This window comes from Capnocytophaga canis (assembly GCF_000827555.1).
GTDB lineage: Bacteria > Bacteroidota > Bacteroidia > Flavobacteriales > Flavobacteriaceae > Capnocytophaga > Capnocytophaga canis.
Window position 1 is genome coordinate 1 of record NZ_CDOI01000002.1, and the last position, 57671, is coordinate 57671.

The following is a 57671-nucleotide window of genomic DNA, read 5'->3' on the forward strand; positions in this document are numbered from 1 at the left end:
GGTCGTAAAAAACTTGTAGAACAAAAAGTGGACAGAATTGTTTTCAACGTAGAAAATTCTGTTCAAGCAAGTGGTGGAGATGCCCTCGATGCACTAAAATCTACGCCAGGAGTTCAGGTACGTAACGAAGATATTTCCATTGTTGGCAAAAATGGTTTACGTGTGATGGTCAACGATAAAATAATACAACTTTCGGGCGAAGAACTCACTAACTACTTGAAATCCATAGCGTCCGACAATATCCAAAAGATTGAAGTTATCACCACACCGCCTTCCAAATACGACGCCGAAGGCAATGCGGGGCTAATCAACATCGTACTTAAAAAAGCCAAGGAAGACCATTGGAGTACCACTCTGCGAACTTCCTACCAACAAGGAATTGAAGGGAATTTACGCAATGGTGCGAATTTTTCCTACCGAAAAAATAAGTTTTCCGCTTTGGCTGATTTGGGATATACGAACGGAAAGCGACACTACGAAAATGATATTCATTTTTGGTATCCAAAAGAATATTGGGTGAATCGTTTAGAGTCTAAGAGTAAGGTGAAAATTTGGTCGCCTCTTTTAAATTTAAACTACGACCTAACCGATAAAAGTACTCTTGGGGTGCAATTTATGGGAAACTTTTTTAACAAGGAAATCAATGGTTCTACCGCAAATCGTGCGTATCTGTACAATAGCCCGAAACTGATGAAAGAATACATCACGTATCAAAACAAACCTGAAAATACTCAAAATCTGTCTGTTAATGTGAATTTCTTGCAGAAAATCGGAAAGAAAGGAGCTAAACTTACCATCGACACTGATTATTTCCATTATAAGAAAGATAGAAACGATGATTTAAACACTATTTTCTATAATTATCAACTAAATACGCAACCAAAATTATTTGGAAATTCTCTCTCAATGCAACAGATAGATAATTATTCTTTTAAGGCAGATATGGAAACACCTGTTTCGTGGGGAAATCTTTCTTTCGGAGCGAAAATTGCCCGAACACAGACCGACAATATCGCTCAATCTGACTTTCGTGATGAAAATCAAATAGAAACTCTTGCTCATAAAGACCACTTTCTTTATACAGAAGATACCCAAGCCTTGTACGCCGATTGGGCAAAATCTTTCGGAAAGAAATGGAGCGTAAAAGCCGGCGTTCGAGGCGAAAATACACAAACCAAAGGAGTTTCCGTTTTAGCAAATAATGAAACACACAAACGAAATTTCTTTAAACTTTTCCCGACATTATATGTTCAATATCAAATTAATGAGAATCACAACATTTCGGCAAATGTAAACCGTCGTATTTTTCGTCCGCAATTCTTTTCACTTAATCCAGGGAGAAACTATCAGAATCCGAAATCATATGTGGTAGGAAATCCGTTCTTGCAACCTTCCTATTCATTAGGAGCTACACTCAACTATTCCTATAAACATTGGCTAACACTTCAATTATCATATACTGACATAGAAGACAGCCGAACTCAAATCACATATCACAATCCTGATTTGGAAGAAACTCAAATCCGATGGGAGAATTTTGCCAATACCAATCGATGGAGTGCTTCGGTGAATATCAACAAAAGTTTGTTTTGGTGGTGGGAAATTTCTGCGTATATGGGAGCAACTTATGAAGATGCAAGACCTTATGTCGATTTATTCCCCGATAAAATGATAAGCCGAGGAGGTTATCAAAACTTGCAGAATACTTTTATGCTCAATGAAAGCAAAACTTTACAAGCAAATGTATCGTATTTCTATCAATTTCCGTGGGATAGTGGCACGAGAAGGGTTTCGGAGTCTTCAAGTTTGGATTTAGGTATTAAGTATTTAGCTTTCGACAAAAAATTGACTCTTGCCCTTTACGTGAATGATATTTTCAAAACTGAGGCAATGACTTTTACCTCTCATATTGAAAAACAAGATATTAAGGAAAGCTATCGTCAGTATTATGACAATCGTTACGTACGTCTTTCTCTTACCTATAAATTTGGAAATAGCAAAATTTCGGTACGAAAAAGAGAGGGAGGAAATGCAGAAGAACGTAATAGAAGTTAATACAATTCGTTTATTATTTTCTACATATTTTAGAGATTTATAATTCCTTAGAATATCTCTACTTTTAGCTTCGGGGAGTGTTTAAAAAACACTCCTTTTTTGTTTTATTAGTTCGAGTATTTAGGCGAAGACTGAAAACAAACGATTAACGCTTCAACTAATTAGGCGAAAGTAGAAAACGAGCGGTTTGACACTTCAACTAATTAGGCGAAAGCAGAAAACGAGCGGTTGACACTTCAACTAATTAGGCGAAAGCAGAAAACGAGCGGTTTGACACTTCAACTAATTAGGCGAAAGCAGAAAACAAGCGGTTGACACTTCAACTAATTAGGCGAAAGTAGAAAACAAGTGGTTGATACTTCAACTAATTAGGCGAAAGCAGAAAACAAGTGGTTGACGCTTCAACTAATTAGGCGAAAGCAGAAAACAAGCGGTTTGACACTTCGGGCAAATACCCAAATATAAAAAACGAGTGTTTTCTATATATCTACGTAGGATTTTTTGTTAGTTGCTAAATTAGTAATTACAGATAATCAATAATATTTTGAAAGTCTTACAGTTTTTAATGTCTTACCACTAGGAATTATACATTCCCTAAGTACTGCTTTACTGCTTGAATCGTTTTTGTTGCATTTCCGACAAAAACTTGTTCATCAACCACGATTACGGGACGAGCCAAAAAGGTGTAATGTTCTAAAATAAGTTGTTTGTACTCATTTTCTGTCAGATTTTCAGCTTTAAGGTTGCGACTTTTGTAAAGTTGTGAACGTTTGTTGCATAAAGCTTCGTAATTCCCAACCTTACTTTTCAAAAAGTCCAAATCAGTTTCCGAAATCGGTATTTTTTTGATGTCTTGCAACTCGAAATCTGTTGGGAGTTGCAAATCATTTAAAATGCGTTTACAGGTGTCACAAGAACTTAAATAATATACTTTTCTCATTGCTTTACCATCGAATAATTGCACTTGCCCATGTGAATCCACTACCAAAGGCAGCCAAAACCACCAAATCACCATCTTTAATTCTTCCTTGCTCAAAAGCCTCCGTTAGAGCAATTGGTATGGAAGCCGCTGTGGTATTTCCGTATTTCATGATGTTATTAAATACTTGATCATCACTTAGTTTAAATTTTTGTTGTATAAACTGAGAAATACGCAAATTGGCTTGATGTGGAATCAGCATGTTAATATCTTCCTTTGACAGTCCGTTATGTTGCAAACCTTCCTGAATAACTTCTGCAAAACGGATTACAGCATTTTTGAAAACATGTTGTCCGTTCATGTATGGAAAATAACTTACGTCCGTTGAATCATTTTCAGCAATAATATCTGTAACCCAACGATTTGCAATTCCAGGTGCGATGAGAGCTAACTCCTCGGCATGAATTCCCTCGCTATGCAGATGAGTTGACAATATACCCTTTTGTGGGTTCTCTTCTCTTGAAATGATAGCCGCTCCCGCTCCATCGCCAAAAATAACAGATACGTTGCGTCCTCGTGTGGTAAAATCTAATCCAGGTGATTGTGTTTCAGCCCCAATAATCAAAATATTTTTGTACATACCTGTCTTTATGTACTGATCAGCAACCGAAAGTGCATAAATAAAACCAGAACATTGATTCCGTACGTCCAAAGCTCCTACGGTTTTTAGTCCTAATTCCTTTTGAACTAACACACCTGATCCAGGGAAATAGTAATCAGGGCTTAGAGTTGCGAAAATAATGAAATCAATATCGTTTTTGTCGATTCCTGCATTTTCAATGGCTTTTAAACTTGCCTTAACCCCCATTGAAGTGGTGGTATCTTCGCCTTTTATTACGTGCCTACGCTCTTCGATTCCAGTGCGTTCACGAATCCAAGCGTCATTAGTATCCATCCGTTTGGACAGATCATCATTGGTTACTACATTCGCAGGAACATAGAAACCTAAACCTTTTATTTTTGAACGATATAACATATGAATTATTGTTATCTCAATTTGATTTTCTTAAAGATTTTAGGATAATTATGAAATTATGAATCTTTTTACTTTTCTAAAAGCTTTATCTAAAACTTTCTGACGATATTTTGAAAATCATTATTGAGTGGTTGATTTATCTGTTTTTTTCTTTTCTTTTTCTTTTTTATACAGAGGAATCAAGTAGGTGATAGTATAATTGAAATTCGCTCCGAATCGGCTTCCTTCACGGACTCTGTTGAATCCAGGAATCCAATAATTAGGAAAGCTATCCGTAGGATTTGCTATCATAACCCCTAATCGCAAACTTGCTCCGGCAAATAAATTGGTGAATAATTCTACTTTCATCCCTAAGATTACTTCCAGCCAATGAGCAGTTCGACCCTCATAGTTTCGTAACCAATTCGGATTGTTTCCTGTTGTATTTTCCTCCCAGTACGGATTGGTGGTATAAATCATGTAGGAAGTCAATTCCTGAGCAAATCGCGAAAAGGCATATCTTCCTCCCATATAAATCATATTTTCCATTCCATACCAATTATTGTAGGCATTATAATCTATTCCCAATCGGATAAATTGTCCAGTAGTTTTGTATGAAAAAAAATCTTCGTTTTTGGATCTATTTTCAAAACCTACTTCGGCAGCCAAATAATAGTTATAGTTCCACCGATAGTCCCCCACAAATTCCAATCCACTGTACCCCTTTTGTAAAAAGGAACGTATAGGTTTGCTAACGTCCATTCCTACGCGCAATCCATAGCGTTGTTTGTAGGTTGTTTCTTTTGTATCTTCTTGAGCTATAGTAGTTTGATAGAATAAAAAACTAATGATAAAGCTGTATGTGAGCGTTTTTTTCATTTTCTACTTCCGTTTTTGTAACGTTAATTGATTGTATCCAAGTATCATCAGGATTTTCGATGGTAGCACTCACAGTATTGTATGTAGCTTTAAAACCACATGCTCGGCTAACAAACTCTTCCTGTACCTGATATGTAAACGTGATGGTCGTCATATCTCCACCAGTAATTTCTCCCGTTGTGTTATTATAGTTTGCATTGCTTACCATAACATATGAAGTTTTGGGCTCGGCAACTTTCAATGGCAGAGCTATCGAATCGGTTGAAGCGTTGATTAACAAGGTGTTCTTTCCTTCTCCATAGACAATTAAATTTGAGACTTTCTTTTCCTTTTGGGTAGACATATCTCGGAAGCGAATCACTAATTGGGGTGTATTTACCTTTTGATCACACAAATCATCTGACTCACAAGATGTTATCCATAAAAAAGACAGTGCTAATAAAGGGATAACTATATAAAGTTTAGAATATGATTTCATTTAAACGGATTTTAGGTTGTAAAGATAGGAATTTATCATTTAACAAAACAATTCCGACCTGTTTTTTGTGTGAATTGAGGTGTCATTCAAAATCGCAACAGGATAATGTCATAAAAACTTCGTGAAAGTCATCTTTTTTAATAGACAACTTCAGCGAAGTTTTTATACATTTTACTTTAAATCAAATGATTAATTTCCGATTATTCTTTTCAATTCATTGAGTTTCATCAATGCTTCCACAGGAGTAATTGTATTGATGTCGATTTGTGTAATTTCGTTTTTGAGTTCTTCCAACAGAGGATCTTCAATGTTGAAAAAACTCAGTTGCATTTCTTTTTGAGTTGATTTCAAAGTTTCCGAAGTTGTGGAGGAAGAATGAGATTCTTCCAACTTTTTAAGTATTTTATTTGCTTTTTGGATAACGAATTGAGGCATTCCCGCCATTTTAGCCACGTGAATTCCAAAACTGTGTGCCGAACCTCCCGAAACCAATTTGCGTAGAAAAAGAACGCTATCTTTCGTTTCTTTAACCGAGACATTAAAGTTTTTAATACGTTCAAAACTTTCGGTCATTTCGTTCAGTTCGTGGTAATGCGTTGCAAATAATGTTTTAGCTTTGGAAGGATGTTCATGTAGGTATTCAGCAATTGCCCAAGCGATAGAAATCCCGTCGTACGTACTTGTACCACGACCGATTTCGTCCAAAAGCACCAAACTTCGTTCCGATATATTATTCAAAATGAGGGCGGCTTCATTCATTTCAACCATAAAGGTTGATTCGCCCATAGAAATATTATCACTTGCACCAACACGTGTGAAAATCTTATCAACAATCCCGATTTGAGCCGATTCTGCAGGAACAAAGCTTCCGATTTGAGCCAACAGAACAATTAACGCACTTTGTCGCAAAATGGCAGATTTACCTGACATGTTAGGCCCTGTAATCATTATAATTTGCTGAGAATCACGGTCAAGGTATACGTCATTAGCTATGTAGGGAACCCCCACAGGCAACTGTTTTTCAATCACAGGATGACGTCCATTCTTGATATTTAGAACAAACGATGCATCCATTTCAGGGCGACTATAATTATTTTCAATAGCAAGTTGAGCAAATCCACAAAGGCAATCGAGCTGACCTATAAGCGATGCATTTGTTTGAATTTGAGCAATATATTCATTTGTGAAAGATACCAATTCCGAAAAAATACGCTGTTCCAATTGGGATATTTTTTCTTCAGCTCCTAATATTTTAGCTTCGTATTCTTTTAGCTCATCTGTGATATATCGCTCAGCATTGACCAAGGTTTGTTTGCGAATCCACTCAGCAGGAACTTTGTCTCTATGCGTATTTCGAACTTCAATATAATACCCAAAAACGTTATTGCTATCAATTTTCAATGAAGGAATTCCTGTACGTTCTGTTTCACGTTTGAGCATGTCGTCTAAATAGGATTTCCCTGATTGTGAGAGATTTCTTAGCTCATCCAAATCTGCAGAAAATCCTTTGGCAACAACATTTCCTTTAAGGATGTTCACAGGAGCATCATCAAAGAGCGTATTTTTTATTCGTAAACAAAGTTGTTCGCAAGCGTGCATTCTATCTCCCAATGCTTTCAGATGTTCATTGTCTGAAAGTACGCAAAGTTGTTTAATGGGAGGTATCGCCTCCAAAGACATACGTAGTTGTACGACCTCACGAGGGGATATCTTTTCTGTAGCTACTTTTGAAATAAGTCGCTCAATATCACTAATTTTAGCAACTTGTTCTTTAACTTTATGTAGGGTATCAATGTGCTGCATGAAATGTGCTACTACTTCATGTCGTTGCTCTATCTGATTGATTTTTTTCAGTGGGAGCGCCAACCAACGTTTGAGGGTTCTGCTTCCCATTGCCGACGTGGTTTTGTCAATGATATCCAACAGTGTTACGGATTGGCTCGAAGTCCCTGTGTAGAGTTCCAAGTTTCGGATAGTGAATTTATCAAGCCAAACATAGGCATCTTCAACTATACGCTGAATAGAAGTGATGTGCTGTAATTTATTATGCTGTGTTTCAGAAAGATAAAAAAGAATTGATCCAGCTGCTAAAATTGCTTCAGAAAGTTCGTCTACACCAAAACCTTTAAGAGAATTAGTTTGAAAATGCTGTGTAAGTACCTGATTGGCATAATCTTGCTTATATACCCAATCTTCCAAAAAGAAAAGGTGGAAATCCTCTCCAAAGCTGTCAATAAAATCTTTTTTTTGTTTTTTAGCAATAAGAATTTCACTAGGTTTAAAATTTTGTAATAGTTTGTCGATATAAAATCTATCACCTTGTGCTACTAAAAATTCACCTGTGGAAATATCCAGAAAAGCGACCCCATTGGTTGTTTTTCCAAACCAGAGCGATGCTAAGAAATTATTGGACTTAGAGTGAAGTATATCATCATTCAGCGCTACTCCTGGAGTAACCAGTTCGGTAACGCCTCGTTTAACAATTCCTTTGACCGTTTTTGGGTCTTCCAATTGGTCACAAATAGCAACTCGATAACCTGCTTTGACCAATTTGGGTAAATACGTATTTATGGAATGATGCGGAAAACCAGCTAATTCGGTACGTTCGCTACCGTTATTTCTGTTTGTAAGCACAATATCAAGCACTTGAGCAGTTTTGACAGCATCTTCTCCAAAAGTTTCGTAAAAATCTCCCACTCTAAAAAGCAATAGAGCATCAGGATATTTTGACTTTATCTGATTGTATTGCTTCATTAAAGGAGTTTCTTTCGTAGCTTTTTTTGACACGGGGTTATTTTTTGTGTTTGCTTAATCCAGTTTTATTTAGTATTCTTCGTATTTTTTGTTTACTTTTTCGTGTGTTGTAACTTCTATTGAAATAAAACAGAAGTAATGCTAACCCAACGAAAATAGCTGAAAGAAACAAAAACACGTAGGTGGAAGAAAAAATCGTATTTAAATATAGAATTACCACAAGAACAACTAAGTTAATGAAAGCCAAAAACAAACTTGCCTTTCCGTGAGTAAGTCCTGTGTAGTCAATCAGTACATGGTGGATGTGGCTTCTATCGGCTAAGAAAGGTTTCCCATGTCGTACAATACGCGTAACAAAAACACGTGTAGTATCAAAAAAAGGAATAAATATAACAGCCAACACAACCCAAATTTTATTGATTGGTTTTATATGAGCATTTACTAACTCCTCCGGTGACAAGGAAAAAAATTTCAGCACCAAAAATCCGATAATGAATCCGACAATCATTGAACCTGTGTCGCCCATAAATATTTTTTTCTTTTCCGACAGGTTATATCGTAAAAAGGCTAACAAAAAGCCTATACAAAGAGCCGACAGGAGACAGTAGTAATGATTTCCTGATAAATAAAATATGTATGCGAAACTTGCAAAAATTACAATTCCGACCATTGCTGCTGATCCGTTGATACCGTCAATCAAATTGAATGAATTTACAATGGCCATCATAACCATACAAGACAGTAGCACTGAGATCCAAAAGTCAATTTCATTGATAAAAAAGAATCCATCTAATGAACGTACCCAAAGTTGTGTTCCATAAAACAAAATAAGGGTGGAGAGTACCTGACCAATGATTTTAGTTTTAGGCTGTACGCCTACTAAATCATCCTTTAATCCAATGAAAAAAAGTATACTTACGCTTGAGATGATGTTAGTTCCTATGTGATCAACGTCATAATCACGAATGAAAAATATGGTGAAAATGATGCTGATAAAAAAAGCAATCCCTCCCATTGTAGGCGTTCTCTGCGTATGTGAGCTTCTTTCGTTCGGATTGTCCATCAAGTTTTTATTTACAACAATGTAAATAATTTTTGGCAAAACAAGGTAACTCACCACGAAGGAGAGCGTGAAAACCCATATTATCGTTGCCATTAGTCCCTGTGAGAGTAGAAGTTCTTTCATAAAAAAATCTCTATTCCGCAAATGTACACAAATTAAAACGAATATTCAAATTTTTTATATATACTTAAGAAAGCTCACAAACTGTCTTTCTGAAAATTAAGTGTAAAAAACTGAAAATAAGTGTGTTGTGTCATTTGTGTATATGTAATAAGTATTACAGTTTGTCTGAATTTGAAGAACATTCTCTTTTGTAGAATAATACATCGGAAAGCTTGATTTTTTGCATAATAAAGCAATTCCAAAAAGTCTATTTTTAGTAATATACATTCAAAATCAAAGTTTTAAAAACTTTAATTCCACTTCAAATAAACTTTTTGCATAACCTTTCGTTTTTTTGATACGCCTTTAAAGTTGTTGCTTATTTCCTGTAGCATCTACTTTGTATGCAACTCCTTTTTCAATTAGCAATCCTTGCGTTTTAGGGCTGTATTTTTCCTTTCCATGTTTTACATCTATGTGGATAACCTTGCCTTCGTAATCGGTAGAAACGGCTTCTACTATGGAATGTCCTACGACTATCTTCTGCACTTGATAGGCTTCGAGTAATTGTTCTAATTCTTCTGAAGTAGCTTTGCTATAGTATTTGTAGTCGGTTACCAGACCGCGATACCAAAAAGGACCTTTTCGTCCAAGCAAGAAATTGGCTACACTATCATTTTCAGGCTTGTTATGTAGGTCTTTATCCCAATTTTCACGAGTGATTTCGTTCATATCTCCCAGTGTGAGACGCAATGGAATGATTTCGGGACTGAGTCCCGCGTGTACGAAAAGATAGTTTCCTATTTTCACAGAAATATTCTTGCTACGCAACCATTTACCAATTTCAGATTTTTTGGAATATAAAATTTTATAGCTTTCTTTGGTGGACTTATTAGGAGCTATCAGTTGTGCCAATTTGATGTACTTGTGGTCGGCATATTTATATTTTCCTTGAAAATTCATAATCTCGTGATTTCCCAAAACAAAATGGACTTTTCCACCCTGTTTTTTAGCCTCTTGTTCAAGTTTGTAAATAAGCCATAGGGTAGGAGTCACATGTTCGCCTCTATCCACAAAATCTCCGTTTAGCACTAAGTGACCTTTACCGAAAGTCCAACTAAAACTTTGGTTGATAATTCCGTTTTTTTCAAGAAATCCGCAAAAAGCGTCAAAATTTCCTTCAATATCTGAAATTGCAATCAGTTTTTCAGGCATTGGATAGGCTACAGAATCTTTTTCGAGCTGTTTATTTAGTGAAAAATAAAAAGTACTTTTATCTTTGTTAGGCACTTGCACTCGTAAGCTATCTTTTATTTCGATAGATTTTACAAGGATGTTATTTTCATCTACATAGTACAAGGTGTCATTGATGATATAAGGCCCGTCGATGCCATTTAACTCAAACGGTTTCTTTTCATTGATTTGAAACCGCATATTCTCGCGATCCCATCCGAAAATAATTTCTTCATCGTTTATGTACTTCATATCGAAAAAGAATATTTGAATCAGAAAATAGATAGGAGATAAAATCAATAATGCAAGGATAATTTTTTTGTTCATGAGATTTGATGTTTAAAATGACTCAAACTGTTGATATTGTTCTATTTGAACTCGATATAGTTTCTCGGATTTGCTGGGTAACCATTGCTCCAAAGTTCAAAATGCAGATGCGTACCTGTCGAAAATTCACCAGTGTTGCCAATGGTTGCAATCACTTCACCTGTTCGCACTTGGTCGCCTTGTTGCTTCACTAAGGTGGCGTTATGTTTATAAACCGAAACCAAATTCTGTTTATGCTCAATGATGATGACATTACCCGTAGCAACAGTCCATTCAGCAAAGATAACTGTCCCGTCAGCGACTGATTTGACTGCTGTACCCTCAGGGGCTGCGATATCAATACCAAAATGACGCTCTTGTGGTTTAAATTCGTTCGATATCACTCCTTTAGAAATTGGAGGAAAAAGTAGAATTTCTTTGTTTTGATATAAGGCCTTTTCGAAAACATTGTAACGATCTTCTTCAGCCACTTCTTGTCGCAATAACGAATCTTGTCGGCTTGGGCTCAAATCAATCGTTTTAGGGTCAATTTTATTGGATTCATAAATAGAATCTTTATTGATTTGGGTATATAGAATATCGCCTGTAAGTACTTTTTTTATAGAGTTTAGGTACAAATCGTTCTTTCGCATTTGGTTTTCCAACGAATCAATTTTAAACGCTAAATTAATGGTTTCTTGTTTGTTATTAACTTCTGAAAAACCTAAAATATATTGACGTAAGGGAGTATAGATGATAAATAGAGTCGTTGCAATGATTAAAAACAGTGAGAAAAGCGTCCCTACCACAAAGATATTCATACGACTTAGCCGTAGCGAAGCCTTTTCTTCATAGGTTTCCTCATCCATAAATACCAACCGGTATTTACTTAGCAACTTACGTCTGATGTATTCTTTTTTATTTTTCTTTTGGGAGCTCATCGTTCTACGTTTTATTCATTGGCATAAACAACCATATCGGACAGTATTCTGCTGCCCGAAATCCTTTACTATCTGATGTTCTTTTGTTTAAAGAATATTTACAACGCTCTCTATTTGAGGAACATATTTCTTTACGGTCATCTCAACACCGCTTTTTAGCGTCATTTGATTTACGCTACACCCCAAACAGTTACCTTCCAGTCTTACTTTAACGATTCTGTCATCTTCAATGTCTACTAAAGTGATGTCACCACCATCGCTTTGCAAAAACGGACGAATTTCGTCCAATGCCCTTAAAACGTTTTCTCTTACTTGTTCTGTTGTCATTTTTTTTGATATTTCTGAGTGAATCATATTGCCTTACTGTTATGTTTTTATTTTCAATTTTATATAGTTTGCCAGAATTTAAGATCAAACTATAAACTCCCACTTTTTGTCCTTAATTATTTACTGCATCCTGCCATAGTCGTGATTTTAATGGCTTCGGAAGGAGGTAAACTTCTATTGCGTTCTACAACACTTTGCACTACATTTTGTGATAATTGTTTGAATGACAATGCTAAAGGAGTATTTTCTTGTAATGCTGCTGGTCGTCCTACATCGCCTGCCTCACGGATGCTCTGCACCAAAGGTATTTCACCTAAGAATGGAACATTTAAATCTTCGGCCAGATTTTTAGCTCCTTCTCTTCCGAAGATGTAATATTTGTTATTAGGTAATTCTTCAGGAGTGAAATACGCCATATTTTCTACAATTCCTAATACAGGAACGTTTATTGTGTCTTGTTGGAACATTGCTACACCTTTACGAGCGTCGGCAAGAGCAATTTTTTGTGGAGTACTTACTACTACCGCTCCGGTTACTGGCATAGCCTGCATGATGCTCAAATGAATATCACCCGTTCCAGGAGGTAAATCTAATAGTAAGAAGTCCAATTCGCCCCAATCTGCATCAAAAATCATCTGATTGAGAGCTTTGGCCGCCATTGGACCTCGCCAAATCACAGCTTGATTTGGATTGGTAAAAAAACCAATAGAAAGCATCTTAACTCCATAATTTTCAATAGGTTTCATTTTTGATTGTCCTTCTACGGTTAATGATTTTGGCTTTTCATCGACCACATCGAACATAATCGGCATTGAAGGTCCATAGATATCAGCGTCCAACAGTCCTACGCTAAATCCCATTTTTGCTAAAGAAACCGCTAAATTGGCTGTTATAGTTGATTTTCCAACACCGCCTTTGCCTGATGCCACGGCAATAATATTTTTTATTCCAGGAATAGGTTTTCCTTTAATTTCTGGTTTCTCAGGAGCAATGACTTTTACATTTACGAACACCTTAGCTTTTTCGTACACCTCAGTGTGAATAGCTTTCATGATTTCGACTTCCGTGCGTTTTTTTGCTTGTAAACTCGGATTGTTTATCACCACGTCTACTACAACCTCGTCACCGAAAATTACAATATTTTGAACCGCACCACTATCGACCATATTTTTACCTTCACCTGGGGTGGTAATTTTCGTCAGTGCTGATATTACATCTTTTTTTTCTATTTTTATCATATCTCTATGCTATATTTACGATTGTGTTTTAATAATTTGAAATACTTTTTTGAGCTTGTATCTTATGTATTGAAAGATACTTGAATATTTTTTTTGAAAAACATTCATTCAATCTGCAAATATACAATTTTTAGGATTTAAATACTAATTTTATTTTTGCTACATTCAACCCCCAAACGCAATTTTTATGCCATGAATTCATGCAATAAAAGTCTTCATCTATGTACTGATATACTGTTGACTGTCAAGAGAATTAAATCTAAAGCACTATAAATTGAATTAAATTTACAGATATATCCAAAAAAATAATACCTTTGTAAATCAGAAAAGAAACTGATGTCACGCCAAAAATTCAGACATACCATTTTAAAGATGCTCGGATTATTCTCTTCCGTAAGGGGCTACAACATCTTGATGGTTTGTATAGCTCAGTACTTGGCAGCGATTTTTATTTTGTCGCAACGTGATTCTGTTCGTGAGGTGGTATTTGATATAAATCTGCTTATACTCGTTGCTGCGGGAGCGTTGGCTATTGCTGGTGGATACATTATTAATGGATTCTATGATAAAGAGAAAGATTTGATTAACAGCCCTTTAAAATCGATGGTTGATCGGTTAGTTGGACAAAATACAAAATTGACGCTTTATTTTCTGTTGAATTTTATTTCCGTAATCGTCGCGAGTTACGTGTCATTTCGAGCAGTAATGTTTTTTTCTGGGTATATCTTTTTAATGTGGTTTTATTCTCATCGGATTAAGAAAATCGTATTTTGGGGAAACCTGACTTCAGCAATATTAGCTATTATTCCTTTTTTCGCTGTTTTTGTATACTATAAAAACGTACATACAGTTATTTTTATTCACGCTCTGTTACTTTTTCTTCTGATACTTATCAAAGAACTTATTAAGGATTTAGAGAATTTAAAAGGTGATTTGGTGCATAATTACCAAACGATTCCTGTCAAATATGGTGAAAATAAGAGTAAAATTGTAATTTCATTGGTAGTTTGCGTGTGTTTTTCACCCATTTACGTACTACTACACCACTTTGATATTGGATGCATGTACATTTATATTATTTTTGTGGCCATCTCTTTGCTTTTTTTCACCATAGCACTATGGAAAAGTAATAAAAATCGTACTTATGTATTACTTCACAATTTACTCCGTGTGATTTTAACAATTGGTATTTTTAGTATTATGCTCGTGGATATGGATAAATTGACACGTATTCTGTTTTAATGTACTTCAGCGTAGCACCTTTTCAAATGCTTTTCGGGCAGAACCTCGGAAATAGACTTCTCCACAATATACATACCCCAACGTTTGAATAGAACGAAGCATCGGAATATTGTCGAAATTAGTGTCAATACGAAGGCTAAACGTGTTATTATCAACGCTTAATTCAGCTGCTTTTTGTAACATCCTTTTGCTCAAACCTTTACCTTTTCCTTTAGCGCTCACTGCCATGCGATGTACCACAGCATATGACTGTTCACTGACCCATTTGCCATCAATAGATTCATATGCAGGTTCAGCACCCAATATAAAAGCAAAATACCCTACTATTTCTGACTGAAATTCAACTACGTATCCATATTTATTTTGAATATCAGCAAATATGGTAGCTTCGTTTGGGTAACCGTCTTGCCATTGAGAGCTACCTTCTTGTTTCCGAATTTCTTTAGCAAAAAGAATAATTTCCCATATGGCTGAAAAATCATCAGTCGTAGCTATACGGAAATGATAATCCGAGAAAGTATTCATAACATAAAGGATTACTCCATAAATAGAAATAAATAAATACCATAACCTTCTTTTTCCATATCCTCTTTTGGAATAAAACGTAAGGACGCACTGTTAATGGAGTAACGCAATCCTCCTTTATGCAGAGGACCATCATTAAAAAGGTGTCCTAAATGGCTATTCCCTGTTTTACTCCGCACCTCAACACGGGTTTTTCCTCCTGATTTATGAGGTTTTTCTATGATGAGGCTATCGTCAATGGGACGCGTAAAACTCGGCCAACCAGAACCTGAATCATATTTGTCTGAAGATAGAAATAAGGGTTCTCCTGTGGTAATATCCACATAAATTCCCTTACGATTTTCATTCCAATAAAGGTTATCAAAGGGTTGCTCGGTAGCTTTCTTTTGGGTTACCGCATACTGCAAAGGTGTTAATTTTTTCTTTAAAAAGGATTGGCTTTCTCTTTTATATCTGGGTTTTTTCGGATTCGCCTTGCTGGCGTAAGCAAATAAATGAGGCTCAATATGACAATAGCCATTAGGATTTCTTATCAGATAGTCTCGATGCCAGTCTTCAGCAGGATAAAATACTTCAAGAGGTTTTCTTTCTACAACGATTGGACGAAAATACATTCGTTCGATTTTATTGAAAAAAGCGTCTGTAACAGCCTTATCTTTAGCGTTAGTGTAGTAGACTCCTGTACGATAACGAGTGCCTACGTCGTTACCTTGTTTGTTGAGACTGGTTGGATCAATCGTTTCAAAAAACAATTTAATTAGCAATTCCAGACGAACTTCTTTTGGATCATAGATAACCTTTACCGCTTCAGCATACCCTGTGGTGTCTGTGTTAACCTCTTCATAAATAGGCTTATTCGTATGCCCATTCACATAGCCCGGTTCGGTGGTGATGACCCCCCGAACTTGCTTAAAGAAGTGATCTGTTCCCCAAAAGCATCCTCCTGCAAAATAAATTTCTTTCATTGTTTCTGATTTCATAAAGACCCTTTTTTACTTATTTTCGTTCAAAGAGTTGATTAACCATCAGTTTTTGAACTTTTTACCAAGAATCGCACAAATATAAAAAAACATATTATCTCCGCAAAAAAAACTTTTGCTAAGCCAATGTATCTCTATCCTACTTATTTTTAAATAATTCCCATTTTTTTCATCAAAAAGGTAGCATTTTTGTTTTGGCAAACACCTTCTTTGAGTTTGTAATCAAAATGTAACTCATTGTTAATTATTTCTACTTCAAAGCATTGATTTTTAAGATGATGTGGGTACTCTGATTCTAATTTACACACTTCCAAATCATGTGTAGCGATGATGCCTATAGCATTCAATTCAACCATTTTCTCAATAATTTTCACTGTACCTGATTGCTTATCCTCGGAATTTGTTCCACGCAAAAGTTCGTCTAAAAGTACAAAACATGGTTCTTGTTGAAGAGTTTCCATAATCTGCTTCAATCGATCTATTTCTGCAAAAAAGTAAGATTTCCCATCGTTAAGCGAATCTGACAAACGCATGGAGATGAGTATTTTCATCGGATGTACATTTGCTTTTTTAGCACAAACGGGTAGTCCCATAGAGGTTAAAAGTACATTCACTCCCAGCGTTCGCAGAAAGGTACTCTTTCCGGACATGTTTGAGCCTGTTAGTATCACAAATCGGTTTTCTTTGAATGAAATAGAATTAGTTACGCGTTGATTTTCAGCAATTAAAGGATGTCCTATATCCACAAAACTTACTTCAAAATGGGCGTTCAGTTCAGGGAAAACAAACTCTGGATGGTTGTATTTAAAGTTTGCTAAACTGCACAAAGCCTCCATTTCGCTAATCACATCCAACCAAGTAGCAACGTGTTCCGCGTTAATTTTCTTCCACAAAATCAGCTTGTTATATTGATGTAGATGATAAAGAGTAAATCCATTTAGTACCCAAGAAAAGATATTCAGCACATTATCCATATTGTCTAGCAAACGAGCTAACGAACGAGTCAACTCACTTGCCCTTTGGTTGTTTTGGATTAACTGTTGTTGTAACTCACAAATTTGTTTTGATTTAAAACTTTCTTTTTCAATAAGTTCTATATTCTTCCTTACGGAATACAAGGTGTCGTAGATCCCTTCAAATCCCTGCTTATTTTTAAGTATATGCCGTAACTCCCATCCAAAAACCATCAAATTGATAACAAATAAGGTATTTGCCCACATCTTCATATCGGCATAATCGAAAATATACCCTAAAATGATAAAACTTAATAATAATAAAGGAGATAGATAGATAAAAACTCGCAAAGGGAATGAAAAAAGGACTTCTTTTCGTTCTTTCCAAGTGCTAATTTTCTCAGCTGTATGTTGATTATCGGGTGCTTGAGAAGCAACAGCCATAAAATCTTGTCTCCATTCCAATTTTTCGGATAATTCTGCAATGGTGGCTTGTTTTTCAGGAATGTACTTATTATCGGTACGCAAGAAATGTGCTGCCAGTTGTTTTTTTCCCGAAAAAGTTACCGCTCTGTTGATATAATGAAACAATGATTTCTCACCAAAAATGTCTAAATCATATGCATATGGATGTTCTTTATCCTGAAAATCAAAGCCATTATCGTAAAAATAGACTCCTTTTTCGAGAAAATCGATTTCCTTTTGATTGATGTCTATTTTTGATTTCTCTATTTTGCGGAGATACGATATTTTTTTATGTTTTACGACTAAAAATAGAAAAAATATCACGAAAAAAAATATTCCAACAAGGTATAAAAGCGAAAAATTTGTAAAAGATAAATATCCTAAAAACAGAATACTAATTGCTACACATAGCCGTACAGCTCCAATAATATTATAGATTTTTGTATACTTTTGATGTAGATCTTTAGCCTTTTCTAATTGTTTTTTGTATGCAGGAATCATTTCTTTTGATTATAATTTGCGTGAATTTCTATAATAAATTGAAGCCAAACATTTGGACTCCACAAATCTTAGGCAAAGATACAAGAAAATAAGAATTATTTCTTATTTTCAATATCATAAATGGGTATCAATACGGGTCATAATTCCCTAAAAAGAAGCAAAAGAGTAATTCTTGGTAAGTACGTATAAGTTTAAATTTTACTTTATAAAAAGTGAATTTTAGGATTCGATTTACCATCTAAAAAATCCTCTGAAAACATTTCTTGATTCCAGAAATAATTCGTACTTTTGTTCGACAAAATTTTTAAAAAATGGCAAAAACAAGAATATTACTAACGGGTGCCGGCGGACAATTGGGTAGTGAACTGACGGAAGCTTTGGCAGAAAAATTCGGAGCTGAGAACATTGTAGCTACCGATATTAATGAAAAAGTTGCTGAAAGATTCTCGTACTGCACTTTTGAAGTATTAGACATCCAAGATGCACAACGGTTAGAACAATTAGTAGATACCTACAGAATCACACAAGTGTATCATTTAGCTGCGCTTCTTTCGGCAGTAGGAGAACGAAATCCCTTATTCACATGGAATTTGAATATGAATGGGTTGTTGAACGTTCTAGAAGTTGCTCGAAAGAAGAATTTAGACAAAGTATATTGGCCTTCATCAATCGCCGCTTTTGGAGTGAATACCCCTAAAGAAAACACTCCACAAGAAACAGTTACGGAACCTAACACAGTTTATGGAATCACCAAAGTAGCAGGTGAGTTGTGGTGTCAGTACTACTTTGAAAAGTTCGGTGTGGACGTTCGAAGTCTTCGCTACCCAGGACTTATCGGCTATAAATCACTTCCTGGAGGAGGAACTACTGATTATGCCGTGGATATCTACCACAAAGCCATTGCAGGTGAAACTTTTTCGTGCTTCTTAAACGAAAACACCTATCTACCAATGATGTATATGCCTGATGCCATCAAAGCAACCATAAACTTGATGGAAGCCCCAAAAGAACAAGTGAAAGTACGAACTTCGTACAACGTATCATCATTATCCTTTTCTCCTAAAGAAATTTATGACAGTATCGTAAAAATAATCCCTGATTTTAAGATTAAGTATGAGCCTGATTTCCGTCAGAATATTGCCGACAGTTGGCCAGATAGTATTGACGACTCAGCAGCTCGAAATGATTGGGGATGGAATCATGATTTTGATTTGGACAAAATGTCGGAAGATATTATCAAAAATTTGAAATAGTTGTAGGATAAAACAGCAACGTAAAGGACTGTCCGCAGAGGTTTTAGTGATTCTCTTGCCAAGTTTGAATGACAAAAATCGACTCCTCGGACAGTCTTTTTTGTGCTTCTAAAAAAAGAGTATCTTTGCAAAAAATCCATAAACAGTAGTAGCATCTCAGCGGAATAATTCCTAAGAATAGTCTGATGAACACAAATATGTATCTAAAAAAAATAGCAGTTGTAAATTACAGAAATATCTCCACAAAAAATCTTCTGTTTGAATCGGGAATCAATTGTTTTGTTGGGAATAATGGTGTGGGCAAAACCAATCTGTTGGACGCTATCTACCATTTGGGAGTCGGAAAGAGTTACTTCAATCCATCGGCATCGCAAAATATTCGTCATGGCGAAGAGTTTTATATGATTGAAGGACTTTTTGAACGAGAAAATCGGGAGGAACAGATTGTATGTAGCATTAAAAAAGGGCAAAAGAAAATTATCAAGTGCAATGGGAAAAATTACGATCGGATTACGGAACATATAGGGAAATACCCCATGGTGATCATATCTCCTGCTGACACAGACCTCATCGTAGATGGAAGCGAGGTGCGACGAAGATTTTTAGACAATGTTATTTCCCAATCCGATACCGCTTATCTGGATACGCTCATTCGTTATAACCGAGTGTTACTGCAACGAAATACGATACTTAAACAATTTGCAGTAAATCAGTATGTTGATTTACTGACTCTTGGGATTTATGACAAGCAATTGGCTGAACTGGGACAGCATATCTACCAAAAAAGAACCCAGTTTATGGAAGCCTTTTTACCTGTTTTTCAGTATCAATATGAATATCTATCCGAAGGCAAAGAGCAAGTAAGCCTAAGTTATGAAAGTGCTTTGCATACTGCCTCTTTATCCGAGTTATTGAAACAGAATTTGGAGAAAGATCGCATATTGCAATACACCTCGCAAGGCATTCATAAGGATGACTTGCTCTTTGAAATTGATGGATTTTCGATGAAAAAATACGGAAGCCAAGGACAACAAAAATCCTTTCTGATTGCATTAAAACTATCTCAATTTGAAGTTATTAAACAACAGTTGAGAGTAACCCCAATATTCTTGTTGGACGATATTTTTGATAAATTAGACGACAAACGTGTGGAAAAATTAATATCATTGGTAACACAACAACATTTTGGACAGTTATTTATCACCGACACTCATTATGACCGTACAGAATCGGTGGTAAAAAAAAGAGGAGTGCCGTATCAAATTTTTAAAATATAGTTATAAAAAAGGAGAAGCCATCCGAAAAGTTTTATTTTTAAGCTAACGCGCTTCTTGTTGTTCTGAGATTTACCATATGGTGCTTATTAACACACGTTATGGATTTAAAACAAAACTTTTCGGACAGCCTCCCCACAAGAGAGATGATAAAAATGTTTGAATTGTTCCTGAATGATATTTACTTTTTGGGGTTAATACGAACTGTTACTTGTATCTGATTTTCAGGATTATAATTCATGTCAATCCGGCTTATTTTCGCAGAAAACAAATCGGTGTGTCCCAATTGCAAAAACTTAGTAATATCCTTATTATCAGTACGAGGAATGTACCCCAACATTGTATTTCCATAAAGAATTTTCACCGCATTAGCATCATACCCATTAGTAGGTTCTGCCTCAAGCTGAAGTACTGTACCTACTTTTAATTCATCAATCACATCAACTCCATCCCAATAGGTGAACCCCGCGATGTTAAATGTAGTATAAAATTTACTGACTGCCATAACTTATATTTTTTGGTTTCTGATGCAAAAGTATAACGAATGTATGCAGTACATCTGCATATATTCATTTTGTAAAGAGTAAGTAGCTGTAAAAAAGTTATGAATTTCGGTCAATAGCTTCTTTTATTCGAGATAACATTTTTTCTTTCAGATGATTAGGAGCTATTATTTTAATTTTATCAATATATCCCAACAATAAATTTTCTAATTCATAATTGATGATAAGTTGTAATTCTATTCGAGTTGTTCTCTCATTCTTCTGTTTAATCTTTTGTGAACCGTGCAATGGTTTGGTTATAACATAGGGCATCAGTACGTTGTCAACTTCCAAGATGATAGTTTCCACCTCTTTGTCCAACACAGATACTCCGATAATATCCTCAAAGTGTTCATCAAAATCTATAAATGTATTTTCTACATAAGGCACAGAAACCATTGATATGTGTTCAATTCGGTCAATGGCAAAATTAGTAATCATTCCCTTATCTTTCAGGTGATTACAAAGTCCAAATAAAAACCATCGGTTATTATATTGTTTTAAAAAATAGGGATGGAAAACATATTTTTTTGTTTCATCATTGAATTTTCGATAGTGAAGTTCTACGGTTTGTTTATTAATGATAGCATTAAAAACGTGAGAAAACCAATGAAGTCCTTTGAGGTAAGGGTTATGCTCAAATCCAACTACGCTAACCACGCTTCCTTTTAGCTTAAAGGAATCTTCAAAGCGAGTGAGTATTTCCTCCATCCACCCGAATTGAGGCATTCCTTTGAAGCGGTTTAACATGCAAATAGTCTCTTTCAACTGACGAATTTCAGTTTCATTAAGTAATTGGTTGTTAATGGAGTATCGACTATCCTCATAACGATAAAAAACGCGTCTTCCTTCTCTACATCTCTCTAAAGCAATACTCCAACCTGCTTCGCTTTCCATAAAAGAAATATCTTCCTGTACTTGACGCTTTTTAACTCCTTCAGCTATTCCCGAATATTCATAAATAGCTTGATTACAAGCCTCTACTAAGTCTTCAATAAAATATTTTCTGCCAGTGTTTCGGAAGCAACGATCTAAGGTCTGATACCGGATTTGAGCATGTTTGTTGGTTGCCATTTTCTTACAACTGCTTAATCCCTTTGATAAAAATCCATTTCATAAAAAGTTTTTCGCCGGAATCCGTTTGGATTGCTGCAAATCGAGGCGAGAGGAAAAGTGTTACTACCCCCGAAATGATGGATGCAGTTAATCGTTCTAACTCGGGAAAGAAATAATTAATTCCCAATCGGATAGTGATAAAAATCAACCCAAAACAAAGAAAATTGAATAAAAATGCTTTACTTTTTGCTGTCATTTTTTTATTTATATGTTTATAGCTGTACCAACCGAGAGGTTTAACAGATATTCTTCATCAGGAATATCCCTCGGATAGTTTTATGCAGTTTTTTTTTTTTTTTCAGGCAAACACCCTATTTTTTCTACAAGAAAATAAATTTCTGTACGGAGAGAAAGGAACTACCGTTGTCGTTTTACAGAACCCGTAAGGCTACTGGTAGCCTCTTGGATTTCTTCTTTTACTTTGTCAATTTCGTTCTTAGTGTCTTCAAAAACAGAGGTATCGATATTATTCTGCTCGGCACTTCTTTTTATTTCAGACTTAATCTCGTTGGTAGCGTCACGCAATTGTCGCATACCTTTCCCTAATCCACGAGCAATCTCAGGGATTTTGTCTGCTCCAAAAACGATCAGCACAATGAACAAAATAAAAAATATTTCAGAAAAACTCATTTGTTTAGTTATTAATTATTAGCCATTTAAAAATTAAATGATTGTATTCGAAAAAACTTCGATTTTATTTATTTCCTTAGGACAAAAAATCCGAGTGGAATCCTATCAAATAATTTGCGAAAGAGATTTCAATGCCTTGTTATACTCATCAATAATTTCTTCAAAAATAGCTTTTACGGGTTTAATTTCGTGAATCAATGAAGCTACTTGTCCAATTTCTAATTCTCCTTCGTCCAAATCGCCTTCGAACATGCCTCTTTTAGTACGTCCTTTTCCTAATAAAACTTTTAAATTTTCTGGAGTGGCTTCTTGCCTGTCGTATAAAGCTTTCACTTGCTCGTAAAACTTATTTTTTAACAATCTCACAGGAGCCAACTCTTTCATTGTCAAGATAGTACTTCCTTCATCGGCTGTCAATACCATTTTTTTGAAATTCATATGAGATGAAGCTTCATCAGTGGCGATGAATCGGCTTCCTATCTGAACTCCCTCCGCTCCTAATGCCATAGCGGCCAACATACCTCGACCCGTGGCGATACCCCCAGCTGCAATAATCGGAATATGAATATGTTGCTTGACCGAAGGAATCAGTGTCATCGTTGTAGTTTCTTCGCGTCCGTTGTGTCCACCTGCCTCAAAGCCTTCGGCAACAATAGCATCGACCCCTGCCTCTTGTGCTTTGATAGCAAATTTAGAACTACTGACTACATGAGCTACTTTAACACCCTCTTTTTTAAGTATTTGTGTCCATAAGGTTGGGTTTCCTGCTGAGGTAAATACGATTTCTACTTTTTCCTCCAAAATGATTTCCATCAATTTGTCTATATCGGGATACATGATTGGAATATTCACTCCGAAAGGTTTATTAGTGGCTTTTCTACACTTTTGGATATGTTCACGCAATACTTCTGGGTACATTGACCCTGCTCCGAGTAAGCCTAATCCTCCAGCGTTGCTCACTGCTGACACCAGTCGCCATCCGCTTGCCCAGACCATTCCTCCTTGAATAATAGGGTGTTGAATGCCAAAAAGTTCCGTTATTCGATTGATCATTTGTATAAGTTATTTTTTTTCGTGTTATCCCTCTAAGAACATACCTTGCCTATCGTTTTTCAAAAGTACCAATGATTAGAAATTTAACGTTTGCGATGAAAAAAATTCTTTATTTACTCAAAGGATTTGTTGATAAATAGTTTATCACATTGTTAAAAATCCGTTCTTGGATGTTTGACACGTCTGCTTTTACAAACTTCTCACCGATAATATTTTCATACAGTTCAATATAACGCTCAGAAACCGAAAGCACGTACGCATCTGTCATTTCAGGGACTTGTTGTCCTTCTTTTCCTTGAAATCCGTTAGAAATCAACCATTGACGTACAAATTCTTTTGACAATTGCTTTTGTGGTTCTCCCTTTTCTTGTCGTTCATCATAGCCTTCCTTGTAGAAATAACGAGAGGAATCCGGAGTATGTATTTCATCAATAAGCACGATTTGCCCATCTTTAGTTTTTCCAAACTCATATTTTGTATCTACCAAAATAAGTCCGCGTTTTGCTGCAATTTCGCTTCCTCTAGCGAACAAAGCATAGGTATATTTCTCCAATAAAGCGTAATCTTCTTCACTTACAATACCTCTTCGGATGATTTCTTCTTTTGAAATATCCTCATCGTGCTCACCATTTTCAGCCTTGGTAGCTGGTGTTATGATAGGATGTGGAAAAATATCATTCTCTTTCATTCCCTCAGGAAGGGCTACTCCACAAAGAATTCGTTTCCCAGCTTTATATTCGCGAGATGCATGTCCTGCTAAATAACCACGAATTACCATTTCTACCTTAAAAGGCTCACACAAATGTCCTATAGCAACGTTTGGATCGGGGGTAGCAATCAACCAATTAGGTACAATATCTTCGGTTTGCTGCATAAATTTCGTAGCGATTTGATTCAGAATCTGACCTTTATAAGGAATTCCTTTAGGCATTACCACATCAAAAGCCGAAAGTCGATCAGTGGCTATCATCACCAAAAGGTCGTTTTCAAGATGATAGACTTCCCTTACTTTTCCTCTGTAAACAGATTTTTGACCTGGAAAATTAAATTGAGTTGTTGTAATAGTGTGATTCATAAAAGTACATTTTTTATAGTATAGAAACTGTTTTTAAAAGAAAAGACAAAGGTAATGAATTGATTTGAATTGATAAAAAATATGTTTTGGAATTTAAGTCGTATAAAAGTTGTTCAGGAATATTGCATAGTTGATTTTTAAGTGCTACCTTTGCATAGAAGATTTATGGAATCTTCTATTAAAAAAGAAAATATAAAGAGAATTTTACTAAAAAGAGTCATTGACTCCATAATAGCTAACCCTACTGTTACTGGGTTACTATTAAGGCTTTGATATCTCTAACAGTTTTTCTACAAGAACAACACATGCAACGGGTGTTGCTTATTAAAACTGTAAAACAAGATTACAAGAAATAGCAACAGTTTTGTCTTCAATTGCTGTTTTTTTGGACTTGAAAAAAAAGAAAACTTTTAAATATAAATAATGATGAAAAATTGCATTTATTCTTTGACAATGGTGCTTCTACTGGGAATATTAGTACCTGCACAAGCACAGGTTTTGGATCGTCTGGCTAAAAAAGTTAACAGCAAGATAGACAATCAGGCGAGTAAAACAACTGACAGAAATAGAACTAGTACTACTCCTGGAAAAACCTATTACGTGAGTGCTACTAAGGGTAGCGTACGTGCCGATGGACTTAGTAAAGACAAACCGCTGAAAGACTTACAAAAAGCCATTGATTTGGCTGAGGAAGGCGATGTTATTTTAGTAGCCGAAGGCAATTACTTAGGTAATATGGACAGAGGCTACATCGAATGTGGAAAATTCGGTAACGGTGCCGATAATGGGAAATTCTTGAAGTTCTACGGAGGGTATTCCTCTGATTTTTCTGAGCGTAATCCAGTAAAATATATTACCAAAATTCAGCCCAATGCCTCCATACCCAAAGGAATCGGTTCGGCTTTGTTTCACATTACGGCACGTCGTGCTTATGGCGACAAACGTCCGGCAGGTGAGGTAGTGGTTGACGGATTTACTTTTGACGGAGGTGAGTACATTCTCTACTACAAACCCGATGTAAAAGATCCACGCACCGGAACGCCCAACGCTGAGGTAGAAACCGGAATGCTCGTTCACCCTGACGCTTTGGCAGGAAATGCTATGGGCGTAAATAAACACGATTGGCGTGCGCTACATCTTACCGTTGAGGGCAATGTAAAGGTGCAAAACTGTGTGTTTGTCAATTGTCGGAATTTCGGATTGCAAGGCGGAATGGGAGCAGGGCATATTGAAGTGAGTAATAACGTTTTTGTTGCCAATCGTTATGCGGCTTGTGAAATATGGGGAACATTGGCAGCAGGTAGAGAGGGCGAAATTTCGTTTGATTTTCATCATAATACGGTACTTTTCAGTTGGCCTATTACCAAAGAATTCGAAACGATGGGGCAAGGCTTCCGTTTTATGAATGGTATCCGTACTATCAATGTGTATAACAACATTTTTGCTTTCAATTCGCGTTGTGGCGTGGAACGTTGCCGATATGAAAATAAAAAAGAACTCGAAAAACTGAAACAGAGTAATCTTTATGATAATTATTTCTTAGGTAATATGTACGACCTTGAAATATGCGACAGCTCTCGACCGATCAATGTACCTGCATCACGTATTGAAGAGGCGGAAGAAATCGGGCCAAAATACGAAGGTAATAAAGAAATGCCTTTCAATGAGGCTTTTATTGCTGCCATTGATGCACCATACTTAAAAGGTTTTACAGGACTAAAAATATCAACCACAGAAAGTTATGATGCTAATTCTTCGGCAAATCAACTAAATCGCTTTTTAGGATTAAATCAGCAAGGAACGAGCACTACCCGCGTAACGATGTTTGCTAACAGATATCCGTGGCAAAAAGCCCGAAAATTATTTGGTGTAGTCAAAGGATACGGAGCGCAAGAAATTAAGTAGTAGGTATTAGCAGTTAGCAAATCGCAATTAGCATTTGTAACTTGGTTCTTGTTTCTTTATCCTTTTGAACTTTATTATTTATTCTTCACATTTTAAAATTTAAGAAAAAATGAAAACGATTAGCTATTTTTTGGTAGCAGTGCTCTTGCTAGGAGCTTGTAAAAATACCAAAAGTAATAACGAAACAGAAAGTGTATCAACAGATGAGCAAAAACTCATACAAACGTTGAAAGAACAGCTCATCGCCTCGGACAATCCTTTGGAGCGTATTAAAATAAATGTGCAGATTGCCGATTTGCAATTTAAAAACGCAAGTGAGGAAGACAAACAAAAGTTGTATTATGATATGACTACGTTTAATTGGGTGGAGTTGGACAGAATCAATGAGAAAGAATCCGAATATTTGGAAAACTATTACAGTTATCGGTTCGATGATGAAGGCGAAGCCCGAGAGCCTCACGATTCCATCAAACAAAAAGAGAAACCTTATTTAGATGCAGGTTTGGTGTTTGAAGAGCTTGGAGAGGGGTTGGTAGAGATTGATTTTCCCGAAGATTTTTACAATAAATATGAGAAACAATTATCGGAGGATTATCAGGAATATTTGCGTTTGGAGCGAGATGCTACAAACATTGCTCCTGATGCGGTTTTGATACTCGCTTGGGAGGATATCGCCGATTTGATTGTGCGTTACGAGGCTTATGCTGAAAAATATCCTCAAAATATTGGTCTTTTCAAAATGTTAGCAGGAAACTATGAGTTTTTGCAACAAGCGTTTGTCACTGGTACCGACAATACCCTGATTGTTGACGAAAACGGACAGCTTCTGTCGGAACTCAAAACCGAATGGTTACGTTTTAGCAAGGCTTACCCCAAAAGTCCTACCACTAAACTCATACAAATTGCTTTGGCAGAAAAGCAATATGCAGAACCGCACATATATACATTGATAGAAAAAATTAATAAAGCTCAATCGGTTTCCGATGACCCGTATATGAGCAATAAGCAGTAATTTTTAAACCTCTTAAAAATGAAACAAATAGTATTAAAAATCAGCATAATTCTTTTTTCGGTGTTGCTTATTGCTTGTAAAAATCAGAGTGCAAAATCGAAAGATACTTTATCGGCATCAGAGGAGCAAAAAGTATCGCTTCCTGAGTTGAAAGCCGGTGAGGAAAACGTATTTGAAAACAATCTTTTCCGATTGGTCGATGGCGGAACTGTAGAAACTTCGGACGGAATTTATAATACATTGAAAGTACAACCCAAAAATAGTAGTATCGCCACCTTTGAAATAGAAGGAACCGTTTTAACTTTTGAAGGTGTAGTTGGCAGTACTTTATTGGTGAGTGAAGGTACTGGAACCGTGGGATTACTTACACTTTTCGACCTTACTTCGGGAAAGGAAATCCTTCAAATAGAAAATTTTACAAGTGATGAGCTTTCGGTAGAAAATGACAACGCGTTTTATTACTACGCCTATGATCAAGATTTACCGACAGTGGCGTGGAGTGAAGCCAAAAAGGTTTGGGAGCCTGTAAATAAGGTGCCTAAAACACTTTTAGAAAGTCAAGAGCTTAAAGACGTTGCAGAAAATAACGAAAATCTTTTTGAAGGAATGCCAATGATGGCAAAACAAAAGATACGTGTTGATATTCAGCAGAAAAAAATAATTCCACTCAATGAATATAAATGGCTCTATATTGAATAACAATAATTTTTACTTCTAAATTGAAAGATATGAAACGATTATTGTCAATTTGGATTATGGTGCTGTTCGCTGTGCAACCTATATTCGGACAAGCTACGGCACAAAAATTCAAGAAAACATATAAAAATCAGAATGAAAGCAATGTAGCTTGGTTTGCCACTTATGTAGATGACCCTGACACTAATGGTACGAATTTACGAGAAACACCCGGCGGAAAGGTAGGTAAAGTGATTCATCCGAGTTTGGAAGAATCAAGGGTTTTTACCGTATCCTTGTTGGAGTCGTGGGAAGGGTGGTTTCGCATTGGTCAAGAAATAGAAATTTTGGACGAAGATACCCTTGTGTTGGGCAAATCTCTGTGGATTCACGGTTCATTACTGAAAGCAAGTACCACCAATTACGATGGAGAAGTACTTTCATTTTACCAAAAACCCGACCGTAAAAGTAAGGTGGTTTTTACAGTCAATACCGAAGTTAGTGTGTCCTTTGTTGCAATTGAACAAGGTTGGGCGAAAGTAAAATACGTTTCACCAACCCAAAAAGTGTACGTTGGGTGGATTCCCATAGAACAATTATGTGGCAACTTTGTAACGAATTGCTCGTAATGTGAAAAAGATTACTTATTTAACTTGCGAAATTAACCATTTAAAAAATAGATAACGATGAAAACCTTATTTTATATTTTTATTTCCATTTTAATGATTTCATTTTCAGGGTGTGGACAAAAAAAGACTCAAAAACAAGATACCGAAGAGATGAGTGCTGATGAAAATGTAACTATTGAAATGAAAGTTGTTCGGGTGAGCAACGCCAAAGAGTTTGTTAATGCATTGGCGTCCCACACTGAAATTATCATCGCCGAAGGTAGCCATATCGACCTTACTCAATATATTGAAGCAGTTGTTGACGGCTCCGAGCAGCTGAATTATCGTGAACAAGAAAGTAGCTATTTCGAAATTGAAGAAATTGGTGATGGGCATCAGTTGGTAATTTATGATATGGAAAACTTAATCATCAGAGGAGAAGGGAAAACGCCTATTCCTGTACAAGTTGCGCCAATGTATAGCTTTGTGTTTTCTTTTAAGGGAGGAACTAATATTCACATTGAAAACCTTGATGCCGGACATACCGAAGGTGGATACTGCGATGGTGGTGTTTTTCAATTTGTGAATTGTAGTAATGTCACCATTCATAAAACGGTTATGTACGGAAGCGGAACCGAAGGTATTCAAGCGATAGACTCGTACGATTTGAAATGCACCGAATCTGTTATTAAAGAATGCACTTACAGTATTATGACTTTGGATAATATTTTCAATGCTGTTTTTGAAGATTGTAAGTTTCATAATAACAAAGAATTCACCTTGGTAAATGTTCGAAATTCTAATAACGTACAGTTTAATCGTTGCCATTTCTATGATAATGAAGGTACTTTGTTTGATTTAGGCAACCAAATAACACTGAAAGATTGCCAAATTGATCATCCCAAATCAAAATTAGGTGATATGGGAAGCTGTATTGTAGAGTGATAAGATATATTGCTTATTAGCAACATTCCATAAAGAGGCAAATGAACTATAATTAACAAAAGGCTTCAACAAAATTTTAGTAAATTGTTGAAGCCTCTATTGGCTAAAAATCGAAAAGTAATTCATAATCACGAGAAATACGATTTTTAGTTTAGTTCTAAAAGTAGTATGTAAGAAGAAATTAATTTCGTTAAGCTATTCAATAAGGGATTTGATATCCTCAATAAGCATTTTAACTTGACTATCATTCAACCCGTTGTAGTAAATAATAGGCTTTCCATCCTTTCCTTTTCTTGAAACAATATTCCCATGCTGATCAATCAAAGCAAATAATCCTGAATGCTCAAAACGGTGGATATCCCCTGCCACTTCTTCAACATGCAAGTTGAAACCTTTGTTTGACAAGTCATAAATAGCATCTACTTCACCTGTAAGAAAATGCCAATTTGCACTGGTAGCACCTTTCTTTTGGGCGTATGCTTTTAACACCTCTGGCGTGTCCTCTTCTGGATTAATTGAAAAGGAAGCAAATCCAACGTTTTTATCTTTTAACTCATTTTGAATTTTAACCATATTGTTTGTCATTACAGGACATATGGTTGGGCAATCGGTAAAGAAAAAATCGACGACATAAACCATTCCTGCGTAGGTTTCGTTGTTAATAGTTTGGTTGTTTTGATTAGTAAATGTAAAACTAGGAGCCTTTCCAATAGTTACAATTTCTGGTTTTTCTTTTGTTTGGCAAGCAATCATCCCTAACAGAAGAAATAAAGCATAGATTCCTCTCATTTTCATAAATACGTCTATAATTGTTTTATTCTATTTCTCTTACAGATGGAAAAAGTGTAAATTCGTGCAAAGGTACGAAAAATATCTGGTTTTGATTATAAAATTTGCGGTAATTTTTGGCCATCATATTCAATTGGTAAGTGCGATTTTATTGTTGTATTTTTTGGATGAGCTTTACCGCAGTACTATTCTCCTTATTTTCATATAGTTCTGCGGTAGCTATCCGTGGACAGGAATCTTTTTCAGAAGTTTGAAAGAAGTTTTAATTATGGTTCCATTCCTACTGTTCATTCACTTTGTATTCTTCTGGGAAGCGGTATATTACCTTTTACCTATTCGCTCTTTTCGGCCAATCCTTTAAGAACCAGTTCAGCAGTGGCAGGATTCGTTGCAATTGGAATATTGTGAACATCGCAAATACGCATTAGCATCAAAATGTCGGGTTCGTGTGGATGTTTATCCAAAGGGTCGCGGAAGAAGAATACTCCCTGTACCTTACCTTCCACAATTTGAGCAGCGATTTGAGCATCTCCTCCCTTGGGGCCAGAGAGTACTTTTTCTACCTGTAATCCTGCATTTTGAGCATGTTGCCCTGTAGTTCCTGTAGCAATGATTTGAATGTTTGCTGAGTGCAAGGTTGTTAAATTTTTCATCAAAAAGGACACCATTTCGGCCTTTTTCCCATCGTGTGCAATGACTGCTAATTTCATATAGTTATGTTTTAAACGTTAAACATCGTATTTAATGGAGAACTTTTCAATAATCAAGATTTCCAACGTTCACTACTGCAAATAATGGCGAAAATACATATCCATTTTTTTTCGTAGTTTATTCATCTTCAGAAATTTCTACAAATTCAGGATATAAAAAGTTGTTGTAAGGAAAACGCGTAATGTGGATTTCTCGCACTTTAGCATATACTTTTTCCCTAAATTCAGCCAAATTATCCTTGTTTAGGGCAGAAATGAACAGCACATCGTCACCTACTTTGTTCATCCATGTCTGTTTCCAGTCCTCCAAGGTGAAATGTTTTTTGGTGAATTCCGTGGTTAGGTCATCATCAGCAATACTTTCATGCGTGTAAGCATCTATTTTATTAAAGACCATGATAGTAGGTTTATCAGCACTTTTAATTTCCGTCAAAATTTGATTTACAGACTGTATGTGTTCCTCAAAATTAGGATGTGAAATATCCACAATATGTAGCAACAAATCTGCTTCACGTACTTCATCTAAGGTACTTTTGAACGATTCAATGAGTTGCGTTGGCAATTTGCGAATAAATCCAACAGTATCGCTCAATAAGAAAGGTAAGTTACCAATCACCACCTTACGGACAGTGGTATCCAAGGTTGCAAACAATTTATTTTCTGCAAAAACTTCACTTTTGCTAATCACATTCATCAAAGTTGATTTTCCAACATTGGTATATCCAATCAACGCCACACGAACCAATGCTCCACGATTGCTACGTTGCACAGCCATTTGACGATCTATAGATGACAGCTTTTTCTTCAAAAGAGCAATCCTGTCTCGTACTATACGGCGGTCTGTTTCAATTTCCGTTTCTCCTGGTCCACGCATCCCGATACCTCCTCTCTGACGTTCCAAGTGCGTCCAAAGACCTGTTAGTCGTGGTAAAAGATATTGATATTGAGCAAGTTCTACTTGAGTTCGTGAATAACTTGTTTGAGCCCGTTGTGCGAAAATATCCAAAATAAGCCCAGTACGGTCTAATATCTTTGCTTTCAGAATACGCTCAATATTTTTCTGTTGTGCAGGAGAAAGTTCGTCGTCAAAAATAACGGTTCCTACTCCGTTTTCTTCAACAAATAACTGCACTTCTTCCATTTTTCCTGTTCCGATAAACGTCTTAGGATTTGGTACATCCAAGCGTTGAGTGAATCGTTTTAGCACCTCGCCTCCAGCTGTATAGGTCAAAAACTCCAACTCATCCAAATATTCTTTTGATTTCTCTTCGTCCTGCGTTTGATTAATAATACCCACCAACACTACCTTTTCGTAGTTTAGGTTCATTTGTTCCAACATATCGTTTTAGTATCGAATTTTCTGCAAAAATAGGAAGAATATTTTTTAAAAAAACCGATTTTATTGAAAAATCGGAGAAATAAGCGTAGGGAAATATTTATAAGCTAAATTTCTAGCTCAAATTATGTTTTAAAGAAGCTAGTAATGTTTTAAACTGAAAATCATAGCCTAATTTTTCAAGCCTTTCGGCACGAATCCGACTCCCTTGAAGTAACAAGACGGAGGCTTCTCCAAACAAACACTGAATCAAGTATTTAGGTAAAGGAGGAAATATAATTTTACGACCAACGACCGTTGCTAATGAGTGCGTAAAATTCTTATTACTAATATGTTCGGGAGCAACAATATTAAAAACTCCAGAAGCGTTTTTTTCTTCCAATAGAAATTGAGTAACATCCACTAAATCAGCAATATCAATCCAAGGAATGTATTGTTTACCATTGCCCAATACAGCCCCTAAACCTATTTTGGTTATGGGTAACATTTTCGATAAAATTCCACCATTTTTGCTGATAATCACACCTAACCTCAACTTTAAAACTCTGTCAGACAATATATTAAATTTATCAGCCACTGCTTCCCATTGCTGACAGACATCACTGAGGAAATCATTTCCTTTGGGGCTGTTTTCTGTGTATATATTTTCTGTGGTTTTTGTACCGTAATAGCCTACTGCAGAGGCAGAAATGAACGTTTTCAGTCGTATGCGATGTTTCTTAAGAGCGTTTAAAAGAATTTCAGCTGATTGAACTCGGCTGTCCAATATCTCTTGCTTACGGCTTTTTGTCCATCGTTTTTCTCCAATAGAAGCACCTGCCAAATGGACGATATGTTGCACCCCGTCAAACGCCCTTTCATCGATAAAACCTGAAGAAATATCCCAACGATAATGGTTCGGTTTATTTGCTTTCCGACTGAGAAAACGAACTTCATAACTCATTTTCAAAACCTTACAAAGTTCTTTGGCAAACATTCCGTTACCTCCCGTGATTAAAATAAGTTCTTTGGACATAAAAGAGACGTTTTTGCGGTTTGTGTAAAAACAAAAACCACAGTTTAAACTGTGGTTTTTGCAATTCCTAATCCTTAAAAATATGAAAAATTTCCTCTATGAAGAAGATCTCGTGGTACCTCCAGGAATCGAACCAGGGACACAAGGATTTTCAGTCCTTTGCTCTACCAACTGAGCTAAGGTACCAGTTGTTTTTCTTTTGCGTTGCAAATATAGAACCTTTTTTCAAACTGACAAAATATTTATTAAAAATATTTTGTTTTTTTTATGCTTTCTTATATAATAGCATGAAAAACAAGTGTTTGTAAAAAAAATATTTTTTACATCATAATTCCTATCTTCGGATAATCAAACTGAATTTGAACCAAACCTCGCAGTTGTTTTGCCTTTTGATATATTTCAGCGATATCCAACCCTGAGTCGTCGGTTTCAAGAAAATAACTACCTTCGGGAATAGATTTAAATACTTCCTGAACAGTAATATTAGTCAATAAGGATTTTCCAAATGAAAGTTTGATATTTTCGTTAATTAAAGTTGTAGCAACAGCTTGATTTTTGTTGAAACCGTGCAAAATCCATGGTTGCTGTGGTTGATATTTCTTTTTTAAGGAAATCAACTCACTATACGCTTTCACGCAGTGAATGATGAGTGGTTTTTTAACCTCTTCCGAAAGGAGTATATGTCGTTCAAAAATAGTTTGTTGCAGAGACAAAGGATATTTGACATTTCGGTCTAATCCACATTCTCCAATTGCTGCACAATGTTCATACTTCACTTTTTTGGTTACCGTTTCCCATTGCGATTGCCAGTCATCTTCCGAAAAATACCAGGGATGTATGCCTACGGAGAAAAAACCTTCTTTGTTTATTGAAAACGGGAATTCATTACGAATCACGATATTCCCAGAAGAGGATTCGTTATGAGTGTGTATGTCAAATAAAAGATTCAAAGTCTTAGAATTTAAAAGTTCCACTAATTACCTTTTTACTCTTTATTCTTCGTATCAACAATAATTGTGACAGGTCCATCATTGCATAGACTCACTTGCATATCGGCTCCAAAAACACCTGTGCCTATAGTTTTCCCTAAATCCGATGTAAGTTGTTCAACAAATTTTTCATAAAGAGGCACAGAGATTATAGGTTTTGCAGCTTTGATATAGCTTGGTCGGTTGCCTTTTTTAGTAGAAGCATGTAGCGTGAATTGTGAAACTGTAATAATTTCACCATCAATATCTTTTACCGACAGGTTCATCACCCCATTTTGGTCATCGAAAATACGCATATTGACAATTTTTGCCGAAAGCCATTGCACATCCTCTAAGGTGTCGCTATCTTCAATACCTACTAAAATCAATAACCCTTGTCCAATAGATGAAACGGACTGATTACTAACGCTTACGGATACGTTAGATACACGTTGAATAACTGCTCTCATAACTGCCTTTTAGAAGATTTTAATTTTTTGGAAAATAAGTTCTCAAGACGATAAGGATCATAACTCACACACCAATAATTAGTTAACATTTTTCCACATATTTTTATCAGTAAAAAAATAAAGTTTCACTACAAATTATAATTTACTCCAAAGGATAAGCTCATCAAATCGGGATAGCCAGGCACAAAGGACATCGTCAAATCGAATCGCTCATTTAAAGCGTATTTGTATTCAAATTCTCCGCCATACCACAAAAACAAGTATTGCCAACGACTTTCTTTGCTTCCTTTAAATACGTTCGGATTATGATAGCCCTCTAATTTTTGCCAATTCTTACGAAACACTAAAGTAGGACCTAAACCTCCTGATAATTTGTGACTTTCAATTTCAAAAATCCTAAAGCGAATTCCAATATGCGAAAACCCACCGAACTGAACCGCACAGTCAGCATAAACCCCTTGTGCAAATTTGATACTTATACCCTCATAAACAAATTTTTCAGCAGAAATAATCGCCCCCAAATTCAGAACAAAATAAGCATTCTCATCTAATTTATTAGGCATTAAATGAGCATTTTGCCTTTCTCCCAACGGATGGAAACTCAAACCAAAGAATTTTATTCCAATATTATCTTGCCCTAAGCATTGAGATGAAATTAATATTACTAAAACTATAAGGTATTTTTTCATTTCAACCTGATATGCAATTCGTGAAGTTGTGCTGGGTCAATCTTTGCTACAGCACTTCTTTAGTTTTTATCCAATCGCTTTTCTAATTCTTTTCTAACTTCTTCGGCTGTAGGGTCAATTGCAATGATTGTTCCTTTTTCGTCAATGAGAAAAACACCACCCGCTTTATTTTGCATTCCGTACTTCTGCCAAATTTTATTTTGCTTGTCTAACTCAACCAATTGTAACCAATCCCATTTTTCTTTCTCTAAAAATTTCGTTAACCTATCCGTATTTTTAAACTCTCCGGCAATCCCTACCATTGTGAAACCCTTGTCTTTGTATGCTTCATAAATGGGAATCATCATACGAGTAGTAGCAATACAAGATCCGCACCAAGTAGCCCAAAAATCTAATAGTGTTATTTTTCCTTGAATAACTTTTGATAGTTGTACTTGCTTTCCATTTAGGTCAGGAGCTGTAAAATCAACGAATTTTTGACCAATTTTAATATTTTCAAGAGAGGCAACTAATTCGACAACCAATTTATTATATGGATGGTTAGGATTAGCTTTTACAAGTTTTTTTGCAACTCTTTTGCTATAAGAAATATCCATTTGCTCCCTTTTATACATTAAGTCTTTCAAAAGAAATGAGTAAGCAATCAAGTTCGGGTTTTTCTCAATATACTCCTGACGATATGCTTTAGCTTCCTCATTTAGAGGCTTTAACCTATCATTAAGCTTTTTAGCCTCAGGGCTAAGATGTTTATCAGCTTTTGTTAAGGCTTCAATTTTTTCGTAGATAAGTTTTTTCTCAACACCTGTTTTATCGTCTAACTGCTTGTACAACTCTTCCACCTCTTTACTATGATACAAATCATTTTCATATAAAACATCCAAACTATCTATAATCGGTTGGAAGAGATGTTCAAACTTACGATTGAAATCATCCGTATACTTTTTATGCTCAGCATTCAACTTGCCTCCTTTTACAATGTTCTTGTTAAATTCTTCTTCATCATAAAGCGTGAGATGTATCTCCTCATTTTCCAAAAACAATTCCATAATACTTCCACTTCCTTTTTTACGAATCTCACTGAAATAAAGTTCTACAGCTTCTGGAAATTCTAATTGAGATTCATAATAAAACTTCCCATTCTTTACAGGAATTTCTATAACAGCATCTGTAAATACAGATTGTGTGGGTTTTGCCAACAAAATAGATTCAGTTTCTGCCCCAACAACTTCTCCCGAAAGCTTTAGCTTTTTCTGTGCATACATTTCTTTGAAAGAAAATAAAGTTATCAGCACAATGAATAGTAATTTTCTCATTTTTATCATAGTTTTAAGATGTTAGCAAATCTAATGATTTTTCTCAAAAAAAGAAAAACATTGCTAAAAATTCTTCTATCTTTCAGCAATGTTTTTTTATATTAATTATTTCAACCTGATATGCAATTCGTCAAGCTGTGTGGAGTCAATCGGTGAAGGTGCGTCAATCATTACATCGCGTCCCGAATTGTTTTTCGGGAAGGCTATAAAATCGCGGATAGTTTCTTGTCCGCCCAAAATAGCAACCAATCTATCAAACCCAAAAGCCAAGCCTCCGTGTGGCGGTGCTCCGTATTTAAAGGCGTTCATCAAGAAGCCAAATTGAGCCTCTGCTTGTTCAGATGTAAAGCCTAACAACTCAAACATCTTCGCCTGTAATTCTTTATTGAAAATTCGGATAGAACCACCGCCTATTTCGTTTCCGTTCAGCACCAAATCATATGCGTTGGCACGTACCGCAGCCGGATTGGTATTAAGCAAGGGAATATCTTCTGGTTTTGGAGATGTAAACGGGTGATGCATTGCAAAAAATCGGTTCTCTTCTTCGTTGAACTCCAACAATGGGAAATCTACTACCCATAACGGAGCAAATTCGTCCGCTTTGCGTAAGCCCAAACGCTCGGCAAGTTCCATACGCAAGGCTGAAAGTTGCCCACGCACCTTGTCGGCTTTTCCTGAGAGAATACAGATAAGGTCTCCTGCCTTTGCCTCAGTGCGTTCCGCCCATTTTTGGAGGTCTTCTTCGCTGTAAAATTTATCCACTGACGATTTGAAGCTACCATCATCATTGCATTTAACATACACCATACCTGAAGCTCCTACCTGTGGGCGTTTTACCCATTCGATTAAAGCATCGATTTCCTTACGTGTGTAGCTGTTAGCCCCCGGAACGGCAATCCCTACCACCAATTCCGCTTCGTTAAATACCTTGAAATCTTTGTGTTGTGCGATATCGTTAAGCTCACCGAACTTCATTCCAAAACGGATATCGGGTTTGTCGTTTCCGTAGGTTTTCATCGCTTCGGCATAGGTCATTCGTGGGAATTTCTCAATAGAAATGCCTTTTACTTCCTTCAACAGATGTTTTGTAAGTCCCTCAAAGGTATTGATGATATCTTCTTGCTCCACGAACGACATTTCGCAGTCGATTTGGGTAAATTCTGGCTGTCTGTCAGCACGTAAATCCTCATCGCGGAAGCATTTTACTATCTGAAAATATTTGTCTAATCCGCCGACCATCAAGAGTTGCTTGAACGTTTGTGGCGACTGCGGAAGGGCGTAAAACTCTCCCTCGTTCATACGACTTGGCACCACAAAATCCCTCGCTCCCTCAGGAGTTGATTTTATCAGCACGGGTGTTTCCACCTCAATAAATCCTTCTTTAGAAAGATAATTCCTCACTTGCATCGCTACCTCGTGACGGAAAATCAAATTGTTGCGAACTGGCGTACGACGAATATCCAAATATCTGTATTTCATACGAATATCTTCCCCGCCGTCGGTATTATCTTCAATGGTAAAAGGAGGAAGTTCCGATTTGTTCAATACAAGCAATTCCGAAACCAAAATTTCGATTTCTCCGGTGGGAATATGATTGTTTTTTGCCTCACGTTCAATGACTTTTCCCGTTACCTGAATTACGTCTTCGCGAGAAAGTGTTGTAGCCAATTCCAACACGTTTTTGTTGGTGCGTTCTTCGTCAAAAATAAGCTGAGTGATGCCATATCGGTCACGGATATCCACCCAAACCATAAAACCTTTATTGCGGATTTTTTGTACCCAACCACTGAGGGTAATTTCTTTATTTACATCGGAAAGGCGAAGTTCGCCACAAGTATGTGTTCTGTACATAACTTACTTTTTTTTGCAAAAATAAGTATTTGTCGGGAATATAAGCTATGAATTTTACAAATTTCTTTTACCTTTATTTATGATACTCTTCAAATATGGGAAAAACTTGTCTGTCATTTTCATATGTAAAAATTTGTTCTTCACTACCTCTTGTTTTGTTTTTTAGCCATAACACTGCATTTTTCGGAGCTTCAAATTTTAATTTTCCTTTTTCTGTGCCTGTTTGTTCTCCTAATGAAATCCAACCGTTTTCTCCTGCGTTGTAAAAAAGCTCGTAAACATCGCCGTTTCTGATGAAGTTATCATCATTACGTGGAATAAGTTGTGCCTTTTTGACTTGTTTAGGAATGTTTGATTTAAAGAAAATACTTGTGCCTAATTCGCTTGCGTGAAAAAATGATATAGGATTGTTATCAAAAGCGTTTTTAAGTTGGTATAAAGCAACATCTTTCCAAGGTTTCCCATTGGAATAGATGGTGTCAAACACAATTTGTTTGTTTTCTGTGTCAAAAAAATGAATTTCTGCAATCGAAAGTTCAGTTTCTTTGGGAACTTCATACTGAAAATAGCAAAAAGATTTTGAATTTACGATATCAATGTTTATCACATTATTTGCAGGAAGCGTGTCCATTTTAAAAAGCAATTCACTATTTGTGAAATTAGCATTTGTACTTCCTTTGATTTGTATGCCTTTTAGCCAATTTTTATATTTTACAACCGTTGTTTTTCGTAAAGGATATTTTCGTGTTAAAGTGATGTTATGTTGTTCTTTTTCAGGATAAAATATATGCAGTCCTTCCTTTTTTAACATAAATGGATATGCAATAGGAATGAGTTCATTATTTTGATACGTCAATGGTTGATATATTACAAAAGGTTCGATATTTTCAAAAATCAAACTGTCTTTTTTAACATCGCCTTTTCCGATAGCAAGCCAACCGTTTCGTGCTGTAAAAACTCCAATGAATGCGTTTTTAACTTGATTTTTTATTGGAATAGCCATACGGTTTTTGCCAAAGTATTCATCTGTTACATCTTTTAGGAAAGGATTTTGTAAGGAAGCAGGTAAATTTTTGAGTTCCTCCAAATTTTGTTGGACTCCGTAAGTCATTCTAAAAACTTTCCCTTTTTTGCGTTGGTCTGTGAAATTATCATCACGAACGGCGTTAAATTGTTCATACCAAAAAGGTAAGTATTTCCCTGTGGTATCTCGCACCACATTCCATTGGTGGTCTATTCGATACTCAGGGGAATAAGGATATATATCCGTAGTTACAGGAATTCCAACGGAACGCATTACGTAAATTGCTATATCACAAGCCTCTCGGCAAGTTCCTATTCGGTTGTTTAATTGAAAGTCAGCATCTTGCCTTGGCGTTGGAAAATCTATGAAATAATAAAAACCTTCGGTTTTCATATAATCAGAAAGGATATTGCAGGCTTCAACAACGTCTGTTCCTTTGTAAAGAGAATCTAAAATAGGATTGTATTTTTCGTAATAGGCTTTACGCCAATTTGTTAAAGGCTCTTCGGCGATGCGATAAGGTAAAATTAACTTGCAAAAATCGTCAAACGAAAGGTGTTTGTTCCAAGGTTTTTCTTGCCAAACTTTGAAGGCATAATCAATGTTTTCGATAAGCATTTCTGCTTTAATCTCTTTTATGTCTTGTTTGATGATAGATTGTGAAGTTTGCAATAACCGAATACCTTTCTGACGTTCATCTTCGGTTAAATTTCTTTTTTGAAATATGTCTGAAAGCAAAATTTTGACACTATCGATTTCAGTACTCACTTGATAGTGATAATACGGCATATTTTCAATTAAAAACGCCACAGATTTATATTTTAAACTGTCATTTTCATAGTGACTCAGCACTTTTTCAAGTTCAATGCGGTTATCTTCGGCTTGTTGTAAAGCAAGGTCTAATTTTGTGATTGTTTTAGAACAGGAAAACAATAGGAATGGTATGAATGAAATAAAAAAATTCATAAAACAAAGAAGTTGAGAGAAATAAAATCATTATTTTAACGAAAAGAAGCTACTCTAAGATGAATAGCCTCTTGCTTTTTGAGCTATTTTTTTACCTTGTAATTTTCATAAATCACAACCCCAACCATACAAAGAAATCCAAAGATGGTTACGGGAATAGAGAAAGCTAAGGTCTCCTTATCAAAAAAAGGTAATTTCTGTTGGACAGAAAAAAACAAATTCATCAAAGGAAAAAAAAATAGCACGTATCCAATCGAATATAGTAGAATTTTCTTTTTCATAACAACTAACAATTACTGCTTCTATAATATGCCCAAGCGGAGGTTGCTCCTGATTCAATAGCGACACCTATCAAAGCAGGTATAGCCAATGTTCCTCCTGAACCAGCAGCTACTCCTGCACTTATAATAAAACCAATTGATGCAGACATTCCATCCGCTTCAAGTACATCAGATAGACATCTTCTCCATTTGTCATCATCTCCTGCCGATTCTGAATTTGAGTTTTCTGAATTTGACATATAAACTATTCTTTTTAAAGTGTTTTTATAATACGCATACTGTCCTTGTCCGCCCAATTTTTTAGGTAACCAGAATTCAGATGATTTTTTCAAAACAGATGTAAATACCAAAAAGGCTTCGTAATCACGAACGTTAACATCTTCTTTTAACATTTGATTTTTAATTTTTTCTACGAAATCTGAAATAGCATCAACATCTTTATTTTTGGATTCATCTCGTAAAAAATCTAACACCTTTTGAAAATATATGAAGTTACTTTTATCAGAAAGGTTGTCTCTAAGTGTTTGTGAATATTGCTCACCTTTATTCCCATCATTTATATTTTTAGAAAATAAGCCTTTTATATGTGAGCCAGATTCTACTCCATTCAAATGTTTTTCTAATAACATTTGTTTTTGTACCAACAATCCTTCAAATTTATCAGTTGCAGAATAATTGTTATTTAGTATTATTTTTAGGAATTCATTATGTTTTTCTCCTATTAAATCAATGTATTCATCAGATATTGTTCTACCTTCTTCAATTTTTGATTTATTATTATCTTCTGATTTTTGACAAGAATAAATTCCTAATGTTGCTATTGATAAAGCAACAAATCCTAATAAAAATAGTATTTTTCTCATTTTTTTAAAATTTTTGTTGTTTTATTAAATTATTTTTTCTTTTCACTGATTTTGCCGTATAAGGAAACAACCTAACAGCTCGGCTGTCTATTTTCATTCATCCCAAATAAAAATATAAATCCTCGCTTATGTTATGTGTCTTTGATTAGTTCGTTTTGAAATCCACTACGAAGTTCTTTCGAAAATTTTAAAAAGTCAATATTGTTTTTTCGAAAAGTTTTTATTAATTTCGCATTTCATTGATTTAATAGCGTTTTCATTTCTTCTTGCATTTCAAAAATCGCCATAGAAGGTATTTTTATAGGTTTTTGCAATAAAATATTAGCTTGTTGTTTTGCTTTTTCCAAATCGCCTTTCTCTTCATACATTTTCGCTAACAGATAAACGGGATAAAATCGGTTTGGGGTCATATAACCTACTTGTTTGTAATGCTTTTCTGCTTTGTCATAGTTTTTTAGCATTTTATAATTATCCCCCAATGCAATTTGAATAACCGTGTTGTTTAAATATTTTTCTGATTGATGTAAAATCACTATTGACTGCTCAAATTGCTCAGCTACACTCAATGTTTTTCCATAATGCATTAAAAACTCTCCTTCTGTTTTCAGATATGGGTAGGCTTTTTCAAAATGAACAATGCTTTCTTCAAAATCATTTGAGAAAAAGTTGTTTAATCCCTTTTTCCAATGTGAATATCCTAAATGTAAACGATGTATGTTGTTGATTTGAAGATAAATAAACCCTAATAGAAAAATCGTCGTTATCGCTCGTAAGGTTTTACTTAAACTCACTTTCAGTAAAATATCCTTTTGAAAAGAGCAAAAAACAATTCCTAAAACGCCTATAATCTTTAATGGGAGTATCTGTAATGGATATGAAAAACAAGCAAATACAAGCAAAACAATCAAAATTGCAAACCCTATTTTTGTGATTATATCTTGTCTATTTTTCACCAATAAAATCAACAGAAATAAGAATGAAAACAATCCGATGAACCCTTGTTCTATGGTGAATTGCAGAAAATCATTAAACGCATAGACCACATTGTCAGATAGTATAATTTCGTTTTGATTTTCATTTTGAGAAAAGTACGCCGCTTGGTAATTCATATAATGCGTTTTAAAAGCGTCTAATCCAACACCAGTTAGCGGGTAATCTTTAACAATTTCAGAGCTCACTTTCCATACTAAAAGTCTTCCGTCAGCTGAACTTCTTCGCAATGAATAGAAGAAAAACAAAAATATTACAACCCCCAAAGCAATACTAAAATACAACCATTTTTTAGCAAATGAAGAAATTTTACTTTTCAAATGAACGAACAACAAAAAGGTCATTCCAATTAAAACAGCAAACCACGACGCTCTTGATTTTAATAAAATCAATAAAACCGCATTGAGAGAAAAAATTAGTAAACTTCCGTAAAAAAGCGTGTGAGTTATTCTTTTCTTAGATTTTATTTCACTAAAACAAGGATAAAAATGTTTTCTATACAAAAAAATAGCAAATGACAGCACACAACCAATAGCAATTAAACCTGAAAAAGGGGCAGGATTGAAAAAATTTCCAGTGATAGAAAAATCAGCGTGAAACGATTTAAAAATACTGAAATATTGACCAAAACCATAAAGCGTATTTATAAAAATAGCTAATGACAAACCTAAAATGATCCAAAGAATTATTTTTTGATTTTTTAAAAATAAACGCAGGAAAACATACCAAAGAAACAACGAAAGCAAATCATAAAAACGAAGTGAAAAAGAGATGTTATCTCTGAAAATAGTGTTTATCAAAATGTAAAAAAATAACAAGTAAACTTCTATATCTATGCTTGTTATCTGTGTTTGTTTATTTTTTAGTAATTTCCATAAAATGTAAAAGGTTAATCCTATTGATAAAACATTAAAAATTAAGGTTTTATAAAAGAATGTAGTGTTTTGATAGTCATCAAAATTCAATATGGTAACACAAGTAAATAAAACCATTATAAAAATCCCTGAGAAGAGATGTTTTTGCACACTTTTCATCGAAATACGTATTAAAAACTTCATACAAAAATACAAAATAAATAATCTGTTCAAAAGTAAAAAACACAAAAAAATCCCCATTCTTATTACAGAAATCCTCAATTTTTACTACTTTTGTAAACTGAAAAATACACACTAAACTAACAAACAATGGAACACTTCACAGCACAAGATTTTGAAAAATTACTAAAAGAATGGATTACCAGTTTAATTGATTTCATCCCTACGTTGATAGGAGCAATTGTCTTTTTTATTGTTGGAAAATACGCTATAAGACTAATAATGAAGCTACTAAAACGGGTGATGGAACGTAGAGAATTGGATTCTTCCCTTCAAATTTTCCTTACCCAGTTAGTGCGTTGGGTGTTGTATATTGCTTTGTTTCTCATTATAATACAAATAATAGGAATCCCAGCCACACAGTTTTTTGCTATTCTGGCGAGTGCAGGGGTTGCTATTGGTTTAGCACTGCAAGGTTCTTTGTCAAATTTCGCGGGGGGAATCATGATTCTGATTTTGAAACCTTTTCGCATAGGGGATAACATTGAAGCCAAAAATGAACGAGGCACTGTAAAAAGTATAGGACTTTTCTATACAACGCTTAATAAATTTAATAATGAAGAAGTTATTATTCCCAATGGACCTTTGTTTGGGGATAGTATCATCAATTTCAGTCGAGAGGACAAACGACGTGTAAAGGTAATGGTAGGTATTGGATATGATTCTGATTTACAAAAAGCTAAGAAAATTTTGCTAAACATAGCTTCCCAAGACAAACGTGCATTTGACACCCCAGCTCCCGTAGTTTTTGTGGAGGAACTGGCAGATAGCTCTGTGAATATCTCTCTACGATACTGGTGTAACAATGATGATTATTGGAACTGTTACTTTGAAACAATCGAACAAATTAAGCTCCGCTTTGATGAAGAAGGTATCGAAATTCCGTTCCCACAACGAGTCTTAAATATCAGAAACGAAGGGAATGGTCAAAATGTATAATTTTTCGGCGTAAAATTTCTAAAAAAACTGTACCTTTGTTGAACGTTTGTAAAGTGATTCGAAATCAGGGAACAATCTTAGGAAGCGGACATATTAGCTACTACGTGTAACACGGTAGAAATAATTAGGAATTCTATAAGAACAGAAGAATATAAACATAAAAAATGTAAAAAATATATGAAAATCGTAGTAACAGGCGGACTTGGATTCATCGGTTCGCATACAGTTGTAGAGTTGCAAAATTCGGGTTTTGAAGTGGTTATTATTGATAATTTATCAAATTCATCGGAAGACGTACTTCCACGAATCGTAAATATCACAGGTAAAAAGCCTATTTTTGAAAAATTTGACCTACGAGATAAAAACGCTGTGATTGACTTCTTTAAGCGTCATCAAGATGTGTCTGGGATGATTCACTTTGCAGCATCCAAGGCGGTGGGCGAAAGTGTTGAAAATCCGTTGTTGTACTATGAAAACAATTTGAGTACGCTTGTGTATTTACTACAAGAGTTAACCAAACTCAAAAAAGCACATTTCATATTCAGTTCATCTTGTACCGTTTACGGTCAAGCTGATGAGCTTCCGATTACTGAAAATGCCCCTGTAAAAAAAGCAGAATCACCTTACGGGAACACCAAACAAATTGGAGAAGAAATCATTTCCGACACATGCAAAGTTACCCCAAATCTACACGCTATTTCGTTGCGTTATTTCAACCCCATAGGAGCTCACCCATCAGCTGAAATAGGAGAACTACCTATTGGTGTGCCACAAAACTTAGTTCCTTTTATTACACAAACAGGTATTGGCCTTCGTGAAAAACTATCTGTTTTTGGTGACGATTATCCAACTCCAGATGGTACTTGCATACGCGATTACATCCACGTGGTAGACTTAGCAAAAGCTCACGTGGTGGCTCTACAACGCTTGTTGGAAGGCAAAAACACTGAAAATTACGAAGTTTTCAACGTTGGAACAGGAACAGGAAGCAGCGTTTTGGAAGTAATCAATAGTTTTGAACGAGTTTCAGGCGAGAAACTGAATTATCAAATCGTAGGCAGACGTGCAGGTGATATCACCGCTGCTTACGCCAATACCGATAAGGCAAACAATATATTAGGCTGGAAATCAAAATCTACATTAGACGAAGCTATGGCTTCTGCTTGGAAATGGGAAAAAAAAGTTAGAGGAAAAGAATAAAATCCTTTTAAATAAAAAATAGAAAAAAATAGGAAAAGGAGCCTCTTTTCCTATTTTTTAGTTTAAAATAATTGATAATCAATATTTTAATACATAAATTTATTCTAACATAAAACCTTTTTAAAATGTTAAAATAGAGATGATATGTTAAATATATGCATTAAAATGAAAAAAAAATAGGATAAGAAAAAAAAAGTAAAGATATTTGTCCAAAATTCTAATTTCTATAATTAGAAACACATCCCTATCTTAAGTTATATGGATGCAATTGTATTTTAAATTTTTATCAGCAATGAAAAAAATCCTATTATTTGTTTTTATGGTTATTGCTACGGGAGGGAAAATCCTTTCACAGGAGTTGCACCTGCCTCAAATGAACCAATATTTAGCAGACAGTGAGTTTTTAGTTACATCAACCTATGCAGGGATTGGCGATTTTATTAAGTTGCGTTTCAGTGGTGTTTCTCAATGGGTAGGAGTAAAAAATGCACCTGATTATCAATCGCTTTCTGGAGATCTTCGTATTGGAGAGCGAAGCGGAGCAGGTTTAATTCTCTATAACGACAAAAACGGGAATACACGCCAAATGGGAGCAAAAGGGAGTTTTGCTCATCACCTAACATTGGATCGCTACGAGAATCATTTCATTTCATTTGGTATATCCTATGCCTTGAACTCTTTCCGCATTGATATTGACAAGTTTGATACAACGAGTGGTATCGACCCGTCGGTAACAAATAATCGTTCACGAATCAATCACAACTTTGACGTTGGGGTCTTATATCGTTACAAAGGGTGGTTTGCAAGTTTGAATGCATTGAATATCTTAAACAAAGATGTTGATATTTTTGCTACCAATGAACCAAAAGGATTGCGTAATTACACAGTTTACGCAGGATATTTGTATAAAATGGAAAGAAATGGCTCTTTTGAAATCGAGCCGTCAACGTTCATTCAATACTATGAAAGTGACGGACGTTCATCAACCGATTTGAATCTCAAACTTCGTTGGAGAAATATGGAAGACTACTATTGGGTGGGTGCGAACTATCGTTTCTTGAATGATCAGATTCTGGCTCCTCTCAACGTAGGACCTATGGCAGGTTTAAAAAGAGGATATTTCTATTTCGCTTATTCTTACCAAGTGACTTTAAATGAGTTAATTAAATATAATTCTGGGACGCATGTATTGACCATTGGTCTTGACTTATTCCAAGGAATTAGTAACTGTAAGTGTACGCATCGATAAACCAATGGGACAAATCATATTAAAAAACATTCGTGTTTTTGCTAATCATGGTTGTTTAACCGAAGAAGGCTTAATAGGAAGTGATTACCGAGTCGATTTGAAAGTATCCTTAAACTTACAAAAGTCAATAGAAAGTGATGAACTTGCAGACACGATAAACTATGTTAGGTTGAACAGCATAGTTATGGAAGAAATGGCAATTCGTTCGAAGCTTTTGGAACATGTAGCTGGGCGAATTTCAGATAGAATTTTTTTAGAACTTGCTGATTCAAAAAAAATTACATTAAAAATATCAAAACTAAACCCTCCTATCGGAGGCGATGTTGAATCGGTTAGCATAAAAATAAAACGCAAAAGAGTTTGCTAATATTAATAAAAAGTTTTATCTTTGCAACCTAAAATTTAATGGCATCGTGGCCGAGTGGCTAGGCAGAGGTCTGCAAAACCTTGTACAGCGGTTCGAATCCGCTCGATGCCTCTTAGTTTAAACAATAAATATTTAATCAATAATAAAATTTATAAAAGATGACAAACGTATTAGACAAATTCATTCAGGATATGAAAAACAACGTTCCTGGATTTATAGCTGTATCTGTTACAGAGGTAAGATCTGGAGTTTCTTACGGAGCTGAAACTGTTAATCCTAATTTTGATCCAACGTTGGCTTCTGCTTATAACCTTGAGGTAGTAAAGGCAAAACAAAACGCTCTTCAAGTTTTAGGTTTAACTCCAAAAGAAAGAATTGAGGACATTTTGATTACTTTAACCGATCAGATTCATATCATTGACATCTCAGCAAGTGGAGCTTACTTTATTTACTTAGCTGTTGATTCAACAAGAGCGAATCTTGGTCTAACGAGAGCTTTATTATCTAAATACAAAAAAGATTTAGCTGCGATTTTCTAAGAAAAAATCATACCATAAAAAAGAGGTTATTCGAACGAGTAACCTCTTTTTTTGTTTTAAAAGTTAATCGAAAATTTGGGTATGATATGTTTTGAAATAATTTTAAACCTTGAAAGAATCATGAAAATCAACATCTTCGTGAGATAATAGGTTTGATACAGATACCAAAAATAATAACTATCCGAAACTTTAATAAACCTAAATTCTCACTTAAATTTTGCACAGAAAGATTGGTTAGATTTTAAAAAAAACGTACCTTTACGTGCAAATTTCAGAGAGATAACATAAAATCATAGTGATGAAGACAAAGGATATTTTTATTGCTCTAGTAACTTTATTTTCAGTGAATTCTTATGCTCAATTACTGAAACATACTTTTGACGAAAAAGGAGAAACTTACATTCAAGCGGGTATTAGAGGTCAATTTTGGGGAAGGTATGTGGCTACCAATCCTGGTACAACTATCAATAAAGAACCAGTCAGCGAAACTTTTGATTTTTCTGTACGACGCTATCGTATTTCTTTCCAAGCACAAATCAAGAAGAATCTGTTTTTTTACATGCAATTAGGCAATAACAACATCAATCAGAAGACCATTCGTTCAAGCGATGTAAGGCTTTTAGATATGTTGGGAGAGTACACTTTTAGTAATAAATTCAAACTTGGAGTAGGAAAACTATCTTTCACTGGAGCTGGACGCTTTGTCGATATTGCAAATGGATCAATGCTGAACTTAGACCCCTCGGTACATCAGTTATTTACGCTGAATCAATTGGATGACACGGGGCGCAATATTGGGATGTATGCAAAAGGGCAATTAGGTAAGTTTGATTATAATGTGTCAATTCATTCAATGGCAATTCCTACCGATGCCCAAGTTACAGATTTTAATTATTCACGGAAATATACAAGTTTGGGTTATTCTACCTACGTGAAATATGAATTTCTTGAAGACGAAAGTAACAGAACTCCTTACAGTGGAGGTGTGGGGACATATATCGGAAAGAAAAAAATACTAAACATTGGGGTTGGATATGGTTATAAATCCAAAATGTTTGAAAGAACTGTAGGAGCCAATAAAACATATGATGATCATCGGAATTTAGGTATCGACTTCTTTATGGATATGCCGATTTCAGCAAAAAATAATGCTATTACTGCCTATTTGGGTTATAATAATCTCTTTTTTGGAGAGGATTATGTTCGAAATATAGGTGTGAACAGTATTTTTGACTCTTCTGGGACCTCATTTAATGGCGGAGGCAATGCTTTTCCTGTGATTGGAACAGGAAATACTCTATTACTTCAATTAGGATATTTACTGTCAAAGTCTGAGAAAAATAACACTCGTTATCAACCTTATTTTGGATGGAAATTAGCTGATTTTGAAGGTCTTAATCAAAGTGTGAATTCTTATGCTTTAGGTCTTAATGTTTATTTTAACGGACATAGAAGTAAATTAACATTTGGTTACCACAATCGTCCTATATTCGATGCTACCACCAAAAAAGTGGATTCCCGAAAGGGAACTTATGTCATTCAGTATCAAATAGAAATTTAATTAAAATATTGAGAAATAGTATTGTAAAGATAAAAAATCAACTTTTAGGACTGTTCAACTCATCTTGATTTTTTATTCTGCTTAAATTTTCAGATTGCTAAGGCGATAAAGGTTAGGCAATTAATGACTTACGTTAGTGTCAGAAGGATTTAAAACCTAACCCAAAACCCCTCAATCTATGCGTTGCTTCTTTCGTAGCGTAATGCTCTTTGTATAGTTTTTATTTAAATAACAACTCGTTTCAAAGGGTGATTTTTTGTTTTACAAATATTGATTGACAATAAAGCTTTCTGAAACGGCTATTTTTTAAAGATTTTCTCTGTTAAAATCTGTGTCAAAAAGTGCAACTTGAGTAATAATCTATTTTGATTTTTTTTAAAATTCTACCTAACAAACCTCCTAAGTTCCTTTTTCGCACCATTTTCGGTAATGTCCAAACACAGTTTCATAGCTCGGAACAACCTCTGAAAATAATTGTTCCATCAGCAAAAACTGTTTTTAATTTATACGAAATACAGTTTAATAATTCTGACTGATAGGTGATTTTAGTTTAAATGCTCTATTTCTTTTAGGTAGATACGGGATAATTTCTTTTTCTATCGTATTTGAACCCGTTACTACAAATAAGGTCTTAGTTTTTTATGTTTTACACCATAAAAATCATAATTTCTTGTTTTAAAAAAGTCGAAATGAATTTGTCATTTTCTAATAATATTGATAGAAACCTCCTCATCTTTTTTAAGATTTGTGTATGTTTCAAAATAGCGATCACTGTCACTAATGTCGATTTTTGCCGTGTTCGGGGGCATTGAACCTTCATTTTTTGCTATAATCTTTATATGATTTTTTCCCTCTTTAAGATTTAAAGAAAGTGAACGTTTTTCTCTTCTCACAACATAATTTTGGAGAACAAATTCTCCATTGAATATGATATCTATTTCATCATTATCAATTTTTCCTGCATCCCATATATCTAAAACAATCTTATTGTTTTTAACAAAAAGATTTAGATTTTCATTCTTAGATAATTTATTTATTTTCAGGCTATCAAGCATTTTTACGGGATTAATTTTTTCTTTGGTTTCTAGATCGATTTTTTTAGATCTTTCAATTTTTTTAGCTATTTTATTGACTACCTTCTCAACTTTTTCCATTTTTACCATTTCGATAGTACCATCAATACATTTTGTTTGATCATCGAACAAACCTTTAAAATTTCCTTTTAGTGAAGCATTTTTCTTTTTCAGATTAATATTTCCTTCAAAATTGATATAACAAAAAGAATATTTGTCTATCTTAGATTTAGTGTAGAGTATTTCATTTTCGGAGAACGAAATTTTCCGCTCTTTTTGATTGTAGAATCCGGAAATCTTGTTTTTTGTTTCGTGTTTTCCCTCCAAATCGGTTATAGAGAAACCTGAAATTTTTCCTTTTTCTTCTGAAAAAAGTAATCGGTATGAAATAATATTTTTTTCATCTCCATGTAGTTTAACAACTCCAATAAATTCATAATCATTAGTTTGACAGAATACCATTGGGCTAAATAATAATAAAAAAAGCATTTTTTTTAACATTACCTTGTTCATGTTTTTATTTTTTTTAACTTTGCAAAGTTAAAATATTTAACCAAACAATTGTAATATGAGATTAAAATTTTTGTTAGCCTCTTTGTTATTTATGATAACATTTGGCGGAGTGTACGCATCTTTCCCTGTGGAAAGAACAAATGGGAACACAGTTACACAACAGTTTGTAGCAGGTTCAGAAGATGTTGAAGATGATAACGCTGTTACATTGTCTTCACCCGCAGCAGGAACTTCTGGAAAAAGTCAGTTAGTTGCACTTCTTTTGTGTGTTTTTGTTGGGGCGATGGGAATCCATCGTTTCTATCTTGGATACATTACGGAAGGAGTACTTCAATTGCTAACTCTTGGAGGTTGTGGTGTTTGGGCATTGATAGACCTAATTCGTATTATTACAGGAGATTTGAAACCTAAAGGAGGAAATTACTCTCAAACATTGTAGTTGAATTTTGAGCAAAATTTGGTTTTATCTTAAAAATGGAGTGGTAGTGACTACCCCAATTGTGCTTATGTTTCTCCCAGCAGATTATTTTGACAGAGGTCAAAGCGTTTGTTTATCAAAAACACTGGCAGGGATTGAGTGTTGGGGGTGTGGACTTACACGTGCAATAATGCATTTCATTCATTTTGAATTTGAAGAGGCATGGATGTTTAATAAACTGGTAGTAATTGTTGTTCCATTGCTATTTGTGGTATGGGTAAGATCCTTATTTTCTCTTCTCGGTGTAAAATCGAAGATTTTGGACAGAATCTGATACAAGCTATTGTGTTGAAAACTGCTAAGAATTATTTATCAAAATATTTTTAGCAGTTTTTTTGTTTACTATTGCTTGTGTGGGTTTGTCATCTTTTCTCAAACTTGTAAGACCCCCAAGCTAAAAGACTTTTCAATAGGAGCATGATTAGCGGCTTCAATACCCATTGAAATCCATTTTCGGGTTTCCAAAGGGTCAATAATGGCATCTGTCCACAAGCGAGCTGCGGCGTAGTAGGGAGAAATCTGTTCGTCGTATTTTGATTTTATTTGGTTAAACAACTCTTCTTCTTTTTCTTTAGAAATCTCTTCGCCTTTCTTTTTCAGGGATGCTGTTTCAATTTGTAAAAGTACTTTGGCAGCTTGAGCTCCACCCATTACGGCAATATTTCCACTTGGCCATGAGACAATAAACCGTGGGTCATACGCCTTGCCACACATCGCATAATTTCCTGCACCATACGAATTTCCGATAACTATTGTAAACTTAGGTACTACCGAATTTCCCACCGCATTTACCATTTTAGCACCGTCTTTGATGATTCCACCGTGTTCGGATTTTGAACCTACCATAAAGCCTGTGACATCTTGTAAAAATAACAAAGGGATTTTCTTCTGATTGCAATTAGCGATAAATCGCGTAGCCTTGTCGGCACTGTCCGAATAGATAACTCCTCCGAATTGTAATTCACCTTTTTTGTTTTTTACTACCTTACGTTGATTAGCAACAATACCCACAGCCCAGCCATCAATACGGGCATAACCCGTTATGAGCGTTTGTCCATAACCCTCTTTGTATTCGTCAAATTCTGAATTGTCCACTAAACGTAGGATAATTTCCTTCATGTCGAATTGTTCAGTGCGTGAAATGGGTAAGATTCCGTAGATTTCTTTCGGATCTTTGAGTGGCTTTTGTGGTGTTTCACGGTTGAATCCTGCTTTTTCGTAGTCGCCTATTTTCGACATTGTTCGCTTTACTCGATCCAAAGCATCTTTATCGTCCTTAGCCTTATAGTCGGTAACACCGCTTATTTCGCAGTGCGTAGTTGCTCCACCAAGAGTTTCATTATCAATATCTTCGCCTATGGCAGCTTTTACTAAATAGCTTCCTGCTAAAAAGATACTTCCCGTTTTATCCACTATCATAGCTTCATCGCTCATTATTGGCAGATAGGCTCCACCCGCCACACAACTTCCCATCACAACAGCGATTTGGGTGATTCCCATACTGCTCATTACCGCATTATTACGAAAAATCCGTCCAAAGTGTTCCTTATCAGGAAAAATTTCGTCTTGCATTGGCAAATACACTCCCGCACTATCCACCAAATAGATGATAGGCAATCGGTTTTCGATGGCTATTTCCTGAGCTCGTAGGTTTTTCTTTCCAGTGATTGGAAACCATGCTCCAGCCTTTACAGAAGCATCATTAGCTACCACAACACATTGCTTCCCAGAAACATATCCAACAACTACGACCACACCTCCAGAAGGACAACCTCCGTGCTCAACATACATTCCCTCACCAACAAATGCTCCGATTTCAATAAAATCACGGTCTTTATCCAGCAAATAGTCGATACGTTCACGAGCCGAGAGCTTACCTTGATCGTGCAACCGTTGGATACTTTTCTCTCCGCCTCCTTTTCTGACTTTGGCTAATCGTTTGTGTAAATCACTTACTGACAGTTTATTAAAATCTTCATTTTTGTTGAATTGAATATCCATATTCTATTCTTTTGAAATAGTGTTTGTTCTTAAATATTGCTTTTTCGTTGCGTTTTTAACGCTTTTCAAATGTCTAAATTTCGGCTAAAATACGAAGAAAGTTTTAAATGACTATATAAGCAATCAAAAAATCCTTATTTTTGCATTTTAAAATTTGAAGTACGATGTCAGAAGAACAAAAATCAAATAATTTTATTGAAAATATTATTGAAGAAGATTTAGCAAATGGATTTTCTTCCAGCAGGTTGCGTTTTCGTTTCCCACCAGAGCCTAATGGCTATTTGCACATTGGTCACGCTAGTTCAATATGTTTGAATTTCGGGTTGGGGTTGCGTTATCAATCGCCTGTAAATCTGCGGTTTGATGATACCAATCCGTCCAAAGAAGAACAAGAATACGTTGATGCTATCAAACGTGATGTGGAATGGCTCGGATTTGAGTGGGACAGAGAGTGTTATGCTTCCGATTACTTCCAAGAACTGTACTATTGGGCGGTGCAGCTCATCAAACAAGGAAAAGCCTATGTAGATGGGCAAACTTCCGAGGAAATCGCCAAACAAAAAGGAACGCCTACCCAAGCGGGTACTGAAAGTCCGTATCGAAATACTTCCGTTGAGGAAAATTTACAACTTTTCGAGCGAATGAAAAATGGCGAATTTGAAAACGGAAAATACGTACTTCGTGCCAAAATCGATATGGCGTCGCCTAATATGTTGATGCGTGACCCGATCATCTACCGAATTATGCATTCAAGTCATCATCGCACTGGAAATCAGTGGTGTATCTATCCGATGTACGACTGGGCCCACGGCGAAAGCGATTATTTGGAGCAAATTTCGCACTCCATTTGTACGCTTGAATTTTTGCCACATCGCGAATTGTACGACTGGTTTTTAGACCAAATTATTGACAAAGATAAAGTCCGCCCCAAACAGCGTGAGTTCGCTCGTCGAAACCTATCGCATACCATTGTGAGCAAACGAAAATTGTTGCAATTGGTAAACGAAAAACACGTTTCGGGCTGGGACGACCCGCGTATGCCCACTATATCAGGCTTACGCAGAAGAGGTTATACGCCCGAGTCTATCCGAAAATTTGCTGACACGATTGGAATTGCCAAACGCGAAAACTTGATAGATGTTTCATTATTAGAGTTTTGCATTCGCGAGGATTTGAACAAAAAAGCAAATCGCGTAATGGCAGTTCTTGACCCTGTTAAAGTGGTGATTACCAATTATCCTGAAGGAAAAGAAGAATGGTTGGATGCTGAAAACAATCCTGAAGAAGAGGTTTTGACATTCCGAAAAGTGCCTTTTTCGAGAGAAATTTATATCGAAAGAGAAGATTTCAGAGAAGAAGCTAACAATAAGTTTTTCCGATTGAAATTAGGCGGTGAAGTTCGCTTAAAAAATGCGTATATCATTAAGGCAGAAAGTGTTGTAAAAGATGAAAACGGAAATATTATCGAAATTCATTGCACTTACGACCCAGATAGCCGTAGCGGAAGCGGAACAGAAGCGAGTAAACGCAAAGTGAAAGGTACATTGCATTGGGTATCAGTTCCTCACGCATTGGAGGCGGAGGCACGTATTTACGACCGTTTGTTCACTGTTGCCGAGCCTGACCGTCAAGAAAAGGACTTTTTGGAATACGTAAATCCTGATTCACTTAAAGTGACTACCGCTTATGTGGAACCGAGTTTGAAAGATGCCAAAGTAGGAGAAGGTTTTCAATTCCAACGATTAGGTTATTTCAGTCTCGACCCTGATTCAACCCCCGAAAAATTGGTTTTCAATAAAACTGTTGGGCTGAAAGATACTTGGGCGAAGGTTGAAAATGCTGACATATAATAAAATGAGATAAAAAAGCTGTCTTCAGAAGTTGTAAGGTGGCTTTTTTGGTTTTCAATATCTTTCTGTTAATAGAATTACTCATGATGGCTGTCATTTTGAATTGAAATGTTAATCTAAAAAATAAAAAATGAAAAAAATACTGTCGTTTATCACTCTCGTGTTTTTTGTAACTGCTTCTGCACAAGTACAAACCATTTCAAAGTCGGATTACGAAAAAGCCGATTTTACAAACTTAACAACCCTGCAAAACGATTTGAAAAACGTCCGTATTGTAGGGCTTGGTGAATCGAGCCACTATATGGGCGAAACCTATGTGTCTAAAATTAAAATGGTAAAATATCTGCATCAACATTGCGGATTTGACGTAATAGCTATAGAATCACCTTTATATGATTTGAGAAAGTATTATAACGAAACGGTTAAAACCAATCAAGTTAAAACACCTTGGCATTTCACAGAAATTTCCGGTGTTTGGATAACTGATGATATGTACGAGCTTTTTGACTATATTTTAGAAACTCAAAAAACAGACAGACCGCTGATTTACACTGGATTTGATGAAAAATTATTTTACAAATTTGATTATAAACTCAACGATGATTACAATGAGTTTCTCGAAAAACTAAATGCCGACACGGGTTCAAACATCAAAACGGATTCATTGTTTAAAAAAGCATTGAATTTTACGGCTGAGAAATGTTATTACTTTGCCAAAGTTCCTCCAAAAGACACACTTGTTCTTCACAATACATTTAATGAAGTAAAGAAAGCTTTGAATAAATTAGAAACCAAAAACGGCTACTATTATTTTTGGGAACGGATGACCGAAAATATAAAGTCGCTATACAGAACTAATTACAAAGGACTATCCCATAGAGATAAACAGATGGCTGAAAATGTGAGTTACTTAGCCAAGCACGAATTTCCTGATAAAAAGATTATTTTGTGGGCGGCTTCCATACATCTGATGGATAATATTACCAAAATCAATCAATATGATGAAAAGAGATTTGCAAAGGACTATACTATGGGGCATTTTCTTCGGGAAAAATTCAAAGACCAATACTATGTAATAGGTTTTGTACCTGCCACAGGCACAACCGGTTTTAAAGGATATTTGGGATTAGGAAAATTAAGGGCTAAAGCTAAAAAAGGAAGTATAGAGCGACATATTTTGGATAATTACAACCCTGATTATGCTTTTATTTCACTACGAAATGAACTTTCTCAAAAGGAAATAACAAAAAACAATATTAAAAAATCAAATCTTTTAGGATTGACTCCCTATGAAATGGATATGCTTTCTGTGGTCGATGCATTTTTTTATCTAAAAGAAGAACATTTGGTATCTTTCGAAAAACGAAAAGCGTATTTTAAAAAAGAACGCGAGGATTTGGAAAGAACAGCTGATACCTCAAACAAATGATTTATAAAATTATCCTTTCGTTAGTTGTAAGTATTGCGGTATGTGGTAT

Annotated in this window: 53 protein-coding genes and 2 tRNA genes; 20 read left to right on the forward strand and 35 right to left on the reverse strand. The window is 35.4% G+C overall.

Going from position 1 to position 57671, the window contains the following annotated elements; all coding sequences use genetic code 11:
- A partial coding sequence (locus CCAND38_RS00760; protein ID WP_042343036.1) for a TonB-dependent receptor domain-containing protein occupies positions 1 to 2055 on the forward strand: 2055 nt, incomplete at its 5' end.
- A gap of 583 nt (positions 2056 to 2638) precedes the next feature.
- Here CCAND38_RS00760 and CCAND38_RS00765 read toward each other — a convergent pair.
- The 10 genes from CCAND38_RS00765 to CCAND38_RS00810 form a co-directional block, all read right to left on the reverse strand.
- Complete coding sequence (locus CCAND38_RS00765) at positions 2639 to 2995, reverse strand: arsenate reductase family protein (protein WP_042343082.1); 357 nt, start codon at positions 2993 to 2995, stop codon at positions 2639 to 2641.
- A 4-nt stretch (positions 2996 to 2999) separates the two neighbouring features.
- Positions 3000 to 4010: a 3-oxoacyl-ACP synthase III family protein gene (locus CCAND38_RS00770; protein ID WP_042343037.1), complete on the reverse strand. Its 1011-nt coding sequence runs from the start codon at positions 4008 to 4010 to the stop codon at positions 3000 to 3002.
- Between the two features lie 120 nt (positions 4011 to 4130).
- Positions 4131 to 4868 carry a DUF6048 family protein gene (locus tag CCAND38_RS00775; RefSeq protein WP_042343038.1) on the reverse strand — a complete coding sequence of 246 codons (738 nt, stop codon included), beginning with the start codon at positions 4866 to 4868 and terminating at the stop codon, positions 4131 to 4133.
- A complete protein-coding gene (locus CCAND38_RS00780; RefSeq protein WP_042006871.1) occupies positions 4834 to 5346 on the reverse strand; it encodes a DUF6452 family protein in 513 nt (170 codons plus the stop codon). Before CCAND38_RS00780 ends, CCAND38_RS00775 begins: the two co-directional genes overlap by 35 nt.
- A gap of 189 nt (positions 5347 to 5535) precedes the next feature.
- Positions 5536 to 8100: a DNA mismatch repair protein MutS gene (mutS, locus tag CCAND38_RS00785; protein ID WP_082024926.1), complete on the reverse strand. Its 2565-nt coding sequence runs from the start codon at positions 8098 to 8100 to the stop codon at positions 5536 to 5538.
- 37 nt (positions 8101 to 8137) lie between these two features.
- Entirely contained in the window at positions 8138 to 9286 is a 1149-nt protein-coding gene (locus tag CCAND38_RS00790) for a glycosyltransferase family 4 protein (RefSeq protein ID WP_082024924.1), read from the reverse strand.
- A gap of 345 nt (positions 9287 to 9631) precedes the next feature.
- Entirely contained in the window at positions 9632 to 10750 is a 1119-nt protein-coding gene (locus CCAND38_RS00795; protein WP_231549980.1) for a metallophosphoesterase, read from the reverse strand.
- A 116-nt stretch (positions 10751 to 10866) separates the two neighbouring features.
- Positions 10867 to 11745 (reverse strand): M23 family metallopeptidase, encoded by an 879-nt coding sequence (locus CCAND38_RS00800; protein WP_042006867.1) that lies wholly within the window; start codon positions 11743 to 11745, stop codon positions 10867 to 10869.
- Positions 11746 to 11832: 87 nt separating this feature from the next.
- Positions 11833 to 12072 carry a NifU family protein gene (locus CCAND38_RS00805; protein WP_042006893.1) on the reverse strand — a complete coding sequence of 80 codons (240 nt, stop codon included), beginning with the start codon at positions 12070 to 12072 and terminating at the stop codon, positions 11833 to 11835.
- A gap of 116 nt (positions 12073 to 12188) precedes the next feature.
- Positions 12189 to 13310, reverse strand: a complete 1122-nt coding sequence (locus tag CCAND38_RS00810; protein ID WP_439096191.1) for an Mrp/NBP35 family ATP-binding protein — start codon at positions 13308 to 13310, stop codon at positions 12189 to 12191.
- A gap of 336 nt (positions 13311 to 13646) precedes the next feature.
- On the opposite strand from CCAND38_RS00810, the gene CCAND38_RS00815 reads away from it, so the two are divergent.
- Complete coding sequence (locus CCAND38_RS00815) at positions 13647 to 14552, forward strand: geranylgeranylglycerol-phosphate geranylgeranyltransferase (protein ID WP_197063236.1); 906 nt, start codon at positions 13647 to 13649, stop codon at positions 14550 to 14552.
- 6 nt (positions 14553 to 14558) lie between these two features.
- On the opposite strand, the gene CCAND38_RS00820 is transcribed toward CCAND38_RS00815, so the two are convergent.
- The 3 genes from CCAND38_RS00820 to CCAND38_RS00830 form a co-directional block, all read right to left on the reverse strand.
- Positions 14559 to 15077 (reverse strand): GNAT family N-acetyltransferase, encoded by a 519-nt coding sequence (locus CCAND38_RS00820; RefSeq protein WP_042343041.1) that lies wholly within the window; start codon positions 15075 to 15077, stop codon positions 14559 to 14561.
- Positions 15078 to 15088: 11 nt separating this feature from the next.
- Entirely contained in the window at positions 15089 to 16057 is a 969-nt protein-coding gene (gene msrB / locus CCAND38_RS00825; protein WP_052458053.1) for a peptide-methionine (R)-S-oxide reductase MsrB, read from the reverse strand.
- Between the two features lie 149 nt (positions 16058 to 16206).
- A complete protein-coding gene (locus tag CCAND38_RS00830) occupies positions 16207 to 17799 on the reverse strand; it encodes a MutS-related protein (RefSeq protein ID WP_338083610.1) in 1593 nt (530 codons plus the stop codon).
- A 488-nt stretch (positions 17800 to 18287) separates the two neighbouring features.
- Between CCAND38_RS00830 and CCAND38_RS00835 the strand changes: the two genes are divergently transcribed.
- Positions 18288 to 19229, forward strand: a complete 942-nt coding sequence (locus CCAND38_RS00835) for an NAD-dependent epimerase/dehydratase family protein (RefSeq protein ID WP_042006861.1) — start codon at positions 18288 to 18290, stop codon at positions 19227 to 19229.
- Between the two features lie 197 nt (positions 19230 to 19426).
- Entirely contained in the window at positions 19427 to 20506 is a 1080-nt protein-coding gene (gene recF, locus CCAND38_RS00840; protein WP_042343089.1) for a DNA replication/repair protein RecF, read from the forward strand.
- A 178-nt stretch (positions 20507 to 20684) separates the two neighbouring features.
- On the opposite strand, the gene CCAND38_RS00845 is transcribed toward recF, so the two are convergent.
- The 6 genes from CCAND38_RS00845 to CCAND38_RS00870 form a co-directional block, all read right to left on the reverse strand.
- Positions 20685 to 21008, reverse strand: coding sequence for an HIRAN domain-containing protein (locus CCAND38_RS00845; RefSeq protein ID WP_042006857.1), 324 nt, complete (start codon positions 21006 to 21008; stop codon positions 20685 to 20687).
- 97 nt (positions 21009 to 21105) lie between these two features.
- Positions 21106 to 22119 carry a helix-turn-helix transcriptional regulator gene (locus tag CCAND38_RS00850; RefSeq protein ID WP_042343043.1) on the reverse strand — a complete coding sequence of 338 codons (1014 nt, stop codon included), beginning with the start codon at positions 22117 to 22119 and terminating at the stop codon, positions 21106 to 21108.
- 4 nt (positions 22120 to 22123) lie between these two features.
- Positions 22124 to 22357, reverse strand: coding sequence for a hypothetical protein (locus tag CCAND38_RS00855; protein ID WP_042006853.1), 234 nt, complete (start codon positions 22355 to 22357; stop codon positions 22124 to 22126).
- 161 nt (positions 22358 to 22518) lie between these two features.
- The gene (locus CCAND38_RS00860) at positions 22519 to 22791 is read right to left on the reverse strand and encodes a Sec-independent protein translocase subunit TatA/TatB (protein WP_042006851.1); all 273 of its coding nucleotides are present in this window, start codon (positions 22789 to 22791) and stop codon (positions 22519 to 22521) included.
- Between the two features lie 105 nt (positions 22792 to 22896).
- Positions 22897 to 23844, reverse strand: a complete 948-nt coding sequence (locus CCAND38_RS00865) for an NAD(P)H-dependent flavin oxidoreductase (protein WP_042343044.1) — start codon at positions 23842 to 23844, stop codon at positions 22897 to 22899.
- Between the two features lie 109 nt (positions 23845 to 23953).
- Complete coding sequence (locus tag CCAND38_RS00870; RefSeq protein ID WP_042343045.1) at positions 23954 to 24919, reverse strand: phosphoribosylaminoimidazolesuccinocarboxamide synthase; 966 nt, start codon at positions 24917 to 24919, stop codon at positions 23954 to 23956.
- A gap of 426 nt (positions 24920 to 25345) precedes the next feature.
- Between CCAND38_RS00870 and CCAND38_RS00875 the strand changes: the two genes are divergently transcribed.
- From CCAND38_RS00875 to CCAND38_RS00895, 5 genes are all read left to right on the forward strand, one after another.
- On the forward strand, positions 25346 to 26824 hold the full coding sequence (locus tag CCAND38_RS00875) for a right-handed parallel beta-helix repeat-containing protein (protein ID WP_231549981.1): 1479 nt from the start codon (positions 25346 to 25348) through the stop codon (positions 26822 to 26824).
- A 109-nt stretch (positions 26825 to 26933) separates the two neighbouring features.
- The gene (locus CCAND38_RS00880) at positions 26934 to 27836 is read left to right on the forward strand and encodes a hypothetical protein (protein WP_042343047.1); all 903 of its coding nucleotides are present in this window, start codon (positions 26934 to 26936) and stop codon (positions 27834 to 27836) included.
- An 18-nt stretch (positions 27837 to 27854) separates the two neighbouring features.
- Complete coding sequence (locus CCAND38_RS00885) at positions 27855 to 28535, forward strand: hypothetical protein (protein ID WP_042006837.1); 681 nt, start codon at positions 27855 to 27857, stop codon at positions 28533 to 28535.
- Between the two features lie 29 nt (positions 28536 to 28564).
- Positions 28565 to 29140: a hypothetical protein gene (locus CCAND38_RS00890; RefSeq protein WP_042006835.1), complete on the forward strand. Its 576-nt coding sequence runs from the start codon at positions 28565 to 28567 to the stop codon at positions 29138 to 29140.
- A 57-nt stretch (positions 29141 to 29197) separates the two neighbouring features.
- Entirely contained in the window at positions 29198 to 30064 is an 867-nt protein-coding gene (locus CCAND38_RS00895) for a right-handed parallel beta-helix repeat-containing protein (RefSeq protein ID WP_052458055.1), read from the forward strand.
- Positions 30065 to 30259: 195 nt separating this feature from the next.
- Here the strand turns inward: CCAND38_RS00895 and CCAND38_RS00900 are convergent, their stop codons facing one another.
- The 14 genes from CCAND38_RS00900 to CCAND38_RS00965 all read right to left on the reverse strand — a co-directional run bounded on the left by CCAND38_RS00900 (position 30260) and on the right by CCAND38_RS00965 (position 44129).
- Positions 30260 to 30859 carry an SCO family protein gene (locus CCAND38_RS00900; protein WP_231549982.1) on the reverse strand — a complete coding sequence of 200 codons (600 nt, stop codon included), beginning with the start codon at positions 30857 to 30859 and terminating at the stop codon, positions 30260 to 30262.
- A gap of 326 nt (positions 30860 to 31185) precedes the next feature.
- On the reverse strand, positions 31186 to 31563 hold the full coding sequence (locus tag CCAND38_RS00905) for a methylglyoxal synthase (protein WP_042006831.1): 378 nt from the start codon (positions 31561 to 31563) through the stop codon (positions 31186 to 31188).
- Between the two features lie 118 nt (positions 31564 to 31681).
- The gene (gene hflX, locus CCAND38_RS00910; RefSeq protein ID WP_042006829.1) at positions 31682 to 32902 is read right to left on the reverse strand and encodes a GTPase HflX; all 1221 of its coding nucleotides are present in this window, start codon (positions 32900 to 32902) and stop codon (positions 31682 to 31684) included.
- 112 nt (positions 32903 to 33014) lie between these two features.
- The gene (locus CCAND38_RS00915) at positions 33015 to 33914 is read right to left on the reverse strand and encodes a TIGR01777 family oxidoreductase (RefSeq protein ID WP_042343048.1); all 900 of its coding nucleotides are present in this window, start codon (positions 33912 to 33914) and stop codon (positions 33015 to 33017) included.
- A 113-nt stretch (positions 33915 to 34027) separates the two neighbouring features.
- Positions 34028 to 34100 (reverse strand) — tRNA-Phe (locus CCAND38_RS00920).
- A 134-nt stretch (positions 34101 to 34234) separates the two neighbouring features.
- A complete protein-coding gene (locus CCAND38_RS00925; protein WP_042343093.1) occupies positions 34235 to 34864 on the reverse strand; it encodes a TatD family hydrolase in 630 nt (209 codons plus the stop codon).
- A 35-nt stretch (positions 34865 to 34899) separates the two neighbouring features.
- Positions 34900 to 35352 carry a D-aminoacyl-tRNA deacylase gene (dtd, locus tag CCAND38_RS00930; protein ID WP_042343049.1) on the reverse strand — a complete coding sequence of 151 codons (453 nt, stop codon included), beginning with the start codon at positions 35350 to 35352 and terminating at the stop codon, positions 34900 to 34902.
- Between the two features lie 128 nt (positions 35353 to 35480).
- Positions 35481 to 36041, reverse strand: coding sequence for a hypothetical protein (locus tag CCAND38_RS00935; RefSeq protein ID WP_042343050.1), 561 nt, complete (start codon positions 36039 to 36041; stop codon positions 35481 to 35483).
- Between the two features lie 59 nt (positions 36042 to 36100).
- Positions 36101 to 37354 (reverse strand): TlpA disulfide reductase family protein, encoded by a 1254-nt coding sequence (locus CCAND38_RS00940; protein WP_197066308.1) that lies wholly within the window; start codon positions 37352 to 37354, stop codon positions 36101 to 36103.
- Positions 37355 to 37459: 105 nt separating this feature from the next.
- Positions 37460 to 39205 (reverse strand): aspartate--tRNA ligase, encoded by a 1746-nt coding sequence (gene aspS, locus CCAND38_RS00945; RefSeq protein ID WP_042343054.1) that lies wholly within the window; start codon positions 39203 to 39205, stop codon positions 37460 to 37462.
- Positions 39206 to 39278: 73 nt separating this feature from the next.
- On the reverse strand, positions 39279 to 41195 hold the full coding sequence (locus CCAND38_RS00950) for a hypothetical protein (protein ID WP_042343056.1): 1917 nt from the start codon (positions 41193 to 41195) through the stop codon (positions 39279 to 39281).
- A gap of 83 nt (positions 41196 to 41278) precedes the next feature.
- Entirely contained in the window at positions 41279 to 41476 is a 198-nt protein-coding gene (locus tag CCAND38_RS00955; protein WP_042343058.1) for a hypothetical protein, read from the reverse strand.
- A gap of 5 nt (positions 41477 to 41481) precedes the next feature.
- On the reverse strand, positions 41482 to 42339 hold the full coding sequence (locus tag CCAND38_RS00960; protein WP_042343060.1) for a hypothetical protein: 858 nt from the start codon (positions 42337 to 42339) through the stop codon (positions 41482 to 41484).
- Between the two features lie 236 nt (positions 42340 to 42575).
- The gene (locus tag CCAND38_RS00965) at positions 42576 to 44129 is read right to left on the reverse strand and encodes an O-antigen ligase family protein (protein ID WP_157909000.1); all 1554 of its coding nucleotides are present in this window, start codon (positions 44127 to 44129) and stop codon (positions 42576 to 42578) included.
- A gap of 384 nt (positions 44130 to 44513) precedes the next feature.
- Between CCAND38_RS00965 and CCAND38_RS00970 the strand changes: the two genes are divergently transcribed.
- The 7 genes from CCAND38_RS00970 to CCAND38_RS01000 all read left to right on the forward strand — a co-directional run bounded on the left by CCAND38_RS00970 (position 44514) and on the right by CCAND38_RS01000 (position 50278).
- Complete coding sequence (locus CCAND38_RS00970) at positions 44514 to 45362, forward strand: mechanosensitive ion channel family protein (protein ID WP_042343062.1); 849 nt, start codon at positions 44514 to 44516, stop codon at positions 45360 to 45362.
- Between the two features lie 177 nt (positions 45363 to 45539).
- Positions 45540 to 46562 carry a UDP-glucose 4-epimerase GalE gene (gene galE, locus CCAND38_RS00975; protein WP_042006809.1) on the forward strand — a complete coding sequence of 341 codons (1023 nt, stop codon included), beginning with the start codon at positions 45540 to 45542 and terminating at the stop codon, positions 46560 to 46562.
- A gap of 292 nt (positions 46563 to 46854) precedes the next feature.
- A complete protein-coding gene (locus tag CCAND38_RS00980) occupies positions 46855 to 47811 on the forward strand; it encodes a PorP/SprF family type IX secretion system membrane protein (protein ID WP_042343096.1) in 957 nt (318 codons plus the stop codon).
- Positions 47812 to 47815: 4 nt separating this feature from the next.
- Complete coding sequence (folB, locus tag CCAND38_RS00985; protein ID WP_042343064.1) at positions 47816 to 48178, forward strand: dihydroneopterin aldolase; 363 nt, start codon at positions 47816 to 47818, stop codon at positions 48176 to 48178.
- 40 nt (positions 48179 to 48218) lie between these two features.
- Positions 48219 to 48289: transfer RNA gene (locus tag CCAND38_RS00990), tRNA-Cys, on the forward strand.
- 47 nt (positions 48290 to 48336) lie between these two features.
- The gene (locus tag CCAND38_RS00995; protein ID WP_042006804.1) at positions 48337 to 48717 is read left to right on the forward strand and encodes a hypothetical protein; all 381 of its coding nucleotides are present in this window, start codon (positions 48337 to 48339) and stop codon (positions 48715 to 48717) included.
- Between the two features lie 298 nt (positions 48718 to 49015).
- Positions 49016 to 50278 carry a hypothetical protein gene (locus tag CCAND38_RS01000; protein WP_042343066.1) on the forward strand — a complete coding sequence of 421 codons (1263 nt, stop codon included), beginning with the start codon at positions 49016 to 49018 and terminating at the stop codon, positions 50276 to 50278.
- 698 nt (positions 50279 to 50976) lie between these two features.
- Here CCAND38_RS01000 and CCAND38_RS01005 read toward each other — a convergent pair.
- Positions 50977 to 51864, reverse strand: a complete 888-nt coding sequence (locus CCAND38_RS01005; RefSeq protein ID WP_042343068.1) for a hypothetical protein — start codon at positions 51862 to 51864, stop codon at positions 50977 to 50979.
- A gap of 55 nt (positions 51865 to 51919) precedes the next feature.
- Here CCAND38_RS01005 and CCAND38_RS11460 point away from each other — a divergent pair, with 55 nt between their 5' ends.
- Together CCAND38_RS11460 and CCAND38_RS01015 are read left to right on the forward strand one after the other, a co-directional pair.
- Positions 51920 to 52303, forward strand: a complete 384-nt coding sequence (locus CCAND38_RS11460; RefSeq protein WP_082024925.1) for a TM2 domain-containing protein — start codon at positions 51920 to 51922, stop codon at positions 52301 to 52303.
- A gap of 46 nt (positions 52304 to 52349) precedes the next feature.
- Positions 52350 to 52616, forward strand: coding sequence for a DUF2752 domain-containing protein (locus tag CCAND38_RS01015; RefSeq protein ID WP_197066309.1), 267 nt, complete (start codon positions 52350 to 52352; stop codon positions 52614 to 52616).
- Between the two features lie 98 nt (positions 52617 to 52714).
- Here CCAND38_RS01015 and CCAND38_RS01020 read toward each other — a convergent pair whose 3' ends face one another.
- A complete protein-coding gene (locus CCAND38_RS01020) occupies positions 52715 to 54343 on the reverse strand; it encodes an acyl-CoA carboxylase subunit beta (protein WP_042006800.1) in 1629 nt (542 codons plus the stop codon).
- A gap of 164 nt (positions 54344 to 54507) precedes the next feature.
- Here CCAND38_RS01020 and CCAND38_RS01025 point away from each other — a divergent pair, with 164 nt between their 5' ends.
- On the forward strand, positions 54508 to 56193 hold the full coding sequence (locus CCAND38_RS01025) for a glutamine--tRNA ligase/YqeY domain fusion protein (protein ID WP_042343073.1): 1686 nt from the start codon (positions 54508 to 54510) through the stop codon (positions 56191 to 56193).
- 130 nt (positions 56194 to 56323) lie between these two features.
- Entirely contained in the window at positions 56324 to 57622 is a 1299-nt protein-coding gene (locus tag CCAND38_RS01030) for an erythromycin esterase family protein (RefSeq protein ID WP_042343075.1), read from the forward strand.
- The last annotated feature ends 49 nt before the right edge of the window (positions 57623 to 57671 follow it).

Coding starts and splice junctions, on each gene's coding strand:
- CCAND38_RS00765 (WP_042343082.1), bottom strand. CDS start 2,995: ATGAGAAAAGTATATTATTTAAGTTCTTGTGACACCTGTAAACGCATT.
- CCAND38_RS00770 (WP_042343037.1), bottom strand. CDS start 4,010: ATGTTATATCGTTCAAAAATAAAAGGTTTAGGTTTCTATGTTCCTGCG.
- CCAND38_RS00775 (WP_042343038.1), bottom strand. CDS start 4,868: ATGAAAAAAACGCTCACATACAGCTTTATCATTAGTTTTTTATTCTAT.
- CCAND38_RS00780 (WP_042006871.1), bottom strand. CDS start 5,346: ATGAAATCATATTCTAAACTTTATATAGTTATCCCTTTATTAGCACTG.
- mutS (WP_082024926.1), bottom strand. CDS start 8,100: ATGAAGCAATACAATCAGATAAAGTCAAAATATCCTGATGCTCTATTG.
- CCAND38_RS00790 (WP_082024924.1), bottom strand. CDS start 9,286: ATGAAAGAACTTCTACTCTCACAGGGACTAATGGCAACGATAATATGG.
- CCAND38_RS00795 (WP_231549980.1), bottom strand. CDS start 10,750: ATGAAGTACATAAACGATGAAGAAATTATTTTCGGATGGGATCGCGAG.
- CCAND38_RS00800 (WP_042006867.1), bottom strand. CDS start 11,745: ATGAGCTCCCAAAAGAAAAATAAAAAAGAATACATCAGACGTAAGTTG.
- CCAND38_RS00805 (WP_042006893.1), bottom strand. CDS start 12,072: ATGACAACAGAACAAGTAAGAGAAAACGTTTTAAGGGCATTGGACGAA.
- CCAND38_RS00810 (WP_439096191.1), bottom strand. CDS start 13,310: ATGATAAAAATAGAAAAAAAAGATGTAATATCAGCACTGACGAAAATT.
- CCAND38_RS00815 (WP_197063236.1), top strand. CDS start 13,647: ATGTCACGCCAAAAATTCAGACATACCATTTTAAAGATGCTCGGATTA.
- CCAND38_RS00820 (WP_042343041.1), bottom strand. CDS start 15,077: ATGAATACTTTCTCGGATTATCATTTCCGTATAGCTACGACTGATGAT.
- msrB (WP_052458053.1), bottom strand. CDS start 16,057: ATGAAATCAGAAACAATGAAAGAAATTTATTTTGCAGGAGGATGCTTT.
- CCAND38_RS00835 (WP_042006861.1), top strand. CDS start 18,288: ATGGCAAAAACAAGAATATTACTAACGGGTGCCGGCGGACAATTGGGT.
- recF (WP_042343089.1), top strand. CDS start 19,427: ATGTATCTAAAAAAAATAGCAGTTGTAAATTACAGAAATATCTCCACA.
- CCAND38_RS00845 (WP_042006857.1), bottom strand. CDS start 21,008: ATGGCAGTCAGTAAATTTTATACTACATTTAACATCGCGGGGTTCACC.
- CCAND38_RS00850 (WP_042343043.1), bottom strand. CDS start 22,119: ATGGCAACCAACAAACATGCTCAAATCCGGTATCAGACCTTAGATCGT.
- CCAND38_RS00855 (WP_042006853.1), bottom strand. CDS start 22,357: ATGACAGCAAAAAGTAAAGCATTTTTATTCAATTTTCTTTGTTTTGGG.
- CCAND38_RS00860 (WP_042006851.1), bottom strand. CDS start 22,791: ATGAGTTTTTCTGAAATATTTTTTATTTTGTTCATTGTGCTGATCGTT.
- CCAND38_RS00865 (WP_042343044.1), bottom strand. CDS start 23,844: ATGATCAATCGAATAACGGAACTTTTTGGCATTCAACACCCTATTATT.
- CCAND38_RS00870 (WP_042343045.1), bottom strand. CDS start 24,919: ATGAATCACACTATTACAACAACTCAATTTAATTTTCCAGGTCAAAAA.
- CCAND38_RS00875 (WP_231549981.1), top strand. CDS start 25,346: ATGAAAAATTGCATTTATTCTTTGACAATGGTGCTTCTACTGGGAATA.
- CCAND38_RS00880 (WP_042343047.1), top strand. CDS start 26,934: ATGAAAACGATTAGCTATTTTTTGGTAGCAGTGCTCTTGCTAGGAGCT.
- CCAND38_RS00885 (WP_042006837.1), top strand. CDS start 27,855: ATGAAACAAATAGTATTAAAAATCAGCATAATTCTTTTTTCGGTGTTG.
- CCAND38_RS00890 (WP_042006835.1), top strand. CDS start 28,565: ATGAAACGATTATTGTCAATTTGGATTATGGTGCTGTTCGCTGTGCAA.
- CCAND38_RS00895 (WP_052458055.1), top strand. CDS start 29,198: ATGAAAACCTTATTTTATATTTTTATTTCCATTTTAATGATTTCATTT.
- CCAND38_RS00900 (WP_231549982.1), bottom strand. CDS start 30,859: ATGAAAATGAGAGGAATCTATGCTTTATTTCTTCTGTTAGGGATGATT.
- CCAND38_RS00905 (WP_042006831.1), bottom strand. CDS start 31,563: ATGAAATTAGCAGTCATTGCACACGATGGGAAAAAGGCCGAAATGGTG.
- hflX (WP_042006829.1), bottom strand. CDS start 32,902: ATGTTGGAACAAATGAACCTAAACTACGAAAAGGTAGTGTTGGTGGGT.
- CCAND38_RS00915 (WP_042343048.1), bottom strand. CDS start 33,914: ATGTCCAAAGAACTTATTTTAATCACGGGAGGTAACGGAATGTTTGCC.
- dtd (WP_042343049.1), bottom strand. CDS start 35,352: ATGAGAGCAGTTATTCAACGTGTATCTAACGTATCCGTAAGCGTTAGT.
- CCAND38_RS00935 (WP_042343050.1), bottom strand. CDS start 36,041: ATGAAAAAATACCTTATAGTTTTAGTAATATTAATTTCATCTCAATGC.
- CCAND38_RS00940 (WP_197066308.1), bottom strand. CDS start 37,354: ATGAGAAAATTACTATTCATTGTGCTGATAACTTTATTTTCTTTCAAA.
- aspS (WP_042343054.1), bottom strand. CDS start 39,205: ATGTACAGAACACATACTTGTGGCGAACTTCGCCTTTCCGATGTAAAT.
- CCAND38_RS00950 (WP_042343056.1), bottom strand. CDS start 41,195: ATGAATTTTTTTATTTCATTCATACCATTCCTATTGTTTTCCTGTTCT.
- CCAND38_RS00955 (WP_042343058.1), bottom strand. CDS start 41,476: ATGAAAAAGAAAATTCTACTATATTCGATTGGATACGTGCTATTTTTT.
- CCAND38_RS00960 (WP_042343060.1), bottom strand. CDS start 42,339: ATGAGAAAAATACTATTTTTATTAGGATTTGTTGCTTTATCAATAGCA.
- CCAND38_RS00970 (WP_042343062.1), top strand. CDS start 44,514: ATGGAACACTTCACAGCACAAGATTTTGAAAAATTACTAAAAGAATGG.
- galE (WP_042006809.1), top strand. CDS start 45,540: ATGAAAATCGTAGTAACAGGCGGACTTGGATTCATCGGTTCGCATACA.
- CCAND38_RS00980 (WP_042343096.1), top strand. CDS start 46,855: ATGAAAAAAATCCTATTATTTGTTTTTATGGTTATTGCTACGGGAGGG.
- folB (WP_042343064.1), top strand. CDS start 47,816: ATGGGACAAATCATATTAAAAAACATTCGTGTTTTTGCTAATCATGGT.
- CCAND38_RS00995 (WP_042006804.1), top strand. CDS start 48,337: ATGACAAACGTATTAGACAAATTCATTCAGGATATGAAAAACAACGTT.
- CCAND38_RS01000 (WP_042343066.1), top strand. CDS start 49,016: ATGAAGACAAAGGATATTTTTATTGCTCTAGTAACTTTATTTTCAGTG.
- CCAND38_RS01005 (WP_042343068.1), bottom strand. CDS start 51,864: ATGAACAAGGTAATGTTAAAAAAAATGCTTTTTTTATTATTATTTAGC.
- CCAND38_RS11460 (WP_082024925.1), top strand. CDS start 51,920: ATGAGATTAAAATTTTTGTTAGCCTCTTTGTTATTTATGATAACATTT.
- CCAND38_RS01020 (WP_042006800.1), bottom strand. CDS start 54,343: ATGGATATTCAATTCAACAAAAATGAAGATTTTAATAAACTGTCAGTA.
- CCAND38_RS01025 (WP_042343073.1), top strand. CDS start 54,508: ATGTCAGAAGAACAAAAATCAAATAATTTTATTGAAAATATTATTGAA.
- CCAND38_RS01030 (WP_042343075.1), top strand. CDS start 56,324: ATGAAAAAAATACTGTCGTTTATCACTCTCGTGTTTTTTGTAACTGCT.